This window comes from Heyndrickxia sp. FSL K6-6286 (assembly GCF_038630395.1).
GTDB lineage: Bacteria > Bacillota > Bacilli > Bacillales > Bacillaceae_C > Heyndrickxia > Heyndrickxia oleronia.
This window is the reverse complement of record NZ_CP152029.1, coordinates 1,040,072-1,097,742: the sequence shown is the minus strand read 5'-3', so window position 1 is coordinate 1,097,742 and position 57,671 is coordinate 1,040,072. Positions and strand designations below refer to the sequence as shown.

46 protein-coding genes and 1 riboswitch (2 of these 47 running past the window's edge) are annotated in these 57,671 nt (G+C 36.2%); of the genes, 15 read left to right on the top strand and 31 right to left on the bottom strand.

Annotated features, from left to right (window positions below; translation table 11 throughout):
- From MHI39_RS05525 to MHI39_RS05510, 4 genes are all read right to left on the bottom strand, one after another.
- Window positions 1-751 carry the 5' portion of a DUF5693 family protein gene (locus MHI39_RS05525; RefSeq protein ID WP_342540849.1) on the bottom strand. It extends 1,112 nt beyond the left edge of the window, so the window shows 751 of its 1,863 coding nt (coding positions 1-751); the start codon lies at window positions 749-751; its stop codon lies off the left edge, out of view.
- 261 nt (window positions 752-1,012) lie between these two features.
- Window positions 1,013-2,581 (bottom strand): polysaccharide biosynthesis protein, encoded by a 1,569-nt coding sequence (locus tag MHI39_RS05520; RefSeq protein ID WP_058003518.1) that lies wholly within the window; start codon window positions 2,579-2,581, stop codon window positions 1,013-1,015.
- Window positions 2,578-3,315 carry a WecB/TagA/CpsF family glycosyltransferase gene (locus tag MHI39_RS05515; RefSeq protein ID WP_058003517.1) on the bottom strand — a complete coding sequence of 246 codons (738 nt, stop codon included), beginning with the start codon at window positions 3,313-3,315 and terminating at the stop codon, window positions 2,578-2,580. The genes MHI39_RS05520 and MHI39_RS05515 overlap by 4 nt, the downstream gene beginning before the upstream one ends.
- Window positions 3,316-3,610: 295 nt before the next feature.
- Complete coding sequence (locus MHI39_RS05510; protein ID WP_078110319.1) at window positions 3,611-5,572, bottom strand: S-layer homology domain-containing protein; 1,962 nt, start codon at window positions 5,570-5,572, stop codon at window positions 3,611-3,613.
- Between the two features lie 298 nt (window positions 5,573-5,870).
- Here MHI39_RS05510 and secA2 point away from each other — a divergent pair, with 298 nt between their 5' ends.
- Window positions 5,871-8,222, top strand: coding sequence for an accessory Sec system translocase SecA2 (gene secA2, locus MHI39_RS05505; RefSeq protein ID WP_251344823.1), 2,352 nt, complete (start codon window positions 5,871-5,873; stop codon window positions 8,220-8,222).
- A gap of 22 nt (window positions 8,223-8,244) precedes the next feature.
- On the top strand, window positions 8,245-9,126 hold the full coding sequence (locus MHI39_RS05500) for an accessory Sec system S-layer assembly protein (RefSeq protein ID WP_071975107.1): 882 nt from the start codon (window positions 8,245-8,247) through the stop codon (window positions 9,124-9,126).
- 70 nt (window positions 9,127-9,196) lie between these two features.
- Here the strand turns inward: MHI39_RS05500 and MHI39_RS05495 are convergent, their stop codons facing one another.
- On the bottom strand, window positions 9,197-11,761 hold the full coding sequence (locus MHI39_RS05495) for a LuxR C-terminal-related transcriptional regulator (protein WP_342540848.1): 2,565 nt from the start codon (window positions 11,759-11,761) through the stop codon (window positions 9,197-9,199).
- A gap of 716 nt (window positions 11,762-12,477) precedes the next feature.
- Here MHI39_RS05495 and MHI39_RS05490 point away from each other — a divergent pair.
- Window positions 12,478-13,782, top strand: coding sequence for an S-layer homology domain-containing protein (locus MHI39_RS05490; RefSeq protein ID WP_058003511.1), 1,305 nt, complete (start codon window positions 12,478-12,480; stop codon window positions 13,780-13,782).
- A 101-nt stretch (window positions 13,783-13,883) separates the two neighbouring features.
- On the opposite strand, the gene MHI39_RS05485 is transcribed toward MHI39_RS05490, so the two are convergent.
- The 6 genes from MHI39_RS05485 to MHI39_RS05460 form a co-directional block, all read right to left on the bottom strand.
- A complete protein-coding gene (locus MHI39_RS05485; RefSeq protein ID WP_058003510.1) occupies window positions 13,884-15,893 on the bottom strand; it encodes an S-layer homology domain-containing protein in 2,010 nt (669 codons plus the stop codon).
- A gap of 186 nt (window positions 15,894-16,079) precedes the next feature.
- Window positions 16,080-16,247 carry an aspartyl-phosphate phosphatase Spo0E family protein gene (locus MHI39_RS05480; RefSeq protein WP_078110326.1) on the bottom strand — a complete coding sequence of 56 codons (168 nt, stop codon included), beginning with the start codon at window positions 16,245-16,247 and terminating at the stop codon, window positions 16,080-16,082.
- A 142-nt stretch (window positions 16,248-16,389) separates the two neighbouring features.
- Complete coding sequence (locus tag MHI39_RS05475) at window positions 16,390-18,390, bottom strand: LTA synthase family protein (RefSeq protein WP_342540846.1); 2,001 nt, start codon at window positions 18,388-18,390, stop codon at window positions 16,390-16,392.
- 93 nt (window positions 18,391-18,483) lie between these two features.
- The gene (locus tag MHI39_RS05470; protein WP_342540845.1) at window positions 18,484-19,209 is read right to left on the bottom strand and encodes an SH3 domain-containing protein; all 726 of its coding nucleotides are present in this window, start codon (window positions 19,207-19,209) and stop codon (window positions 18,484-18,486) included.
- A gap of 220 nt (window positions 19,210-19,429) precedes the next feature.
- Window positions 19,430-20,683 carry a DUF5068 domain-containing protein gene (locus MHI39_RS05465; protein ID WP_342540844.1) on the bottom strand — a complete coding sequence of 418 codons (1,254 nt, stop codon included), beginning with the start codon at window positions 20,681-20,683 and terminating at the stop codon, window positions 19,430-19,432.
- Window positions 20,684-21,032: 349 nt separating this feature from the next.
- On the bottom strand, window positions 21,033-23,210 hold the full coding sequence (locus tag MHI39_RS05460) for a 5'-nucleotidase C-terminal domain-containing protein (RefSeq protein ID WP_342540843.1): 2,178 nt from the start codon (window positions 23,208-23,210) through the stop codon (window positions 21,033-21,035).
- Between the two features lie 353 nt (window positions 23,211-23,563).
- On the opposite strand from MHI39_RS05460, the gene MHI39_RS05455 reads away from it, so the two are divergent.
- The 9 genes from MHI39_RS05455 to MHI39_RS05415 all read left to right on the top strand — a co-directional run bounded on the left by MHI39_RS05455 (window position 23,564) and on the right by MHI39_RS05415 (window position 30,562).
- Window positions 23,564-24,163 (top strand): ECF transporter S component, encoded by a 600-nt coding sequence (locus tag MHI39_RS05455; RefSeq protein ID WP_259549159.1) that lies wholly within the window; start codon window positions 23,564-23,566, stop codon window positions 24,161-24,163.
- Window positions 24,164-24,247: 84 nt separating this feature from the next.
- Window positions 24,248-25,015: an energy-coupling factor transporter transmembrane component T gene (locus MHI39_RS05450; protein ID WP_342540842.1), complete on the top strand. Its 768-nt coding sequence runs from the start codon at window positions 24,248-24,250 to the stop codon at window positions 25,013-25,015.
- A complete protein-coding gene (locus MHI39_RS05445) occupies window positions 25,012-25,872 on the top strand; it encodes an ABC transporter ATP-binding protein (RefSeq protein ID WP_342540841.1) in 861 nt (286 codons plus the stop codon). The genes MHI39_RS05450 and MHI39_RS05445 overlap by 4 nt, the downstream gene beginning before the upstream one ends.
- Window positions 25,869-26,705, top strand: coding sequence for an ABC transporter ATP-binding protein (locus MHI39_RS05440; protein ID WP_342540840.1), 837 nt, complete (start codon window positions 25,869-25,871; stop codon window positions 26,703-26,705). The genes MHI39_RS05445 and MHI39_RS05440 overlap by 4 nt, the downstream gene beginning before the upstream one ends.
- Window positions 26,706-26,761: 56 nt before the next feature.
- A riboswitch (TPP riboswitch) is annotated at window positions 26,762-26,871 on the top strand.
- Window positions 26,872-26,986: 115 nt separating this feature from the next.
- A complete protein-coding gene (locus tag MHI39_RS05435) occupies window positions 26,987-27,979 on the top strand; it encodes an ABC transporter substrate-binding protein (RefSeq protein WP_058003502.1) in 993 nt (330 codons plus the stop codon).
- Between the two features lie 17 nt (window positions 27,980-27,996).
- The gene (locus MHI39_RS05430; protein ID WP_058003501.1) at window positions 27,997-28,287 is read left to right on the top strand and encodes a thiamine-binding protein; all 291 of its coding nucleotides are present in this window, start codon (window positions 27,997-27,999) and stop codon (window positions 28,285-28,287) included.
- Complete coding sequence (locus MHI39_RS05425; protein WP_058003500.1) at window positions 28,287-29,060, top strand: ABC transporter permease; 774 nt, start codon at window positions 28,287-28,289, stop codon at window positions 29,058-29,060. Before MHI39_RS05430 ends, MHI39_RS05425 begins: the two co-directional genes overlap by 1 nt.
- The gene (locus tag MHI39_RS05420; RefSeq protein ID WP_259549152.1) at window positions 29,053-29,793 is read left to right on the top strand and encodes an ABC transporter ATP-binding protein; all 741 of its coding nucleotides are present in this window, start codon (window positions 29,053-29,055) and stop codon (window positions 29,791-29,793) included. Before MHI39_RS05425 ends, MHI39_RS05420 begins: the two co-directional genes overlap by 8 nt.
- The gene (locus tag MHI39_RS05415; protein WP_259549150.1) at window positions 29,786-30,562 is read left to right on the top strand and encodes a TatD family hydrolase; all 777 of its coding nucleotides are present in this window, start codon (window positions 29,786-29,788) and stop codon (window positions 30,560-30,562) included. Before MHI39_RS05420 ends, MHI39_RS05415 begins: the two co-directional genes overlap by 8 nt.
- Before the next feature lie 100 nt (window positions 30,563-30,662).
- Here the strand turns inward: MHI39_RS05415 and MHI39_RS05410 are convergent, their stop codons facing one another.
- From MHI39_RS05410 to MHI39_RS05385, 6 genes are all read right to left on the bottom strand, one after another.
- Window positions 30,663-31,994 (bottom strand): 6-phospho-beta-glucosidase, encoded by a 1,332-nt coding sequence (locus tag MHI39_RS05410; RefSeq protein ID WP_259549148.1) that lies wholly within the window; start codon window positions 31,992-31,994, stop codon window positions 30,663-30,665.
- A gap of 25 nt (window positions 31,995-32,019) precedes the next feature.
- Window positions 32,020-32,352, bottom strand: a complete 333-nt coding sequence (locus MHI39_RS05405) for a PTS lactose/cellobiose transporter subunit IIA (protein WP_259549146.1) — start codon at window positions 32,350-32,352, stop codon at window positions 32,020-32,022.
- Window positions 32,353-32,425: 73 nt separating this feature from the next.
- A complete protein-coding gene (locus tag MHI39_RS05400; RefSeq protein ID WP_058003495.1) occupies window positions 32,426-32,662 on the bottom strand; it encodes a hypothetical protein in 237 nt (78 codons plus the stop codon).
- 11 nt (window positions 32,663-32,673) lie between these two features.
- On the bottom strand, window positions 32,674-34,023 hold the full coding sequence (locus MHI39_RS05395; protein WP_259549144.1) for a PTS sugar transporter subunit IIC: 1,350 nt from the start codon (window positions 34,021-34,023) through the stop codon (window positions 32,674-32,676).
- A 158-nt stretch (window positions 34,024-34,181) separates the two neighbouring features.
- Window positions 34,182-34,484 carry a PTS sugar transporter subunit IIB gene (locus tag MHI39_RS05390; RefSeq protein WP_058003493.1) on the bottom strand — a complete coding sequence of 101 codons (303 nt, stop codon included), beginning with the start codon at window positions 34,482-34,484 and terminating at the stop codon, window positions 34,182-34,184.
- Between the two features lie 24 nt (window positions 34,485-34,508).
- Window positions 34,509-35,957, bottom strand: a complete 1,449-nt coding sequence (locus tag MHI39_RS05385) for a glycoside hydrolase family 1 protein (protein ID WP_342540837.1) — start codon at window positions 35,955-35,957, stop codon at window positions 34,509-34,511.
- A gap of 186 nt (window positions 35,958-36,143) precedes the next feature.
- Between MHI39_RS05385 and MHI39_RS05380 the strand changes: the two genes are divergently transcribed.
- Window positions 36,144-36,875, top strand: coding sequence for a MurR/RpiR family transcriptional regulator (locus tag MHI39_RS05380; RefSeq protein ID WP_071975125.1), 732 nt, complete (start codon window positions 36,144-36,146; stop codon window positions 36,873-36,875).
- A gap of 64 nt (window positions 36,876-36,939) precedes the next feature.
- Here the strand turns inward: MHI39_RS05380 and MHI39_RS05375 are convergent, their stop codons facing one another.
- The 6 genes from MHI39_RS05375 to MHI39_RS05350 all read right to left on the bottom strand — a co-directional run bounded on the left by MHI39_RS05375 (window position 36,940) and on the right by MHI39_RS05350 (window position 44,283).
- The gene (locus MHI39_RS05375) at window positions 36,940-37,587 is read right to left on the bottom strand and encodes an SGNH/GDSL hydrolase family protein (protein WP_259549142.1); all 648 of its coding nucleotides are present in this window, start codon (window positions 37,585-37,587) and stop codon (window positions 36,940-36,942) included.
- 123 nt (window positions 37,588-37,710) lie between these two features.
- Window positions 37,711-38,676 carry a bile acid:sodium symporter family protein gene (locus MHI39_RS05370; protein ID WP_259549141.1) on the bottom strand — a complete coding sequence of 322 codons (966 nt, stop codon included), beginning with the start codon at window positions 38,674-38,676 and terminating at the stop codon, window positions 37,711-37,713.
- Window positions 38,677-38,877: 201 nt separating this feature from the next.
- A complete protein-coding gene (gene argH / locus MHI39_RS05365) occupies window positions 38,878-40,368 on the bottom strand; it encodes an argininosuccinate lyase (protein ID WP_342540836.1) in 1,491 nt (496 codons plus the stop codon).
- Window positions 40,369-40,391: 23 nt separating this feature from the next.
- Window positions 40,392-42,080, bottom strand: coding sequence for an iron ABC transporter permease (locus tag MHI39_RS05360; RefSeq protein ID WP_212944734.1), 1,689 nt, complete (start codon window positions 42,078-42,080; stop codon window positions 40,392-40,394).
- Complete coding sequence (locus MHI39_RS05355; RefSeq protein WP_212944735.1) at window positions 42,077-43,180, bottom strand: ABC transporter ATP-binding protein; 1,104 nt, start codon at window positions 43,178-43,180, stop codon at window positions 42,077-42,079. The genes MHI39_RS05360 and MHI39_RS05355 overlap by 4 nt, the downstream gene beginning before the upstream one ends.
- Before the next feature lie 14 nt (window positions 43,181-43,194).
- Window positions 43,195-44,283 carry an extracellular solute-binding protein gene (locus MHI39_RS05350; protein WP_071975148.1) on the bottom strand — a complete coding sequence of 363 codons (1,089 nt, stop codon included), beginning with the start codon at window positions 44,281-44,283 and terminating at the stop codon, window positions 43,195-43,197.
- 163 nt (window positions 44,284-44,446) lie between these two features.
- Here MHI39_RS05350 and MHI39_RS05345 point away from each other — a divergent pair, with 163 nt between their 5' ends.
- Complete coding sequence (locus MHI39_RS05345) at window positions 44,447-45,883, top strand: DDE-type integrase/transposase/recombinase (RefSeq protein WP_071975050.1); 1,437 nt, start codon at window positions 44,447-44,449, stop codon at window positions 45,881-45,883.
- A 246-nt stretch (window positions 45,884-46,129) separates the two neighbouring features.
- Here the strand turns inward: MHI39_RS05345 and MHI39_RS05340 are convergent, their stop codons facing one another.
- Window positions 46,130-47,344 carry an ROK family transcriptional regulator gene (locus tag MHI39_RS05340; protein ID WP_342540835.1) on the bottom strand — a complete coding sequence of 405 codons (1,215 nt, stop codon included), beginning with the start codon at window positions 47,342-47,344 and terminating at the stop codon, window positions 46,130-46,132.
- A 322-nt stretch (window positions 47,345-47,666) separates the two neighbouring features.
- On the opposite strand from MHI39_RS05340, the gene MHI39_RS05335 reads away from it, so the two are divergent.
- On the top strand, window positions 47,667-50,180 hold the full coding sequence (locus tag MHI39_RS05335; protein ID WP_342540834.1) for an NEW3 domain-containing protein: 2,514 nt from the start codon (window positions 47,667-47,669) through the stop codon (window positions 50,178-50,180).
- Between the two features lie 248 nt (window positions 50,181-50,428).
- Here MHI39_RS05335 and lacD read toward each other — a convergent pair whose 3' ends face one another.
- From lacD to MHI39_RS05300, 7 genes are all read right to left on the bottom strand, one after another.
- Window positions 50,429-51,421 (bottom strand): tagatose-bisphosphate aldolase, encoded by a 993-nt coding sequence (lacD, locus tag MHI39_RS05330; protein ID WP_058003484.1) that lies wholly within the window; start codon window positions 51,419-51,421, stop codon window positions 50,429-50,431.
- Between the two features lie 25 nt (window positions 51,422-51,446).
- Window positions 51,447-52,382 (bottom strand): tagatose-6-phosphate kinase, encoded by a 936-nt coding sequence (gene lacC, locus MHI39_RS05325; RefSeq protein ID WP_058003483.1) that lies wholly within the window; start codon window positions 52,380-52,382, stop codon window positions 51,447-51,449.
- Window positions 52,383-52,404: 22 nt separating this feature from the next.
- Window positions 52,405-53,553, bottom strand: a complete 1,149-nt coding sequence (gene nagA / locus MHI39_RS05320; RefSeq protein ID WP_259549136.1) for an N-acetylglucosamine-6-phosphate deacetylase — start codon at window positions 53,551-53,553, stop codon at window positions 52,405-52,407.
- A gap of 783 nt (window positions 53,554-54,336) precedes the next feature.
- A complete protein-coding gene (locus MHI39_RS05315; RefSeq protein WP_259549135.1) occupies window positions 54,337-55,185 on the bottom strand; it encodes a PTS system mannose/fructose/sorbose family transporter subunit IID in 849 nt (282 codons plus the stop codon).
- Window positions 55,175-55,972 (bottom strand): PTS N-acetylgalactosamine transporter subunit IIC, encoded by a 798-nt coding sequence (gene agaW / locus MHI39_RS05310; protein WP_259549134.1) that lies wholly within the window; start codon window positions 55,970-55,972, stop codon window positions 55,175-55,177. Before agaW ends, MHI39_RS05315 begins: the two co-directional genes overlap by 11 nt.
- Window positions 55,973-55,999: 27 nt before the next feature.
- The gene (gene agaV / locus MHI39_RS05305) at window positions 56,000-56,488 is read right to left on the bottom strand and encodes a PTS N-acetylgalactosamine transporter subunit IIB (protein WP_071975166.1); all 489 of its coding nucleotides are present in this window, start codon (window positions 56,486-56,488) and stop codon (window positions 56,000-56,002) included.
- A gap of 50 nt (window positions 56,489-56,538) precedes the next feature.
- Window positions 56,539-57,671 carry the 3' portion of an SIS domain-containing protein gene (locus tag MHI39_RS05300; RefSeq protein WP_342540833.1) on the bottom strand. 28 nt of this gene lie beyond the right edge of the window, so only the last 1,133 of its 1,161 coding nucleotides appear in the window; the start codon falls outside the window, past its right edge; it ends in the stop codon at window positions 56,539-56,541.

The following is a 57,671-nucleotide window of genomic DNA, read 5'->3' as shown; positions in this document are numbered from 1 at the left end:
TCGCAAATCCCTTTTGATCAGCAAATTCAATACCCAAAACTGAGTATCCATTTTCTTTAAATTTAGTAGACCAATTTGCAATAGCTTTTCCATTCGGGAACCCTAATACTTCGTCTCCTAAAAATAAAAAGCTCTTTGACTTATCATCTTTCATTGAAGTAACTTGGTCTATTACAAATTTATTATTTTCATCTATTTCATTAGAGATACGTGGGACCACTTTAAAATCATGTGACTTTAACTTTTGGATAACATCCTCATTAAACCCTAATGGGATATCATCAAGCTTTTTACTATCCCCTGGGATAAAATAAAATGTTCGATCATCCACTTGAACCTCTTTGATATCTTCAAAAACCTTTTGAATACTAGAAAGATATGTTGAATCAGGATCAACATAAACAAAGATCCCATTCTTTTTAAATTCACGATTTCCATTCACATCTATATGATCAAATAGCATTTTTTCTGCCATTGCTTCTTTACTAATAATTGACAATTGGCCATTTTCTTCTAAACTCTTTAACGTTTCTGGTTCAACACTTACGGATTCAAGTCCCGCTTTCCTTAATTCATCATAAACATGATCTTCTTTTAATGTTGGATCATTATCAACTAGTTCCTTAATTTCATCAATAGGGACAATCATTTCGTATGTATTATTATCCCATTCTGTTGTAAAACGTGAGTAAATCGCTGGAACATTTAATAGAAGAAAGATAATAAGAACGATCCATAACCATTTCTTCAACCCATTCACTTCCTCTCTATTTGTAAGACTGTGTTAATGTTACTTTTCACATGTAAAAGCTTTGCGCTATTTTTATTTTGCGCTTATTCATTTAACAAAGCCTTCTGCAAAAGCAATATGTGGCTAAGCTTAAAAGAGACACCAGTATAAAACTGATGTCATACTTTTTCCACCTTTTATCCGCTTTAGGTAAAAATTATATCATAAATTGTCATAGTAAATATCCACATTTTTCTAGAAATATTTATAGTTTGTTCCAATTTATTGATTCATTGCTTTTTTGAAAAACTTACCGATTATTGGAAATGAGCTTAATTCCTCACGATCAATCGCTTTTAGCAAAATCAATAAAATAGCGTAAATAAGTCCACCGATAACAATTGATCCGCCTAAATATAGAAGAGCGGACATTCTTCCCCAATCAGTAATTTGAAGATATAAGGTTGGAACCCCAACCACTGCTCCCATAACAATGGAGGCAAAAATACTTATGAATGTCTTTCTATTCCATAATGAAAAAGAGACATTTTTCATAATTAATTGAGTATTGATAAAGAATATAACAATGTAAATAAGCAAGGTTGATATACCCGCTCCAGTTAATCCGAAGTATTTAACAAATACAATATTTGTTATTACTTTTGCCAAAACGCCAATTATTATTATAATAGCGGCTTGCTTGGCCTTATTCATCCCCTGTAAAATTCCTGTTCCAAGCACTGTTAATGAAGTAAATACTGAACTAAAGTTAATAATCGCGAGGACCATACTTCCCTCAGTATTTTTAAAAAGGGCAAGGTTAAGTGGAAGCGTTAAAGCCAATAATCCAAAGGCTGCAGGCCATGAAACTATATTGGTTAACCAATGGGCTCTACCAATAATATTACTTGCTTGTACTCTTTCATTATTTAAAAGCTTACTAGTAATTAAAGGAATTAATGGTAAGACAATTGATGAAGAGAACACAGTCGCAATTTGGACTAATGACAATCCACGGCCATATATACCATATAGATAGGTAATTTCCTTCTCTGAATCGCCAAATGATCGTAAACTGAATGGAATGGTGATAGAATCAACAAAATTCAGTAATGCCATTGTAATAGCTCCAATACAGATCGGGATGGATATTTTAAGAATTTGTTTTCCTATCTTTTTAAAGTCATCGTATGTGTATTTTACTTCAGATGTTGGTTTTATTGAGTCTCGGGCAAATTTTGAGCGCAAGTAAATAAGTGAAAGTAGAGCACCTATTGGTGATCCAATCATGATTCCACCTGCGATCACCTGATTTGTATAATGCTGTTGTACAAATATATATGCAATAACTAGAATAAATCCAACACGGACTAATTGTTCCAATACTTGTGATATAGCTGTTGGTCTCATATCCTCGAAGCCTTGGTAGAACCCTCGGTACACAGCCATATATGGTGCGATTAACAGTGTTGACGCAACAATTAATAAGGATATGCGAGTATCCTGTCCACCTAATACATGTGCAATTGGTCGTGAAAATATTGAGATAAATGAAAAGCTAATTACCCCGAATAGAAACGCCAATATACCTGCAGTTACAAAGATATTTCTAATATCAGTTTGGTTATGATTTACTCTAGCTTTTGTAATAAGCTGTGAAATGGCAATAGGAATACCTGCAACAGAAAGGGTCAATGCAACCATATACACCGGATAAACTAATGAAAAAATTCCTAACACTTGATCTCCAGCAATATTCTGTAACGGAATTCGAAAGATGCTCCCTAAAATTTTTGAAACTAAAGTGGCAATGGATAAAATTAATGTACTTTTGATAAAAGACTGATTCATTTTCTCCCCTTAACCTTTTGTCCATAAATTTTCATAACAAAATGCGGAAGAACAAGCATCCTCTTCCATCTCGAAGGTTGCTTTACTAAGCGATAAAACCATTCAAGATTTAATTTTTGCCAAATCTCGGGAGCCCGCTTTACTTCCCCTGCTAATGCATCAAATACTCCACCTACACCGATAAAAATACCTTTATTAAAATTAGCTATATGTTGTGCAATCCATTGCTCTTGGCGTGGGAGCCCTAAAGCAACTAAAACGATATCAGGTTGCAGAGTCTCTACTTCTTCAGCTATTTGATTATGATTCCAATCAAAATAACCATTATGGGATCCGACAATAATTGCATTCGGATAATTAGTATTAATTTTATTGACTGCTTTTTCAAGTACTTCTTGTTTAGCACCAAGTAAGTAAATTCGGTAACTATGCTCATTTGCTAAGCTTAAAAGATCCATCACCGTATCATAGCCTGTAACCCGCTCTGGTAAAGGCTGGTTTAAAATCTTTGCTGCTTTAACAACACCAATGCCATCAGCAACAATATAAGTTGCTTGCTTAATTGTGTCCATATAATTTGAATCTTCATTTGCCTTCATGACAATCTCAGGATTTGCTGTTACAACAAATGTCTTCTGTTCAGATTCAATTCTTTGCTTTAATAATTGAACAAAATCATTTTGATTCGTATGGATAAAAGGTACACCCAGGATGGTTACCTGCTTATGATTCATGATAATTCTCCTTGCTTCGTCAAGTTTCGATATCATTCATTACTATAACACAAAAGGGATGTAACAAATAGATGTTACATCCCTTTTTTAAAATACAAAATTTATGAGTTTTTTTTCACAGATTTTCAGGAGCTCAAATCTAGTCTAGCTCCTGTACCTGTCAGCTTGCGCTGGCCGATTGTTCTGTATGGCTGTATTCGTGTAGTTTATTGCTTTTTAAAAGCCCAACTGCCAGTTTTACACCAATTAGTTAAACTTTATAAAAATAACAACAATTTTTGAGAAAAGAGTGTTTTTATTTAGCAATAGGAGCTTGAATGACATTATTCCCATAGCTTCCATTGCTGTATACATACACTTCCTGAGCATTTCTAAAATCACTTTGATCAGATAAGATTTTAAACCATGTACCTTCAGCATTGGTTACAGTATCTGTGATGATGATACCAGCACCAGTATTCGGATATGAATATACCTTATTTTGGCCACCTGTTGTAGCGTCAGTTCTAACATTCACACCTGGTGTAGTCGTTACACCTAAAGTATATTTATTTCTTTCATTGCCACCTAAATATTGATCAATTCTATACATATGTCCTGCTGTTTTTTGTCCCCAATACGGATCAGACGCATAGCGTAAGTTCATACCTGCCGCTTTATTCCCTGGCATTGCACCACGATACTGTACTCCACTCGGGTTCACATATCTCTCTGACAAAAATTTCCCTGCATGATCAATTGATTCGGCAAAACTTGAATATTTCTCACCACTGTCTGGAGCAGTATCATATACTTTAATTCCAAACAAATTATTTGTCTTCTTCGCAATTTCACTTGTTCCCCAGTTACTTTCATGAATGGCTAAAGCAAATAAATACATTGCATTAATTCCATATTTGCTCTCAGCTTTTTTGAATTCTGCTCCTAAAGTGGCAAGCGGGCTTCCTGCTGGCCCATTAGCTACTACATAACGATTTAAATCTTCGGCAGTATAGGCTGTCTCTGTACGAATAGGTAGTAGATTAAAATATTGATACGCTTCTCCTACTTTTGTTCCTTGTACATTATAGAATGTATGACCATCCCAGCTATAATATTTGCCTCCAGAATTTAAAAAGCTAGGAGCAACACCATATTCATAGGATGCATAAGTATCTTTTAACGGATTGTAAATGGAGTGTCTTAATGTTCCATTTGTAGTTACCTCATAATAAGAACGCCCTTTTTCAAGGATACTTGGGATAAGTTTAATTTCGTCCTTCTTTGCATAACCAGTCATGCCTGCAATCGATACCTTAACCCAGTTTTCTCCTGCATCAAAATATTCTAATTCAGTGCCTAATACTGCATAGGAAATATCGGATTTCAGACTTTCGCTACTATATATAGAAGCAACTGTATTATTTATAACTGCAATCCCACTTTTCATCCATACAATGGTGTTTCCTTTTAGCACTACTTGATTACCAGTTGCATTACTCTTAGCAGTGTCGAAAGAATCATAGCCTTTGATAATCGTAGGCGTTCCATCAGAAGATAGATTCGCTACTTGATAATCTCCAACCGGAGTAGTCGGTGTCTCTGGTTCTGTTGGTGTTTCTGGCTCTGTTGTCGATTGTTCAATTTTATTTAACATCCGATTAAGAACAGCAGCAGTTTGACCACGTGTTGTTTTTACCTTCGGACCAAATTTATTTCCATCAAGACCGCCAAAAATCTTCAATGCAACTAATCGTTCAATAGCCCCACGATATTGTTTATTAATTTGATTTGTATCAATAAACGTTAGTGGTTTACCTTCTGCAATAATACCTTTTGTTGATAAAGCACGGTCAGTCATAACCGCCATTTCTTCTCTAGTAATCGCAGCATTTGGTTTAAATGTGCCATCAGGATATCCACCTACGATCCCCGCTTTTGCAGCGATTTGAACAACATCTGAATACCAATCCCCTAATTTCACATCTTTAAAATTAGATTCATTCAGTTCTGCTATGGATAGATCAGCTTTATTATATTTATCTAATTCCAATGTCCTAACAACAAAAGCTGCATATTCTGCTCTTGTTACTGACTTATCAGGCTCATATTTATTAGGAGCTGTTCCTTTTAATATCCCCTTATTAATTAAAGCCCGCATATCACTTTCAAAATAATGCCCCGTAATATCATCACTTGCAGCAAAGGCTGGAAGTGAGAATGATACAATCATGATGATTGAAAACATACATAGGACTAAGCTTTTCACGGATTTCATCCATCTACCTCCTAAAATATTATTTTGTCTATTTATTAATCTATCAGAAATGATCGACAGATACTAGATTCATTTGACATAATTCTACTTTCATTACCAGTAAATTCAACTTATCTCTACTTCAACCATTTGTGGTATAATACTCATATGTGCGTGTTCAAGGAAGCGAAAGGATAGAATTTGCTGTTGTCGAAATACGCCAAAATACTTGTTCTAACGGGTTTGTGCGGAAAATTCTTCAGCTTTATCCTCACTTTTTGAACAACCTCGTTATAGTAATTTTGAGGGGAGACCATTCATGATTTCTTATCTAAAAAAAACATTTGGAAGTCAACATGAAAAAACGTTAAAAAAATATAATAAACTGGTTAATCAAATAAATGACATTGAACCTGAAATAGAAAAATTATCAGATGATGAATTAAAAAATAAAACGATTGAATTCAAAAAGCGATTATCAGAAGGTGCAACCATTGATGACATTAAAGTAGAAGCATTTGCTACCGTTCGCGAAGCATCTAAAAGGGTATTAGGGATGCGCCATTTTAATGTGCAATTAATCGGTGGGCTTAGTTTACTTGATGGGAATATTTCTGAAATGGCAACGGGTGAAGGAAAAACCCTTGTGCCTTCTTTACCAAGTTACTTACGAGCTTTGGAAGGCAAGGGCGTTCATGTTATTACAGTGAACGAATATCTTGCTAAGCGGGATAGAGAAATCACTGGAAAAATCCTTGAATTCCTTGGTTTAACTGTTGGATTGAACCTTTCTCAAATGACCCCGTTGGAAAAACAGGAAGCTTATAATGCAGATGTAACATATGGAATCGGGACTGAGTTCGGATTTGACTATTTACGTGATCATATGGTGATGGCCCCAAATCAACGAGTTCAGCGTCCATACCATTTTGCAATAATTGATGAGGTGGATAGTGTCCTTATCGATGAGGCAAAAACTCCACTTATTATTGCAGGGAAGACATCATTAAACTCTGAACTATTCTATGTATGCTCTCAATTAGTCAAAAGATTCAAACTAGATAAAGACTATACCTTTGATCCTGAATCGAAAGCAACGAATTTTACCGATGAAGGCGTTAATCGTATAGAAAAATCATTCGGTATTGATAATTTATATGCTATCGAGCATCAAACTCTCTATCATTACATGATTCAGTCCTTAAGGGCAGAAGTCATCTTCCGTAGGGATGTTGATTATATCGTTCAAGAAGGAAAGATTGAATTAATCGATATGTTTACTGGTAGAATCATGGAAGGTAGAAGTTTAAGCGATGGCTTGCATCAAGCAATTGAAGCCAAAGAAGGTTTAAAACTTACCGATGAAAATAAAATGCAAGCTACCATTACGATTCAAAACTACTTCCGTATGTATCCAATTCTTTCAGGGATGACTGGTACAGCGAAAACCGAAGAAAAAGAATTTCAACAAATTTATGGTATGGATGTTATTCCAATTCCAACTAATCGACCGAAAATCCGTGTCGATAAAAATGATTTAGTTTACGATACAATTCAACATAAATATGAAGCGCTAACGAAGGAAGTTAAGAAAATTCATGAAAATGGACAACCTATTCTAATTGGAACTGCATCAATTGAACAATCAGAATTAGTTGCAACCTATTTAGACAAAGCTAGGCTTCCTTATCAATTATTAAACGCAAAAAGTGTGGAAAAGGAAGTCCAGCTTATCTCAATTGCCGGGCAAAAAGGGCAAATAACGATTGCAACCAATATGGCTGGACGAGGTACCGATATTTTGCTAGGTGAAGGGGTTGCCGAACTTGGCGGTTTATATGTAATCGGTACTGAAAGGCATGAAAGTAGACGAATTGATAATCAATTAAAAGGGCGTTCTGGCCGTCAAGGTGATCCAGGGGCAAGTCAGTTTTTTATCTCGATTGAAGATGAAATCGTACAGCGTTTTGCTGCCGATCAAGTAGAGAAGCTTCAAAAATCACTACAAACAGACGAAAACGGGTTGATTATGAATAAAAACATACATGACTTTATCGATCGAACACAGAGAATGTGTGAAGGCAGTAACTATTCTGCACGTGAATACACATTAAAACTTGATGATGTTGTGAATGAACAGAGAAATATCATTTATTCTATTCGCACTAATGTGTTAGAATCAGAAAACACTGTAGATTTACTAAAAAAATCGCTTCAAAGTGCAACCGAACACATTCTCCAAGAAGCTGAAGAATCAAGTAGTGCAATGAATGATCTGAATGAACTTAGAGCAAAGATTAATCGTTTATCACTTCAGCATCTACCAGAATTTGAAGATGGTTTTGACTACAGTGAAGTGAAAGGGATCATTTTAGAGAACCTACAATCAACCCTTAAACAAATTGATGAAAGCTTTAATGAACACAGTGATCTTCACCCATTAGTCAAGGACCGTACATTAAGAATTATCGATGAGTATTGGGTGCAGCATCTTGAGTCAATGACAAGATTAAAAGAAGGCATAGGTTTACGTGGTTATAGTCAAGAGGACCCAATCCGTACTTACCAAAAAGAAGGTTTAGAGGTTTTCACTCATACTTATTATCGTATTGAGAAAGAAATGAGTGAATATGCTATCATTTTAATTAACAGCTTTTCTACACCAGAATAATATTTTTGTAGGAGGAACCCCCATGTTCTTTATAGGAAAAAATAAAAAAAGAGGGCGAGACAGTGTTGTTTCGTCTAGTGATCTACTTAATGAAGAGGTAACCGATCAAGCTAATATGGAAGAAGAAATAGAAACAGAGCTTTCCATTTTACCTGGCTCAAATATTTCTCAAGAAAGAGAATATGTACTTCGTTTCCTTAACAACGAATGTACACCGTTAAAGCCTAATCAAGTCTCCCTATCAGGTGTGGAGATTAACAGTGATTCTGCAGAAAATTTAATTGTTACTGCCTTCGTAAGAAGTAGCTTAAATAAGGCAATTACCTTCCAATCCGTCCCACTCATTCTGTTAGGGAGTGAAGGAGAAGTATTAGGCAAAAAGACCTTTGATCTAAGTGAAATAGGTGAATTACCACCAAAAAGTAGCCGTCCATGGGATTTTGTCTTTACTAAAAAGGACCTTTTCACTGATTCTGTACCTAAAGATGGATGGAAACTTGCATTTGAAATCAAGAAACCACATTCTCTTGATTTAGCAAAAAGCTGGGAACAAAGCCTTGCTGAGGAAGATAAAGAGAAGTTAAAACAATTATTAAACACCGTCCAACCACCTAAGCCTGGTGAGGTAAACTTTATGGGAATTCAGGCCAATATTAATGAAGAGGGTAATTTACATATTACTTTGCTTATTCGAAATGGTTCTGATAAAAATATTCAAATTCAACAATTGCCACTGACTGTAGAAGATGCAACAGGTGAAATTATTGCACAAGGTGGATTTAAACTAGAGGATTTTGAAGTAAAGGCAAATACAAGTAAACCTTGGACATTCATTTTCCCTAAATCATTAGTAACAAAGGAACAACCAGATCTATCTACTTGGAAGGTTCAACCGCCTAAATAAATAGTATTAATTAAACAGGTGCTTGTCACTATCCTTTAATAGGATATGTCGACAGGCACCTTTCCTTTTTCTAATAATCAATTAATCTTAATTCTTTCGCTCGGATCAAGGCTTGGGTTCGGCTCTTTACCTGAAGCTTAGAGTAGATTTTATGATTATATAATTTCACCGTTCCTACGGTAATATACAAGGCTTCGGCTATTTCTTTATTGGTCAGTCCTTTTTCAAGGAGCTTTAATACTTCTAATTCTCTATTTGTTAAGTCATCCAAATAAGGAAGATCTGTTTTTACAACCACTTCATCGATAGAATCATGTTCAAATTTCGATAGAATCTTCGAGCAATACTCCTTAACTGCTTGATCTGTAGAAACTATCTTTTGAAAATCACATAATAGCTTCTTCATATGAGTACCTTCATCTAGGAACAAACGAAGATAACCTTCTTTCATCCCAAGCCTGATCGCTTGATTAATAATAGTAAAGGCTTTTGAACGATTTCCCTCTTCAAAATGGATTAATGATTGTAAAATCATTAATTCAATGAAGATCGCAAGTCTATTCTCTAATTCTACTTGTTTTATTAATGGCTCAATTCTTTTCAATGCTTTCGTCCATTTTCCTGATGCTCGAAGCACTCTAATCTGATTGATGCTGATCATTCCTGTAGCAGGCATTTGTTCTAATTTCTCCATCAACTTTACCGCCTTATCAACTCTCCCCTCTTCTAGCAATATATTTATCTTAAAACCAGTTATAGTAGTTCTCCAATGACGATCTGTAATTGAATCCTCTAATTGTTGAATCACTTGCCACATTTCATCATCATTATTTAGTGCCCTTTTCATACGTGCATAGAGCAGAGAAGATGGAACAAGAATGCCTAAATTCCTATGTTTCTTTCCAATGTACATGCCACGTTTTGCAAAATACTGAACTTTATCCAGTTCATCCCATTCATAATGAATCGCACCTAATACAACAGCACCAAAACCTACAATTGGGAGTCCGCTATTTTTCCATATCTCGCGTAGTTTTCCGTAAAGAGTACAAGTAGATGCTAATTGTCCACCAAATGCAATATCACTTCCAAGAACATTCCATTCAGGAGATAGAATTTCTACTCCCATATGATAAAATTCACTATATTTAGGAAGCATTTTCGCCGCAGTTGTCATGTGCTTTATACATTCGTCCCCTTTCTGCTCAAGTAGGGCAATATATCCTCTTAAAACATGTAATTCAATCAGAAACTTTTCATATAAAGATGCTTCCATTTTGAGGATCAATCGATCTACGAAAGCCAAATATGTATGTGCATTTTCCCACATTTTCTGAAGGGCTAATGTCCAGGAATAAATAATACATAAATGAGGACTATTTTCAATCCAGTCATTAGGAAATAGATTAAGGAGGTACGCAAGTTCATTGTATTCTCTGTTCTTTAATAATGAAGGGGCAAGATTCCATAAGTATTCGGTTGCTTTATCTAGATCATTTGCTTGAACGGCATGATTGACTGCCTTCGAAATATAGCCTTGAGTATAAAACCATGTATACGCTCGACGGTGTAAATGAACAATATTCCCTTGATATTTATTAACTAATTGATGATAAAAAAACTCCCTTAGTAACGAATGAAGTCGGAACCATTGATTGTTTCTTTCTGGAATGAGTTTAATCATTTCTTTTGAAGAAAAAAGAAGCTGCAAATACTCTGCAGCATCCTTTTTTAAGGTTACTGCTTCGCAAAGAGAACAGGATAGCTCATCTAAGATAGAAACTTCTAGCAAAAAGTTGCGAACAGAATCATCTAGGTAATCAAGCATTTCCTCGATTAAATAACTATATATATATGGATGTCTCCCTGAAAACTGATCTTTTTCATAAAGCATAGATCGATCTTCCACAAGGGCTTGAGCAAATAAGTTCATACTTATAACCCATCCCTCTGTTTTATTTTCTAATAACTGAAGCTCTAGTTCATTTAAAGGGAGTTTTTTTAAAACATGGTAAAACTGCTTGAATTCATGCCCTTTAAAACGCAATTCCTCCTTCGAGATTTTTACCATTTTTCCTGTATACTTAAGCCTTTTTAATGCAGGGAGATTTTCCGTTTTAGTGATTAAAATGATTTTCAGATTACTAGGAATGAATTCTAATAAATATGCAAAGATTTGTTGAATTTGTGGATGATTCATCATATGAAAATTATCGATCACTAAACAAAGTTCACTTGAAAACATTGCGATTTCATTTATACATGACTGAAATATTTTCTCTAATACTGGAGGATTTGGTGAATAGAGAAGGTTTCTTGACTTTAGCCCAAGCTTATCATCAATTATAGCTAAAGCACTAAGCATATATTCCAAAAAAGTTTCTGGCTCATTATCCTCTAATCCTATTGAAATCCAAGCGACCGGCAAATGAATGGTTTTCACCCATTCACTAATTATTGTTGTTTTCCCAAAACCAGCCGGAGCCCCTACCATAATCACATTTTTATCTAAAGCATGATTCAACAGATTATGTAAGTGGGGTCTTGGTAGGATATTTGCTTGATTCACTGGGATTTGAAGTTTTGTTACTAAAATAGAACGAGTCTCCCCAAATTGATCATTTCTACTTTTCAAGTCCACTCCCTCCCCTTTGCCTATCAAAAGCTTTGTACTAATTATAGTATAAAATATTTATTTTTTAGAATTTTTTATACTATAAGGCTCTTTACTTTAACATTGTTGTTATTTAAGAGGAAAGTTTGAATCAAAAAACGTTAACTTAGTATGCGTATGATTACCGGGAAGGTGGGAATTGAGTGTGTACGGTAACCTTTGTGGGCGATTGATTACCGGGAAGCTGGAATTCTACTCTGTTCGGGAACCTTTGGGAACCATTGGTTACCCCGAAGATGGAATTCTACTCTGTTCGGGAACCTTTGGGAGCCATTGGTTACCCCGAAGATGGAATTCTACTCTGTTCGGGAACCTTTGGGAGCCATTGGTTACCCCGAAGATGGAATTCAACTTTGTTCGGGAACCTTTGGGAACCATTGGTTACCCCGAAGATGGAATTCTACTCTGTTCGGGAACCAAAGATCGTGTTTGATTCTCCTGAAGGTAGAAAATACCGATTCATATAGCTAGTAGTCCCCTTTCATTCCATGAGAAAAGAGCTGAAAACTTCAATAAGACCGCTCTGAATCATTTATTTGGTGTAAAACATGTAGTTGGGCTTTGACAAAAGCAACAAACTACAAAAATATATTTCTGTATTTTAAAAAAATTAGAGGACTTTAGTACTTTTGTCGCGAAATATTACATTCGAATCTATTATATAGGGGGAGATATTTTTGAGAAAAAGAATATGTAGCAGTTTATTTGCTTTATTGCTTTTGGTAGGTATGCTTTGTTCCCCATCTTATGCTTCTTCAAAACAAAAATTGGATTATCTTGCCTTAGGAGATTCCTTAGCCGCGGGTCAAACACCTAATAAAGGAATAGATAAAGGATACGCTGATTTTCTAGCCCAGCAACTCGATGAAGTTCAATTATTAGGAAGCTTTGATAAAAGATTCGCTGTGCCAGGATATACAACAACGAATGTTTTAGAGGATATTCAAAATAATATAAGCAAACCCGATTTATCTGGGAAAGAAGCAAATATCCAGAAGATGATCGCAGATGCTGAAATCATCACGATTGATGCAGGTGCAAATGATTTATTAAAAGAAATAAAAGTAGATTTTTCTAAAGGTACTTTAGAATATGATCCTGAGAAATTAAAAGCAGCCATTACAACTGTTGGAACAAATATCGTTCAAATCATTAATCAAATTCGTGAGCTAAACTCCAATGCTAAAATATATGTCATGGGATACTACAATCCATTCCCAAATCTATCTAAGGAACAGACTACACAGCTTTTACAATTATTACAATTATTAAATACAACCATTCAAGAGGCAACAGAAAAATTTGGTGCAATCTATGTGGCAACGGCGGAGGAATTTAATGTCCGCGCTAAAGACTATCTACCAAACCCTGCAGATATCCACCCTAATAAGGATGGCTATCTTGTTATAGCAAATTCTTTTTGGAAATCATTTAAAAATAATGGACAAATGATATCGTTTAAGGATACAGTGCCAAGTTGGGCAGCTGATGAAGTGATCTATTTAGCACAAAAAGGGATTATTGCAGGATATGATAATGGGAAATTTGGTGCTAACGATCTTATTCAGCGTGTTCATTCGGGGTTATTAATCAAACGATCCATTATATTTGAAGACACCATTGCACCTGATCCAAACTATAAGGATGTAACTAAGAATACCTATGGCTATACTACCATTGCAAAATTAACTGAAAAAGGAATTTTCTCTGGTAATAATGGCTATTTCTATCCAAGTCATTCATTAACAAGAGGTGAGATGGCAAAAATTTTAGTAGAAGCATTCCACTTAAAGGGCTCACTTCAGCATACTTTTAATGATGTAAATAAACACTGGGCAAATGAATATATTATGATTTTACAAGCAAATCAAATTACCCAGGGATATCCTGATGGATCATTTAAACCTAATGAGAAAATTACTCGTGCGGAATTTTCAACCATGCTTGCCAGGATGATGAATACGGATTTTAGAACAAAATAAACACAAAAGGGCTGAAAATGTAGAAAGAAAACTTCTACATTCTCAGCCCTTTTATCTATGGCAATTAACTTCAATACAGTTATCAAAGTTAATGCGGTCTCTTATTTCAATGCTCTTGTTAAGAACACACTAAACTCAGCTCTTGTAATTGAGTTATTTGGTCGATACGTTCCATCTGGATAGCCTTCAGTAATATTCAATTTTGCAATTGAATTGATTGATTGATAGGCATAATGTGAACTAGGAACATCTGAAAAATATTTTTTATTCTCATATGGTAATTTAAATGCACGTTGAATGAGAACTGCCATTTCGGCACGTGATAATTTACCATTTGATACAAATTTGTCCTTTTCACGACCTTTAATTAAACCGGCATTTGCAGCCGCTGCTATTTCTTTGTAATACATATCAGTTTTCGAAACGTCCTTAAATCCTGGATCCTTAACATTGCTTGTATCCAATTTTAACGTTCTTGTTAGCATGACGGCTGTTTCGCCACGACTAATCGTATTGTTTGGTTTAAATGTCCCATCTGGATACCCTGTAATTATTCCCTTTTTCACTAATTCTTCAATTTCTGTTTTCCCCCAAAAGGAATTACTAACATCTTTAAAGGATGATGTATTATTATCAGCTATCTCTATATTTACAGTTGTACTAACATTCCCGTATTTAACTTTAATCGTACCCTTTCCAGGCTTCTTAGCTGTAAATGTATTGCCAGAGACAGAACCTAATTTATTGACATCTTCTAAAGATAAATCACTCTCTGAAAGTTTAACAGGATTATAGTAAGTATCTACAGCAGTACCTGGTAGAATTTTAATAGAGTCACCAACGTTTAGTTTTCCCTCTTTAGACTTCTTCACTGTAATTGAGCGAACTTCACCTTTAGGAGCTGTAGAAACAGCCATTAATATCGTTGATACTGTTCTCTCCACCCCGTCAGACGGTTTATTGGCAAGACGCACTGTGTCAGTACCAGGATAACGAACCGCCATTGTTGTAGATCCGCCACCATCAAGATTTAATGCACGATCAGCCCCCATACTTACTAGGTAGTTTGCAAACTCTGTTAAATTCATTCCTGTACTGTAGCCGCTTTGTCGTCCATCTACAGTTACAAAAAAGACTTTATCACCTGTTTTATTAATAGCGACAGCAGTTCTCGGCGCTCTCGTTGCAGCTTCCGAACTGTTTGGATTCATCGAAAGGGACACACGTCCATCTTTTACTAGCATCGGACCACTAGCGACCATGAATGAGGAATCCTTCCATTTCGAATCAATATTAATAGAAAGGGTAATACTATCTCCTACCATTACATCTTTTAATTGGTCTGAGCCTTTTCCATTCCCTGAAATAACGAGACCATTTTTCGGGATTATTGTTTTTGTTTTATCCCCTACATTACGTACTTGTTCAACTGTACCTGTTACTTGGCTACCAAATTCAAGTGTAGGTGCTTCAGGAAATGTAACAACTACCTCTGTTCCCCATTCATTTGTGTTTGTTGTTTCACTAGGGAAATATGGGGTATATAAAATAGTATTATTTGTTGACCGTTCTTTATTTGTACTAGTAATCTTGTATGTTTTCCCATTATGTACATAATTCATACTAAGGTCATAATGATCAATTTGACCTTTGCCATTACTATTCATTCCAAATGCAATTGGTTCATTTATGTATTTGTCTTTGCTACTTGATATCGTTCCTGCATGAACCAATTTATTATTTTGCGATACTAGATTAATAGGTGCTCCTAAATGAAAAAAAGATGCATTAATTGCGCCAACAACTAGATGCCCATCATAATGATGCTCTAATGCATGTGTAGTTGTCTTTTTGAGTTTATTCATAATACTAGATACGCCAACTTCGACATTTGTGTATGGATCATTAACATTTACCTCCATGACACGTACGGCTTGTTTTCTAGTAGATTCAGATATTCGAAAATCTGTATAATTAACTCCAGAAGATACTTTAAATTGTTCATTTACCGTGGCTGCTGAGGCTTTTAGTGGGCTACCAGTCGAAAATGCCCATAATAAAAGCAATCCGACTTGCATCATACATGCTATTTTTATAATCCGAGATTTCACAAATATTTTCTCTCCTTTCACATAGTTGTTAAAAGTTCCCTATTCTATTATAAACTTGTAAACTAGTAAAACCAATATGAAACTCGAAAAATAGCGAAAAAGAGAAAAAGGTGCTAGATGTCACCCAGTTTTTGGGTAACATTTAGCACCTTTTTTGAACTTTGCTTCCATAAGCAAACACTAGAGTTAATTCATACTTTTCATTTGATAATGATAGATCAATTTATCAAGCTCTTTACTAAAAAACAAGGTCTCTTGATCTTGGAACCCCTTTTTCATTCCACGTTCAATCATTTTCTTTCTCAAAGATTCTATCTTCTCTTTTAATTGGAAATACGTGTTTTCACCTATCATGCATATTTCACCTATTTTCTTCTAGATTTAGGAAGTAGATAGTTCTTTTGTATTATTATGTACAATCCTGCGATAATTTAAAATAGTTTCGACAATACTTCTATTGATATTACAATTTTCTACACTAACAAAAAAGATGGCATCATTCGCCATCTCTTTTGAATAATTTTATTAAATTTCCTTTCAATATTGCGTCTGATATTTCTAATTGATCTGTCGCTTCTTCATAATCCTTTTTGCATGCTTCTAAAGTTGTTTTATTTTTAGTCTTTGTATCAAAGCATGTCCCATTTTCAAATTTACCATCAAGGGATGGTTGATAATAAACATGATTAGTCGTATATGCCCCCGTTCTAAAGACAACTAATCTGTTATCTTCTTGGAATAGAGGTGTACCCATCATATATTTTCCTTTCGGTGATATTCCTAATAAATGCATAATTGTTGGGGAAATATCAATTTGCCCGCCAACTTGCTGATAAACTCCAGCTTCTGCGTTACCAGGTAAATGTATAAACATTGGAACTTCTCCCTTCATTTGATTGAAGGTAAGATCCTCACCTTTTGCACCGCCAAATTGAGCAATTTCACTATCTGCTTTCATTAGTCCACTATCGTGATCACCATAGAAAATAACAATTGACTCATCCCATAACCCATCTTTCTTTAATTGTTCAATAAATGTCCCGATTGCTTTATCTACATAGTGGACAGACTGTAAGTAATTTTTAAACGTACCGTCTTGGTATCCATTTAGATCTAACTCTTGATAGTTGGACGGTAAATCATATGGATGATGACTAGATAATGTAATTAAGAAAGAGTAAAACGGACTTTTTAATTTCACCATTTTTTCAGCTGATTGTCGAAGCATCGATTCATCTGAAATAGACCATCCTAATTTTTCATCTTGCTTAAATGTATCTAGACTATAAAAAGTATCAATTCCAATGGTTTTATACATTAGATAACGATTCCAGAAGCTTGGCTTATATGCATGAAATGCTGCTGTCTCATAGCCATTGTCTTTCAAGGTCTCTGGTAAAGCAGTAAAAGTATTACCTGAATAGTTAATATAGGCAGACCCTGTATACAAAGGATAAAGAGAAGTATTATTCAAAAACTCTGCATCCGATGTTCGCCCAGAAGCTGTTTGATGATAAAAATGATTAAAATACATGCTTTCTTTTTTCAACTTATTTAGATTCGGCGTAATTTCCTGGCCATTCACCTTTTTATCAATGAAAAAGTTTTGGAATGCTTCGACTTGAACCGTTATTACATTTTTCCCTTTTGCTATACCATAATAGGGAGTTTTTTTTGAAATTTTCTTTTGATGATCCTTAAACCATTCCTGTATATGATTCTTTTCCTTTTCACTAATTGTATTTTTATGAAAGACATTTTCATTCACAAATTTATAAAGATCAAACCCATGAAAGCCTAATAGACCCGTTACCTCATAAACTCTCATATTTGATAAGGTTTTTTCAAAAAGATAGCCTCCCCCTTTTTCAATAAAAACCTTCATCGGATAGGCGACTAGTAAGTATCCAACTGCAAATACGACGACTGCGCTAGCAGCTCTAGAAATTCTTTTCTGTTTCGATGCTTTTGTTCTTTTTACTTTTTTGAATACAAAAATCGTAATAGGAATAAGCACAAGAATATCAATAAAAAATATCCAATCAATGCCTGAAAATAAATTAGAGATACTATTCCCTAATGCACCAACTTGTCCAATTTGGAGCAGTACATTCGCTGATATCAAATCTTCAAAGTAGCGGAAATAGATTAAATCAGCAAATATCATAAACGTAATCAAGAAATTGAGTATGACTAAAGATAAAAATCTCGCTCTTCTTGGCAAAAAGAGAATCCAGAATGATAGAAGCAGTATTGCCCCTAAGCTTATCATGACGATTCCTTTTCGAAGTAAGTCTAGACTATCTCCATTCCAATGTAGGAGCCAATCGAAAAAAGTCGATAGATATTGAACTGTTCCTTGTTTTACAAACACAGTCCCCGTTAAGCGAGCAAATAAAAATAGTTTAAAGGTAATTAGAAATAGAAACAAAATGTAATCTATATAGTGAATGAAAAAATCAGACAACGCTTTCAGTATATTTTTCAAATACTTCAATGACTCTTCACACCCCTCAAGCAAAAAATTATTAGATAAAGAATAGTATAACATATCTTTTTTTGCTATAAGAGGGGTGGATTGAGCCACCCACTAATCATTTCGTTCGTATTTATAAACCTTCCAGTTTGCTTTTGTGCTTTCCTTAAGTAGATACAGTGTACTTGTATGATTTCCACTGAGTTCATCGACCATAAATTGGGATACTTCAAGATATTCCTTCCCATTTTTTTTATAATACTTGATGGTTGGTTTTTTCGGTTGGTACTCTAGGTTCCAGTCAATCGTGTCAAGAGAATAGCCCCAAATTTCTGTTTCAATGACATGAAATAGCTGGTTCCCATTTTTATCTTTCCCCGCTGTTCTCATTTGCTGCTTAAAATATTTCTCTATATATGAAGTTGTGTAGTGCGGTGACATCATGGCATAGATTTGTTTTTTTGTGTAGTTTTTTTCCCACGTTTTTCTTTGTGCTTTAATAACTTTATCGGTAATTCCCTTTGCTACAAAGGGCTTCATTTGTAGATGTACACGTAAGTACTGGCTAGAAACATAGCTTTTCTTTTTGTTATACCTTATTTCAGACCAGCCATTTTTAGTTTGGTAATAAACAGTAACGGTTGCTCCATTTTTCAAAGCACCAATACGTTTATATTGTACTCCTGGTCCACTCCTAACATTTAATGTTCCACTTTCTAAATCAACTGATCCAACTTGAAGTGAGGCTGCCTTTGGATCACCTGTAAAAAAGAGCATTTCAATCAATGGAAAGGTTAAAACAGCACAAATTACCAACTTAAACAATCTTGAAATCTTCATTATTACCTCCACTTTACAAAATTAACATTGTGATTACTTATTTGTATTCGTGGAATAAATAAATGATTACTATATAAAAAATATAGGCTTAATTCAAATGTGAATGACTTACAAATTTTCCCCAGTAAAAAAGTGCCTTTCATTAAAAAAGCAGCTAATCTGTTATTTCAAAGATTAGCTGCTTTTTAACAATGATTCTCAAAGCCTATTAGATGGTTTTTTATCGAGGTAAAGTAAATGTTACTGTCTTATCCTTAAATAAACCTTTTCCATCCTCCCCATAAAAAGGACCAAATTCTAAATCAAATTTCTTAAATATACCAAATTCATCTTTATTAAATAAGAAGACATGAAGCTTCTCGCCTTTTTCACCGGCTTTTATCTCTTTAGGGTTACTAGGCTCTACCATCCCTTGAGAGAAAACAGTTGCACGATTTTTATCAATTCTTAATTTCGAACCAATATTCCAAATGGATACTGGTTGATTGGATTGATTATCTATATTTAATTTTACAGTTAATGCAACGATACCACTTTCATTAAAATTTCTAAATCGTTCTTTGCTGGCTGCAGTTGGTGTAATATCCGTATATTGAACACCTTCAAGAGTCACTTTTACATCTCCAAGCTTCAAGGTTTTATTAATACCCGTTTTTTCAAAAATCATCTTTTTATCTGCCATATTGTCCATTGTTAAACGATCTTGATAAAATTTTGGCTGAGTAGCAATTGCTTTCTTCTGCTCACCACTATAAATAAAATCATATGCGGGAGAATCACCTTTGAAGCTTCCTTTAAATTGGTCGTTATCAGCAACTCCACCCTCGATAATATATTTAGGTTTTACTATTTTCATTGTTTCAAATTGTTCATTCGTAAATAAGAAATTTAATAAACCAGTAACCTTCTCACCTGCTGCAAATAAAGATACTTCATCCTTTTCCTTTTTAATCGTATTAATTTGTTGATCTTCTGGGACAAAGGATTTCCAATTTGATGAAACATAATCATATTGATCAGTCAATTGAATTCTATGAAAATTTGTATAATACATTGGTTTTCCTGTATTGTTTTCTAGGGTTACTTTTGCTGTGACGACATATCCATCCGTTTGATCTTTAAATGGAATTGTTACATCTGGATTCATATCTGTTACCTTAACGATTTGATATTCTTCTACCTTTACCTTAAAGCCATCCATTTCATGGCTAAAATTTGGCTGATTATTCGTATATACTACTTCAACACTACCTTCTGTTTCCTCAGCAATTGCTGGGTTTAAAATCTCTCCTGAGTCTTTCGGCTCTTCTTCTTTATCTACACTTTCCTTCTCTTTCTTCTGTATATCACTTTTTATTTCCGTAGTTTTCGGCTTCGTTTCTTTTTCTTTTGAAGCCTTTTCACTGCTTCCACATGCCGCAAATAAAAGCATGGATGAAATAATTGCCAGTGATAAAATTACTTTTTTCCCCATACAGCTTACCTCCATAATCAAATCAATATTTTTGATTATAGAGGGAAAAATAGGAATTTACTACCACGAAAAGGAATCACATATAAGATTAGGAAAATCAACCCATTACTTTTGTAGTCATATTGGCAGGAATGAAGTGAAAACACTACCAACCATAATAATTATTCAATTGTAAATGCTGATATATCAGAGGTAAATAAAAGGAACTTTTGTTACCGAATTTGATTTTAAGGTAGATGATCCGATGTATCAGATTCTTTTTACTCTACCTATTTAAAAAAATATAGAGCACTTTAAAAAGAAAAAAGGGGCACCTAAGCCCCCTTCTTTCTATCAATCTATAAACATTCTATGGCTTTGCAATATCGATTATCCTACCATCTGTCTTTGGTTCAATCGTTTTGTTTGGTTGAGAATCTAAGTATTCCTTAAAGATTTCCCAATCTACAAAGCCAGGTTCACTTAAGCGTCCTTCAGCTGATGCTTTTTCAAATACAGAAAAGCCATCTCCACCTTTAGCCGTAAAAATATTAGTAGCTACATAATAGTTTTGTTTTTCATCTAACGGGACAAATTGCCCATTTTTGTCTTTCACCTCAATGGATACAACCCTTTCTCCTGCATTTTTACTGCTGTCATATGTGAACTTTAAACCAGCTACTTGTAAAAAGCCACCGAATGGTTTAGGCGCATCTTTCACACTATGCTCTAGAGCCGCTTTTATCTCAGCACCTGATAGATTCAATATTCCTAACGAGTTTCCAAATGGGAGAATTTCAAGAATTTTTGCCACTGTTATATTACCCGCATCCACTGAAACACGAACATTTCCTCCATTATGGAAAGCAATCATAGTATCCGGATTGATTTTCTTGGCCTTTTCCAAAATTCCTTCAGCAATAAAATCGCCTAAATTCGTTTCCATCGTCCTTGCAGCTGGATTTCCTCCTACCAATTCAACATTTGTTTTTCCAACTACAAGCTCCTTCTTTGCATCTACTGCTGGCTTATATTTCGTTGCTAAAATTTCAGCAGCCTCAGGATCATCCTTAATTACATATTGATCATCCTTCTTTTCATTAAGGTCTAAAAGCTTCCCAGCATATCCAATAACCTTTCCTTTTTCATCAAATTCTACATCAAGGGTTCCTAGGAAATTACTATATTCATTGGCTTGAACAATGATGGTCGGTTCATCGCCCGTTGTGTCCTTCACTGGTTCTGCTAGTTTCGTATGTGAATGCCCGCCGACAATGACATCGATCCCTTCTACTTCCTTTGCCAATGTCAGGTCATTGTCACCACCGCCATCATCGAAGCCGATATGGGTAAGAGCAATAATTTTATTAATTCCTTGGCTTTCGAGCTGTTCAACCGCTTTTTTTGCTTCTTCAATATAATCTTTAAACTCTACATCCCCGGGGCTTGAAATATCCTTTGTTTCAGCTGTTGTTAAGCCGAATATCCCTACTTTTTCTCCATTGATTTCTTTAATTATACTATTGTATATTTCCCCATCATTGGCCGTTGTAGCTAACTCATTATGGTATCGATCCTTTAAGTTAACATCTTTTGAGAAATCAGCATTGGCACTAACAAACGGGAATTTTGCATTTTTTACGAATTCGGCTAAAGGCTTTGTTCCTTGATCAAACTCATGATTGCCAAATGTCATCACATCATAGCCTATAAGGTTCATAAACTCTAAATCTGCTTGTCCTAGGTATTCATTAAAATAGAGCGTTCCAGAGAAGACATCACCTGCATCTAGTAATAATGTATTCTTGCTTTGTGACCTAACTTCTTTAATTGCTGTAATTCGTTTTGCAATATTATCTAAATGAGCATGTGTATCATTTGTGTGCATTAATGTTAGCTCAAAATTTCCTTCTTTCTTATCTCCACTATTTATTGCACGAATAAGTGCCGTAATAAATTGTCCACGCGTCACTTTCGCTTTCGGATTGAAGACCTTCTCTACCGTAATCCCATTTTCGGCGAGAATGGTGATATCCTCTTGATATTCCTTTCCCGCTTTATTTAAGTCGGTTACTTTTATATTAGAATCTTCCACATGTTTTAATTGAAAGGATTGAACTAATACCTTTGCCATTTCCTCACGTGTTAATATTGCTTTATATTGAAGATTATCCTTCCATCCCGAGAAGATTCCATTTTTCCTAACCTTTAGGGCACTCTCTCTTAACTCATGATCCTTTGGAAGCTGATCGACATCTTTAAATTGTTTCGTCCCCGATGTATCTACATCTCCTAAATAGCGTCCTAAAATCAATACAGCATGCTCGCGGGATAATTGTTGGTTTGGATAAAAATAGGTGTTTCCATTTTTATTTGCCCCTTTAATTAAGCCAAGCTCGACTGCCTTTAGAATAAAATCTTTATATACCCCAAATTGATTTTCATCAGCGAATGCTGTTTTATTCTCTGCGGCAAAAGCCGGGGAAATACTTGATGCTACAATCGCAACTGTCACCGATCCTATTAAAAATTTATTTCGATTACCCATATATTCATTTCCTCCCATCAAAATTAAGAAATAGAATCAATTCTTGTCTATTAATCTACTCTTTTTCTCTTAAAAATAATATTTCAAATTGTCCTAACTTTTTCAACCGTCTAAAGAAGGATTTACAAAAAATTTACACAATATAAACAAAACCAATCATCGAATGTCCAGATCAATTCTTGCATATTCTTTATTGATCAAACCTTTTTCCTATTCAGAAATATCATACACTTAATAAAAAGTTTTTTACTAGTGTAAAGACACTTGTCGTATTTTCTTAAAAAGTGTAGTAGAATTAAATCGTCTTATTTTAGTAGATTATTTTTTCAAACATTTATAAGGGGGAAAGAAACATGAAAAATAGTATGTGGTCTTTAAAATTTTCAACTGCTGCACTAGTTCTCATTCCAGCAGCTATAGGGATTAACTATTTAGGTAAATTATTCGCTGGCCTGTTAAAACTTCCATTATGGTTAGATGCGATTGGCACTGTACTGGCAAGTATGCTCGCAGGCCCAATAATTGGAGCAATCTCTGGCATCGCTAACAATATCATTTATGGTTTTACCCAAGATCCGATCTCCTTTGTCTATGCCATAACGAGTGGAGTTATCGGTCTTATTGTCGGTATCATGGCATACAAGGGGTGGATTGCTAATATAGGGAAGGCCATTATGATTGGGATTATCGTCGGGGTGGTCGCAGCAACGATTTCCACACCATTAAATATGATATTTTGGGGCGGACAAACGGGAAATGTATGGGGAGATGCACTGTATGCTTACTCCATCGCTCATAATCTACCTCAATGGCTTGCATCATTTTTAGACAGTATCGTTGTTGATGTCCCAGATAAAATCGCAACAGTTATTATTAGTTATCTTATTTTCAAAGGACTTCCGCAAAATTTAACAACAATCTATAACAATCAGAATAAGATTGAATCATTATAAAGTTGACAATGGATATGGCTGTCTATTAAGGTGTCTACTCTTTAATAGATGGCCTCTTCTATCATGCATTTTTGGAGGGATACTATGAAATCTATGACACTGTATGTTGAGAGAAATTCTCTCATTCATCACATTGATCCATTGACTAAGCTCTTATATGTTTTCGTATCAATTGCAGCCACATATATTATCCCTGATCTTAGAGCTGCAATCATCACAACCTTTATTAGTATCCTTTTACTATTAATAGGAAAGGTGTTTCGAAAAATTTTACCCATTCTAGGGGTCAGTTTCTTATTAATTCTTTCGATCATTATCGTGCAAGGTTTATTTCACCCGAACCGTTCTACACCTTTCTTCGAAATTGGAGGATTTACTATTTACAAAGAAGGAATCTCCTATGCATGTCTTTTGGTCCTGAGAATATTTAATATGCTCTGCGCCTTTGGATTACTCATTTTAACTACAGAGCCAGATGAATTAGTTGATTCTTTAGTAAAAAAAGGCATGTCGCGGAAGATCGGTTATGTATTCTTGTCTGTCTTACAAATCATTCCTCAAATGCGTGCGACAATGGGGAAGATCATCGATGCACAAAGATCTCGAGGGATGGAAACAGAAGGACATATTTTGGTCCGTTTAAAGTCCTTTTTTCCTTTAATAGGTCCTGTCGTTCTTAATTCACTTAATGATACAAAGGAGCGTGCAATTGCCCTTGAAGTCCGTGGATTTAATGCAAAAGGAAAAAAAACTCATTTTAAAAAAGCGAGGAAATACTCCTATAGTAGAAGCTTGAAATTTATCTTATTATTGGCCTTTATCCTCATCATCGTTGGGAGGTTAACCATATGAATAAAATACGCGTAAACGACTTGAAATATCGATATCCTCACGCAGAGAAGCTTGCACTTAATGACATTTCAATCGAAATCAAGCAAGGGGAATTCATAGGGATTGTTGGAAAAAATTCTTCCGGAAAATCCACCCTTTGCTATGCGCTAACAGGACTCGTCCCACATTTTTTTAAAGGGGCCTATGGTGGACAGGTTTTCATTGATGATTTAGAAGTCATGAAAACTGAAATTAGTGAGCTTTCATTGAAGGTTGGACTCGTTTTTGAAAATCCATTTTCTCAAATTACTGGTTCAAAATTTACGGTAATTGACGAAATCGCCTTCGGGCTGGAAAACATGGGAATAGAGCGCGAAGAAATGAGTACTCGCATTGAGGCGAGCTTAAAATTATTAGATATTGAACATATAAAAGAAAAAAATCCCTTCAGCCTTTCCGGAGGTCAAATGCAGCGTGTAGCGATTGCAAGTGTACTCGCAATGCGACCAGATATATTAATATTAGATGAACCAACATCCCAGCTAGATCCCCAAGGTTCAGATGAAGTCTTTAAGGTAGTTGAAAGCTTAACTAAAGAAGGAATGACAGTCATTATGGCTGAACATAAGATGGAGAAGCTCGCTCAGTATTCGGACAAAATCCTCCTATTACACGAGGGAAAGCTCATTGATTTTGACACCCCTCAAAAGATATTTTCAAAAAAAGATATATTAGATTACGGGGTCTCTCCTCCTATTTTCACAAAAATTGCTCGGGCTTTAAATATTTTTAATAAAGAGGATAACTTACTTCCTGTGACATTAAATGAGATCTTAACAATCAGTCCAATCAATAGTGAACGAGGTGAGAAAAAATGATGCGACTAATTATTAAAGATCTTCATTTCTCCTATTCACTTGAATCTCCTATTTTACATGGGATAAATCTCGAGATTTCAAATCAAAGCACGGCTCTTATAGGTCAGAATGGAGCAGGTAAAACCACTCTTGTCAAATTATTAAAAGGATTATTGACTCCAAGTTCAGGTGAAATTTTAATTAATGGCATCAATACGAAAGAGCAGACTGCTGCAAAATTAGCAAAAACAATTGGGTTAGTCTTTCAAAATCCTAATGATCAAATTTTTAAAAATCGAGTAATGGATGAAGTGATGTTTGGGCCATTAAATATAGGACAATCAGTTAAAGAAGCAAAACAAAATGCAACAGAAGCACTTGAAATGGTTGGACTCAATGAACATGCAGAACGAAACCCTTATGACTTGAGCCTTTCACAACGAAAATTGGTGACGATTGCCTCTGTCCTTGCAATGCGAACAGATATCATTATTTTTGATGAACCGACTATGGGACAGGATCATGATGGAAAGGAAAAGCTTAAAAGAATTATACAACATCTAATTAATGAGGGAAAACTTGTCTTATGCATTTTGCATGACATGGATTTTGTTGCAGAAGTATTTGAACGGACCATTATTTTTAACCAAGGAAAAATCCTTTTAGACGGTGATACACGAACCGTTTTTTCCAACGAAGAAATACTAAATAAAGCTTATCTAGAACAACCCTATATTACCCAATTAGGTAAGCAGCTTGGCTTTACCGAAACATTCTTAAATGAAGATGAACTTATCGCACAGTGCAAGGCACGATACAATAATATTTCTATTGAATCGCTTTTTCACTTGTAAAAAATAAAAAGGTATGGCATAGTAACGTTGAAAGATTGAAAATTGAATATCTACTATTTAAGTTGTAGGGGGACCAGTGTTGCTGGTTGAGATTGTATCCGTAAGATACTGACTCTTTGAACCTGATCTGGTTGAGACCAGCGGAGGGAACATATTGAATATATTTATTTTGTATGTTTATATGTGCCCTAGGTTACGAACCTAGGGCTTTTTATTTGAAAGACTAGTCTCTCAGCTACCATCCTTTACAGCTTAGTACAATCTAACAAGGAGGAAATCAAGTGAAAAAGTGGTTAATGATTATTGTTAGCTCATTGCTTTTATTAACAACAGCTTGCAGTAATAGCAATGATTCAGCAAGCAGTAAGAAAAAAGGATTAAAGCATGTGACTGTAGTTTTAGACTGGACACCAAATACCAATCATACAGGATTATATGTGGCAAAGGAAAAAGGATATTTTAAGGAAGAAGGCTTAGATGTTGATATTATTCAGCCTGGAGAGGCTGGTGCTGATCAGCTTGTTGCTGCTGGAAAAGCACAATTCGGCATAAGTGCTCAAGAAAGTATTACAGAAGCACGTATACAAGGTGTACCGATTGTTTCGATTGCTGCCATCATTCAACATAATACATCTGGTTTTGCTTCTCCAAAGGAAAAAAATATTACTTCACCAAAGGATTTCGAAAATAAAACGTATGGTGGCTGGGGTGCACCCGTTGAAAAAGCAGTCCTTGATTCTTTAATGAAAAAAGAGCATGCAGATGTAGAAAAAACGAAGATCATTAATATGGGTGAAACAGACTTTTTTACCGCAGTAAAAAGAGATATTGATTTTGCCTGGATTTATTACGGCTGGACTGGGGTCGAAGCGGAACTTCGCGGCGAGAAAATTAATATGGTCTATTTAACCGATTACTCTAACAAACTAGATTACTATACACCTGTATTAACGACGAATGAGAAAATGATAGAAAAAGATCCAGAAACGATTAAACATTTTCTTGCTGCGACTTCCAAAGGATATACATATGCCATTGATCATCCAGACGATGCAGCAGATCTATTAATAAAAGCCGTTCCTGATTTAGATCCAAAACTTGTGAAAGCTAGTCAAAAATGGTTATCACCAAAATATCAAGATGATGCCGCGCGTTGGGGTGAGCAAAAACAAGAGATTTGGGAAAACTATGCTAGCTGGATGTATGACAATCATCTATTAGATAAAAAACTAGATAGCAAGAAAGCATTTACAAATCAATTTTTACCAAAATAATAGAGGAGTGATTAAGTATGGCAAATGCATTATTAAGTATTCAAATAATCCCAAAGACAAAAAACGGTGAAAATGTGATACCTTACGTAGACGAAGCCATTTCAATTATTGATCGTTCAGGAGTAAAATATCAAGTAAATCCATTAGAGACGACAATGGAAGGAGATTTGACTGAGCTATTTGCGATCGTTGAAAAAATGAATCAACGAATGATCGAGCTTGGCAGTCCAAATGTCATTTCACAAATTAAGGTTCTTTATCAACCAAATGGGGCATCAATGGATCAATTAACGGAGAAATATCGCTAATGAAGGCGTTACTTCAGAAAGGATGGCGGCCAATTTTGGTCATCATCCTTTTATTCATCATCTGGGAATTGATTACAAAAATATTTGCTATACCAGAATGGCTTCTTCCTTCTCCAACACAAATTTTACATGAAGGGCTAACTGGTTGGGATGGGTATTCTCATCATTTATTATCAACCATTCAGTTAGCCATTTTAGGTTTTATTATCGGTAGCAGTGTTGGCATTCTTATTGCCATTGGCTTGCATCTTGTTTCATTTTTTAAAGAAGCATTTTATCCGTTATTAATTATTTCGCAAAATATTCCGATCATCGTCTTAGCACCTTTATTAGTCATTTGGTTTGGCTTTGGGATGCTACCCAAAATCATTGTTATTACACTTGTTTGCTTTTTCCCAATTGCGGTTGCTGCGCTAGATGGCTTTAGGCAAACCAGTCAAGAGTTAAAGCATTACATGCAAATGGCAGGTGCATCAAAGAGTCAATTATTCTGGAAAGTAGAATGGCCACATGCACTGCCATCCATTTTTTCAGGATTGAAGATTTCAGCAACCTATAGTGTTATGGGTGCTGTCATTTCTGAGTGGCTTGGAGCTAATAAAGGAATTGGTGTTTACATGACCTTGGCTTCATCTTCGTTTCGTACGGATCGTGTGTTTGTAGCAATTTTCATTATTATCTTTCTCGCTCTACTATTTTTTGCCTTCATCGTTCTTATCGAAAAAAAAGTGGTTAAATGGCAGCCAAAGGAAGAGGGAAACCATCATGAGTAAATTAGACATACAAAATCTAGCAAAATCATTTGGTGATCTTCAAGTAATAAAAGATCTTTCTTTTTCAATCAATGAAGGCGAATTTGTTTCTATTTTAGGACCATCTGGAAGTGGCAAAAGTACTCTTTTCCAAATGATTGGGGGCATCAGCTTACCTGATTCTGGTTCTATTTTAATAGAAGGCCAACAGGTGAATGGGAAACGTGGTGTCATCAGCTATACCCCTCAGACCCCTTCCCTCTTACCGTGGAGAACAATTTTGCAAAATGTTTTACTAGGGCAGGAAATAGCAGGAAAAATCAATAAAGAAAAAGCATTAGAAATGATTGAACGTGCAGGCTTAAAGGGATACGAACATGTCTATCCGCATGAATTATCTGGGGGGATGAAACAACGTGTTTCCTTTATTCGCAGTATGCTTAGTCCTCAATCCATCATCTGTTTAGACGAGCCATTTTCCGCTCTAGATGAATTTACCCGTCTTGAAATGCAAAAATGGCTGCTATCTATTTGGTCGGAGTATAAACGCTCCATACTTTTTGTCACACACAGTATTGAAGAGGCAATCTTTCTATCTGACCGAATTATTGTTCTATCCAGCAAACCAGCTAAGGTGCAGAAGGAATTCATTGTCCCTTTTAAGCGTCCTCGACTAGAAGACTTGCTATTAACCGAGGAATTTTTACAATGGAAAAAAATGATTTATCAGGAATTGAGGGGTTCTCATGAATAAGCCAATCATAGATGCCCATATCCACTTGGATATGTATGAGAATATAGACTGTATGCGGATAGTAAAGGAAATGGAAAAGTATAAAGTAGAATCACTTATTTCTGTTTCACAACATCTATCTTCTGCTCATAAAAATTTAACATTGGCACAATTGGATGGGAGGATAAAACCCGCCTTCGGTTTTCATCCCGAGCAGGCTATACCAAAGGATAGTGAAATTACTGATCTCCAACATTTCATTGATAAACATTTCAATGAAATGATTGCTGTTGGTGAAGTTGGCTTGCCATATTATTTAAGACAAGAGCAAAATAATATTCCACTTGAACCATATCTTGAAATATTGCAGTTATTTATTCAGCAAGCCGTTGCTTTTGATAAACCTATTGTTCTTCATGCTGTCTATGATGATGCGCCACTCGTTTGCGAATTACTCGAAAAATATTCATATAAAAAAGCCCATTTTCATTGGTTCAAAGGTGATCAAAAAACAAATGAACGGATGATGAGCAATGGTTACTTTATTTCGATCACACCTGATATTCTTTATGAAGTAGAAATTCAGCAGCTGGCAAAACAGTATCCATTGTCACAACTAATGGTAGAGACAGATGGGCCATGGCCATTTGAAGGACCGTTCAAGGAACAAATGACTCATCCAAAAATGATTCATGAATCGATTCGGAAAATCGCAGAATTAAAACGGATGGACGTTGAAGAAGTCTATCTTGTTTTGTTTGAAAACACGAAACGGTTCTACTCCTTATAGGAGTTGGAGGACATCCGCGAATTATTCGATTTATCCGCGATTATTTGAATATATCCGCGAAAATCCAGATATATCCGCGAATTCCCAGAAAGCAGCCTGTTTAAGAAGGCTGCTTTTCATGTAAAAATTGCGGTAGGTGCTCTTTATGCGCTTCCAGCATTTCATCCAAAATTTGTTTTGCCACTGTATCAGATGGTACGAGTGGATTAATTGTCATTGCCAATAATGCCGTCTCATAATTACCTGTTACTGCTGCTTCTGCCGCCACACGTTCAAATGATTTTATTTGTTGGACCAATCCCCTTACCGCTACAGGTAAATCTCCTACAGAGATCGGTTTAGGGCCATCCTTTGTAATAATACAATTGACTTCTACTGCTGAGTCATTGGGAATACTAGCGATTGCACCATTATTTCTCGTATTAACTGGCTGAATGTCACGTTTGTCATTATATATCGAGTTGATTAGACTGCAGGCAGCATCACTGTAATAGGCACCCCCACGTTTTTCTAATTGAGGTGGCTTTATGTTCAAATCCGGACTCTTATATAACTCAAATAACTCTTTCTCAAGCTTTTGAACGACCTCTGCGCGTGTTCCTTGTTTTTCTGCTGATTCAAGCTCTTCAGCTAGCATTTCACTCGTTTTATAATAATATCGGTGATAGCCACATGGAATTACACCGAGACCTCGTATAAAGTCAGGTTCCCAAGTAAGTCCGGCAATATTTTTCATAGTCATTTCATTCTTTGGATCTGCCATGCTATCAATGACCTTATCAAGAATGCTTTCCCCATCTAAGTAAACATTCAAACCAAATACCATATGATTAAGACCTGCAAAATCTACATGGACTCGATTAGGTTCCACCTTTAATGCTTTGGCAATACCCATGCGCATTCCAATTGGAACATTACATAATCCTACCACTTTTTTAATATTGCTATAACGTAATACTGCCTCGGTCACCATCCCTGCTGGATTAGTAAAATTCACTATCCATGCATCAGGGCATAATTCCTCTATGTCCTTACAAATTTCCAAAATAACAGGTATTGTACGCAAACCTTTAAATAATCCACCTGGCCCATTCGTTTCTTGACCGATCACATGATATTTTAAAGGGATTCGCTCATCTTTCGCACGAGCATCCAATGAGCCCACTCTAAATTGTGTCGTAACAAAGTCCGCATCCAATAACGCTTCTCTTCGGTCTATTGTGAGATGGACCTCTATGGGTACCCCTGCCTTTTCGATCATCCGCTTTGCTAGCTGTCCAATAATCTCTAATTTTTCTTTTCCTTCTTCAATATCTACGAGCCAAAGTTCTTTAACGGGAAGCTCGTGATAGCGATTAATAAATCCTTCAATTAGTTCTGGGGTATAACTGGAGCCTCCGCCTATCGTAACAATTTTTATTCCGTCCTTCATGGTATCCTCCTCAACTTTTAACATTTCATTTTGAATAAGTGCCCTTTAATTTGTTTATCTCTTGATACATCCGAATCATTTCTTGAACTAAATCACTCATTATTTCCGCACTCATCATCTGATCTTCAGCATGCATGATTAATAAGGAAAAAGGCAGCTGAGTACCTGACGCTTCTTTTTGAATTAATTGATGATGGGAATGATGTCCTTCCGTTAAAAACTTTCTAGATTCTATTAATTTATTTTCTGCTTCCTTATATTCCCCTTCTCGTGCAGCATATAAGGCCTCCATAACCAAACTTTTCGCTGTTCCCACATTGCTTATAATATGAAAAGCAGCAAGCTCCATTCCTTCCATATACAATCACCCTCTATCAAGCTAATATATTTAGGTGATGGCCTAAGCACATCACCTTTTCTTTTTTAGTAATTTATTCTACTATTTGAACAGTAAAGTGCAATGCCGAACCAATAGGTGAGTGTTTAAATGTATTCTTAATATGCTTGATCATTTCCTCTTGTGGTAAATCTGATACAACATCCAGTACAGCTCTAATTCTTTCAACAGATTTTAGAGATGTTTTTATCTTTTCATCCTTATAATCTTTAAAAAAATCCTGAACAAATTTAATTTGACCGGCCATTATTTGTACTACATAATGATTCATCTTCTCATTCCTTACGCTAATTTTTCTGAATTGGATTTTTCATTACTGCTATTGCTCTTCTCCAATGCTCGATTTGCTGCAATAACAAACGGTAGATATACAAGGGTGGAGACGGCTAAACATATGAAACCAACAAGTAATGCCACATAGTTTCCACCAGTACCAAGGAATGCAATGAGCGGCCCTGGTGTTGTCCATGGTACGGCATAAGCAATTGGTGGAATTAACCCTGTTACAACAGCAAGATAACCGATGATTATATTAACTGCAGGTACAAGAATAAATGGAATAATTAATATAGGATTTAATACGACAGGCAATCCGAAAATAACCGGTTCATTGATGTTGAAAAGTCCTGGACCAATGGATAATTTACCAATATCTCGATAATCCTTTCTCCTAGAGGCAATAAAAATTGCAATTAATAAACCTAATGTCATTCCTGAACCACCATAATTCGCAAAGGCATCATTTAATGCCCAAGTAACTGGATAAGGTGCTCCCCATGCGGTTCCATGTTCAGCAACAAAATTCAAGTTTTCCAGATTTGCCTCAGCAAACATACCTTCCCGGATGGCGGCAATTGTATTTGGACCATGAATCCCAAATACCCATAATAAATTAGAGACAATCGCCAATATAACGAGTGATACAATATTAGTTCCTAGATGTTTTAAAGGTGTTTGAAGTACTTCATAAATAAATTGATGTAGTCCTTTGGGGTAAAGAGCATTGATGATACCGTTTCCAATTGCAAAAAGAACAACAATAATAATGATTGGAAACAATACTTTAAACGAACGGGAAACAGCTGGTGGTACTGATGGGTGCATATTAAATTGGAGCTTCTTATATTTTGTTAATCGACTAAAAAGTTCACCGACAATTAATCCAACAATGAGAGCAACAAATAAACCTTGTGCACCAACCCATTGTGTTGTTAAAAAGCTTCCTCCATCCACCACTTTATATGGAGGATAGATAATAAAAAATGCAGATAATCCTGTTAATCCACATAATAACTCATCTGCCTTCATAGAAATAGCTAGGTTTCTTGCTACAAGAAAGACAATAAACATAGAAAGAATATTTACCGAACCATTAATGACTGGCGAAAACACCGATTGCAAGTCGGCTAAATTTGGAAATAATTTATGCAAAAATAAAATTTTTGCAATAAACCCATCTGGTGCTAATATGGCGAAATTTAATAAGAGTACAAGCGAACCTGCCAATGTAATTGGAAAAGACAAAATAAACGCATCTCGTATGGCGATGACATGCCGTTGCGAATTAAGCTTAGAAGCAATCGGCACTAAAGCTTTTTCCGCCACCCTTTCAAACGTAGTCATAAACCCCATGAATACTCCCCCCGCAATATTAAATTAGGCTTTTTTCTCAAACATTGTTGTTGCTATTTAGGTAATGTTTTAACGTAAAAAATAGCTTGAAGATCGACAAATCCTTCTTTCCACAGCCTTAAATTAATCTTTCCTGCCCCTTTGTTCGTGTTTATGCACTATGCCATTAGGCTTAATGCCTTTTCCAACACTGCCATTCCATTCATTGTTCCGTAATCCCTCATATCAATGACTTCCACTGGAACTCTGCCATCAATAATTTTATCAACCTGTGGTTTTTGATATCGCACTTGTGGCCCAAGTAAAACAATATCTACCTCATTTGCGACACTTTCACATTCAGAAACTGGCAAAGCAAATATCTCAATTTCTATTCCTTTTTCCTTTGCCGCATCATTCATTTTATTTACTAATAGACTAGTAGACATTCCTGCCGCGCAAACCAAAAGAAGCTTTTTCAATACAAATCCCCCTTGATTTAGTCATCATGACTTAAAAATAGTCTGACCATTACTTGTAATGACTTCTTTATACCAATAAAAACTTTTCTTTTTTATTCGACGGCTGTCTTTTTCTCCATGTTCGTCACGATTAACATAGACAAAACCATATCTTTTTTGATAACCATTTAACCAACTGAGTAAATCGGTGAAAGACCACGTACAATAACCTATTAAATCAACACCATCCAGTATTGCTAGCCCACAAGCCTCCACATGTGAACGGAGAAATTCAATTCGATAATCATCATGTATTTGATCATTTTCTTCCAGTTTATCAAACTCACCTAAACCATTTTCGGTAATAAGTATTGGTAGTTGATAACGACTAGTTAACCGGCGTAGACCAATCCTTAAGCCTGCTGGATCTATTTCCCAATCCCAATTTGTTGCCTCTAAAAAAGGGTTCTTCCTTGTTTTATATTGGCCGGGAATACCATGATCCTTCGTCGTTCCTTTTTTTCCGGTCGTATTCATCGATCCCTTGCCAACCCCCCCGATCAAAGGGTTCCTTTCAACGGTACTTGTTCGATAATAGTTCATACCAAGGAAATCTGGACGCCCAAATTTAAGTAACTCAAAATCTCCATCCTCAATAGTTGGTGTGAGGCCTTCCTTTTCCAAGTAGTTCCATACAGTTTGAGGATAATGTCCCCAACAATAGATATCTAACCACCAATGGCTAGTCATTTCTTCAGCCGCTTCAAAGGCAAGTATGTCTTCTGGATGACTGCTAAAAGGATAACTTGGGGTGTAAGCAAAACTAGGGCCAATTTTACCATTTGGAACAAATTTTCTAAATGATTGAATGGCTTTAGCATTTGCTAAATTAGCGATATGATTCGCTTCATACATTCGTTTAGGATCTTGAACACTTGGAGGATGGGTACCAAGATCATACCCCATTTGGATGAAAATATTTTGCTCATTTAACGTAACCCAATACTTCACACGATCCCCATAGTGTTTAAAAAGGGTAATACAGTAATTATTAAAATCATCAATAATTTCACGTGACTCCCACCCGCCATATAAATCCATAAGGGCCTGCGGTAAATCCCAATGGTACACTGTAATAATAGGCTCAATATCATACTTTATTAATTCATTAATTAAGTTGTCATAAAACCGTAAACCCTCTTCATTAATTTTCCCTCTACCTTCAGGATAGATACGGCTCCATGCAATAGAGAAACGATAGGCCTTCAATCCCATTTCATTCATTAAAGCAACATCTTCTTTATAACGATGATAATGGTCTACAGCAATATCACCATTTGTTCCTTGAAATGTTTTCCCCGGAATTTTTGTAAAGGTATCCCATACCGAAGGACCCTTTCCATCTTCATTCCACGCCCCTTCGATTTGATAAGCAGCTGAAGCTGATCCCCATAAAAAATTTTGGGGAAAGTTGATTGTTTTTTGATGACTCATTTAATCCCTCCTCTTATTCTGCATTGTACACGTTTTCATTTTTTATAAAAGACGAATTTAAAATTTAGGATTTAATTTCGTTTAATGGCATTTGTTCCATTTTTGAAACAATCTGTTTTTTATTTATTTTTTCATGTTATGATAGTAGGAAAAAAGGTCTGAATTTTTAGTATAAGGGGACTTAATATGTTCACGAATGAAATGATTACCTCCTTTAATGAATTAGAAATTTCTTTATATAACTACATCATTAAAAATAGTGAAAAGGTCATCTATATGCGAATTAGAGAGCTAGCTGATCAAACTCATGTTTCAACCTCTACGATTCTACGATTTTGCCGAAAAATAAATTGTGATGGCTTTTCCGAGTTTAAAGTAAAGCTGAAGCTCTACTTAGATAGAAAAGAGCAAAGCAATTTAAAATCTACCAAGTATTTTCTATCAGAATTTGTGGAAAGAACGTTGAAAGGTAATTTTGAAGCCTTCATTCAGGATACTGCAGAACTAGTGGCTAAGTCAGGAAAAGTAATCTTTTTCGGAACCGGAAGCTCTGGAATATTAGCGGAGTATGGGGCTAGGTACTTTTCTAGTTTAGGTAAATTCGCTTCCTTTATTAAGGACCCTTTTTACCCAATAAATAGTAAAGACCTTAAAGACAGTACAGCAATTATTTTATCAGTTTCAGGAGAAACCGATTATACCTTAAAACTAGCAAATTTATTAAAAAGTGAAGGCAGCAAGATTGTCAGTATAACAAATAGCAAAAATTGTACGCTAGCAAAAATATCAGATATAAATATTGCCTACTATGTGACAGAAGTATATTTAGGTGAGGCAAACATTACTACGCAAATCCCTGTCATCTATATTCTTGAGGAGACCGCACATACAATTAAAAGAATTTATGAAACAGATTAAAACGGTGCCTGGCACCGTTTGTGGATAATTGTTATTCGTACTATAAACACTTTCTTATTAAACGTTACATGATTAATTTTCCTTCATTTTTTTCAAGCATTTGTTCTACTGCATTGAGCCAAGTATTTGCCATTAATGTATTCCCTATAGAGGTCATATGAACCCCATCTGTTGTAAGTTTATATTCCTTGTTAGATCCTAAATATTGAAGGAATGCCTGATGTGTCATTACAATTTTAGCATCAAACTTATCTGCGATTCGATGGACAATTTCAACATATTTTTTTAACATGCGATTTCCTATCGACTGTGTATCTTCATCAATAATGGTAGGTTCCATCAGGATGATTTGTGCCTTTGTTTCCCGCTTCACTTGACTTAACAATTGATCATAATAATTTTCAAATTTCTCTGGATCAATTTGTTCCATTTCAGGGCGATCAAGTTGTCTCCATACATCATTGATTCCGATTGAAATAGATAAATAGTCCGGCTTTAGATTAATAACATCTCTGTCCCATCTTTCTGCTAAATCACTTATACGATTCCCACTGATCCCTCTATTAATTATCTGGTAATTGATATTTTCATAGTTAGTGATAAAATAATCCCGTATCATTCTTACATAACCAAAGCCTAAACCTTCACTGTCCTCATTTCTAGCACCATCTGTAATACTATCACCGATGAATAAAATTTTTTTCGTAATCAATGCTAATCCCCCATATCGAATATAAATTTATAAAGTTACTCTATTATGATTCGATTTCTAAAGGGGCATTCCTGCCTACGTACATTAAATTATTTTAATTAGACTAATCAAACACCCTCTCTATTAAGCGATTGACCTTTTCTCATATTTTGTTTGTTTTGAAAGCTTATCTAAAACACTACCAAATAACGAAGCAAGGACTTGCTGAAACAGCATTCCTATAATAACAGGTGTCGCAACACTCGCTGGAAAATAGGTGACCGCAATAACTGCTCCTGCACTAATATTCCGCATTCCTCCAAGAAATGTAATGGCAACAGTCGTTTCTCGATCTCTCTTCAATATTCTGCTAATCAATATGGAAAATAAATACCCTGTAAATGCGATAAAAAACACAACAATACCGATCCAAATCAGTTTTAGATTAATATGTTTTAAATGTGGTGCAATAACTGCTCCATTAAGCATTACAACTAGACCTAGAGCTAGTTTGGAAAAAGGTGATAATTTGGCTCCTATAATCTCCTGTACCTTCCCTTTTGTCATTTGGTTCAATATCATCCCTAAAATCGAAGGAACTACTACCATCCACAATAGACCATTCATTATGCTAATGATATCCATCTCCACCTTTTGACCGACAAATAAAGACAAGGTGAAAGGAACAATAAATGGTGATAATAATGTATCAATTAAAATAATAGAAAGCGTAACGGCCATATTTCCTTTATAAATAGACACCCAGACGACACTTGTGATTCCTGTTGGAATAATCATTCCTAGTACAAGACCTGTAATTGTATGTGCATCCCCACGAAAAGATAAATGGCCAATTCCAAATGCCCATAACGGCATAAAAATATGTAAAATAACCATAACTATAATCATTGAAAAAGGGTGGAAAATTGCTTGTTTAAGTGATTGAAAATTCGAACTGAGACTGCCTGAAAAGGTCATGAATGCAAATATCCAAGAAATCAGAAAAGAAAAATCTTTTATATATGTGGTTAATAACACACCAAGAATCACACTTGTTGGTGTAATCAGAGGCATTGCTTTTTGCAATTGTGTATTCAGCGTTTGCAGCAACGAAAACATCTCCTAGATAATCAACTTCTCATTATTCTACAGAAAAATAACCGATATATAATGATTTTATTGAATAGATTATTGTTTTTCGCCCTTTATGGGGAAACACAGTAATAAGAATAACAACAATCTTTAAGAAATGGAATGACATAAATAAGCACCCTTTCATTTTTTTAGAAAAAAAGAAAGAGGTGCTTTCCTTTATAATTGATAGGTAACTAGATGCTCTTTATTTTTATTTAATTTTGCTTTTATTTGCTGAGCATTCCACTTGCTATGTGCTAACTGCTCTTCCCGTTGAAGAATCATTCTTTTAACTTCTTGAGGATTCGGTCCTCCCTGAATGTTTCTGATACGAACAAAATATTCAGGTGAAATGATCTTCTTCCATTGCTTAGATGTTAAGGTGGCATCAACAAAATGATTAATCATATGATTTATATCTTGAATTTCCCAATCCTTCAGTTCTTTCTTTGCTTGTATAGATTGAGTAGATAGATAGCTGGCAATTTTATGAGATTTTCTAAAGGAAATATTGTATTCACGTGCTAATGTGTCTGCTAATTCGGTAATTGTAATGCAGGACCTTTCTGTCATTTTTTTCAAATGATCCTTATTTACTCTTAACGTCGTAATGACTGCATACATTAGTTTTAGCACTCGATTAGCGTTATTAAAGGCACGATATAGATGGGGTTGGAGATCATCCTCTGTATCAACAATATCACCAAAAGGAGTGTTATGAATCATATTGATTGCAGCTAATGCCTCTCCATATGCGCTGCTTGCAATAGAGCGTGAATGTTCAATTGATACTGGATTCCGTTTTTGAGGCATTATGCTACTAACCTGCACATACGGATCAGCAACAAGAAAAGAACCGAATTCTCGCGTTACATGCTGTAAAAAATCTTGAATCCATCTCCCAGTGTTTACCATCAAAGTGATAAGGGCGGTGGACGTTTCTAATAAGTAATCTGCACTTGCAATCGAATCATAGGAATTCTCAATCACTTGATCGAACCCGAGCAGCTCACAGGTCCGCTCACGGCTAATGGGAAATCCCGTTGTCGTTAACGCAGCTGCACCTAATGGAGATTGATTCACTGTTTGATACGCGGATTCTAATCGCTTTATATCTCTTTGTAGCACATCATAGATTGCCAACAAATAATGACCTAAGGTCGTCGGCTGAGCAGGTTGTGTATGTGTATATCCTGTCATATAAGTTTCTAAATGCTGATCAGCTTGAAACAATAATACCTCACTTAGTCGATAGGCATTTTCAATCGTCGTTACCAGATGTTCCCTAAGAACTAAACGATACATCGCTACCCCCATATCATTTCTGCTTCTGCCAATATGGATTTTGCCCGCTAATTCAGGTCCAATCTCTTCGCCAATTTTTGCCTCCATCATGAAAAATAAATCTTCGTATTCTGGTTGGTAGGTTAAAGATTGATAGTCAGTTTTTGCGATCTTATTTATTCCCGCTAACATCTTTCGCGCTTCGGTTATCGGGATAATTTTCTGTTCCGAAAGCATAATCACATGTGCCCGATGAATATCGAACATTACATCAAATAAATAATCCCTTTGATCATTGAACACGGGTTTTAATAATTCCTCCACATACGTTTTCCCCGGGAACTGTGATCCTTCTGATTCAATAAAATCATTGATTGATTTCATGTTATCTCTCCTATTATGCAGGTTTACAAAGATTGCTCGGCCTTCACTCCAAAAAATTTATTCGAAATAAATAGTACGATAGCGATTAAAGCAATTTGGAACATTCCATAAGCAGCTGCCTGCCCCATATTAAACATTCTTAGCTGGTTCATAATCTCAATCGAAATCGGTCGATTTGCTAGTGTGTACAATAATACCGAGGTTGGGAATTCACCGACCGATTCAATAAAGGCAAGCAATGTACCAGATAGTACACCTGGCATAATAATCGGTAATATGACCCTTCTAAACGTATAAAACCATTTTGCACCTAAATTTCTAGAAGCTTCCTCCAAGGAATCATCCAATTGCTCTAATACAGCATTTGTTGATCGAACAACTAATGGGATGTGGCGAACAAAATAAGCTAATGGCAATATCGCGAATGTCCCCACAAGAATATGTCCAAATGAAAATATATTCGGTTCGTTAAAGGCAAAGATTAAATTCATGCCGATAACTGTTGCAGGCAATGCCCAAGGAATCATTACTAATATATCAACAAAGCTTTTGCCAATAAATTTCCTTTTTACTAATAAATATGAAGTAAACACACCAAACACAAAATTTCCGGCAGTCGCAATGATGGCAAGCAACAAGCTATTTTTAATTGGCTTCCATATATTAGGATCATCTAATAATAGACGATAATTTTCGATATTAAATACGGTTGGATAGGTCTGCCATGTCCATGTTCCATCCGGTACTAATGAGAGTAATAGAATGGTAAGGTGGGGTAATAATAAAATTAATACACCGATCACTCCACAAACGACCATCACCCACTTAAGAAATGGATTTTTTACTTCACTACGATGTGCACCAATCCCTTTTGTTGCCATGCGGTAATCTTTGCGATTCTGATACCATCGCATGAATAGTAAGAAGCTTATCGATACAATGGAGAGAATGACAGATTGAGTAGCTGCAATTTCCATATCTCCATTTATTTTAGAAAAATATATTTGTAAGCTAAGTACGCGGTATCCACCAGCTAATAGGAAGGGGGCACTAAACGAAGCCATTGAAATCATAAATACTAATAATGATGCAGCAACAATCGCTGGTGTTAACAATGGAAATGTCACTTTCCAAAATACTTTAAACTTACTTGCTCCTAAATTATAAGCAGCTTCTTCTAAACTCGGATCAATTTTATTAATGGCAGATGAAACAGTCATATAAAAATACACATACATAGTATAGGCGTGAACAATTAAGATTCCGGATACCCCACCAATACTAAAAGGTACCTTTTCTAATCCAAATAAATCCTTTATTGCATTAGGAATTAGACCCGTTTCTCCATATAAAAACATAAAGGCCATTACACCAACTAAAGATGGCAGTACAATTGGCATAATCGCAGCTGATGCAAAAAAGCCGCGACCCGGAAATTGATAACGATTAAAAATAAATGCAAGCGGGATGCCGATCAATGCACTGGCAATCACACTTAAAACTGAAATATAAACAGAATTCCAAAGCGCTTCTAGGTTGGTTTTCGATTCTTGTACAAAAAAGTCCGAGTAATTCGCAAGTGTATATATGCCATCCTTTTGCAAGCTTTCGATTAATGTCTTTATGGAAGGATATAAAACATAAGCAATGAGTATGAGAAGAATTGGGATTAATAGATAAATAGTCAACCGATGATTCCTATTTTTCATCATAATCGATCACCGCTTATCTTAGGAATTAAGCGAATCCGATCAGCCGGCAACTCCAGCCAAACCATCGATTCTTTCTTTAATACAGATAAATCAGCTGGATTTAACAAGTTTACCTTTAATGTTATATCCTGTACCTTTACTAGAATCTCAACAGCGGAACCAAAAAACTGTAAACTCTCTATCTTCCCTTCTAACACATTTTCTCCTTCCATTGCTTGGGTTGATAGTTTAATGGACTCAGGACGAATGGAAAGAATCAGCTTTTCATCCATGGAAAATTCTACATCATTAAATGGTATACGCTTGACAGATAAGCTTTGATTACCTTGAAAAATCCGAACCTCAATTTTTTCTTCCTTGATTTTATCCATTTCAAACGGAATAAAGTTTATTTCCCCAATAAATTGCGCAACAAAATCATTTGCAGGTTCATTATAAATTTCAAATGGTGTCCCTATTTGGTGACATACCCCATGATTAAATACAGCTATTCGGTCACTCATTGACAATGCTTCTGCCTGATCATGAGTGACGTAGATTGTCGTTATATGATAATCGCGCTGTAAGCGTAAAATTTCTGTACGCATTTCATCACGTAATTTCGCATCCAAATTGCTTAAAGGTTCATCTAATAAAAGGATTTCGGGTTCAATCACCAATGCACGAGCCAATGCCACTCGTTGTTGCTGTCCCCCACTTAATTGGCTCACTTGACGGTTACTGAATGTATCTAGGCGAACTTTTTCTAAGACATCATGAACGCGATTTTTTATCTCAGTAGAAGGGATTTTTCGGACTTTTAACCCGAAAGCAACATTTTCAAACACCGTCATATGAGGGAATAGGGCATAGTTTTGAAAAACCATGCCCGTATTTCTTTTTTCAGGAGGAACACGTGTCATATCCTTTTCTCCAAAGCGAACAATTCCTTTTGTTGGGTAATAAAATCCTGCAATCATTCGGAGGGTTGTTGTTTTTCCACAGCCGCTCGGTCCTAGGAAAGTGAAGAACTCCCCTTCCCTAATCTGTAAATTAAGCTGATCTACGGCAATTACCTTTCCGAAAGTCTTTTGTACATTTTCAAGGTTAATGGAAGCCATTCCTCGTTCACTTCCTATTCTTTAATCTGTTTATCACCATTTTTTATATTTTCATCCCAATATTTCATCCACACATCCGATTGGCTTTCAAATACATCCCAATCGATATCCATTTCTTTAATTTCTGTATTTTTAATCCAATCTGGTAAATCCGTTACATCATTTCTCGTTGGAATTCGATAATGCTGTTCAGCTAAAATCTTTGCTGCTTCAGGTGTATTAACAAATTCATAAAATGCTTCAGCTGCCTTCGGATGTGGCGCCCCCTTCACAATTGCAATTCCTTCAGTTAACACAGGAGTACCGCTCGCAGGAATAATAAAATCAAACGGATAATTCTTCTGTTCTTTTAACATTGCAACATCTGGCATTCCCCATACAGAAAGTAGCCCTTCACCTTTGGCAACCTTGTTATACATCATCTCCGGATTCGCTGAATATTCTTTCGTATTTGCATCTAATTTCTTTAACCATTCATAACCAGTATTAGGATCCCCTGAATCTTTAAAGTCACGATAAATCATTGCTGAAAAAATCGTTCTCATAGTTCCAGAAGCTAGAGGATAACGAATGATAATTTTATCCTTCCATTTCGGATCAAGAAGTTCATCCCAGTCCTTTGGTACCTCTTCTTTTTTTAGAAGCTTAGTATTATACATAATCACTTCGGGCGTTTGACTCGTTCCTGTCCAGTACCAATCAGGCTCATGGAACCCTTCATCAAGAGTAGCAGAATAGGTTGGTTCATAAGGATCTAACAAGTCCTCTCCTTTTGCTTGTTCAAAATTAGTGGATGGAGCCCCCCACCAAACGTCTGCTTGTGGATTGTTTTTCTCTGAACGAATGCGGTCAAGCACTTCCTGAGAACCCATATCTAGCCATTCAACATCAATGCCGTATTTTTCTTCAAACATCTTCTCAAATTGACCAAGAATGTCCTTTCCATGTGGAGAATAAATAACCACTTTATCCTCTAACTTGTTATCAGACTCCTTCGAGGTTTCTTTCGAATCCTTTTCTCCGGAAGAACTACACGCTGATAAAATCATCGTAGCGGACAAAGTCAATACCCCAAGCAAGGACACCATTTTCCTTTTCTTCATCTTTCTCCCCCCATTATGAATGTCGTATTGTCAAAACTTTTATAAGAAATAGGTTATAAAATCCTATGATAGAGGGCTTTTTAAGCAAAAAAATTGCCACCCCCTGAATTCTGGAGATAATTGAGGTTACCACACACCCAATTCCCAGAAAGGAAGTGACAAGTTGTACCCTCAAATTATAACCTATTTATTAACTTTAATTAAGTACCAAGATCAAATAATCCGGACTCTTCTTACGCTGCTTATTGGCAAGAACATGTTTGATAAGTCGAAAGAACAGCCGGTGAATCAGCCTTATCGAAAGCTCCAGGTGGATGAACTTCCTGTTATCGAGACTTTTCAAAAGCTGGATTATAAAACCCTAATGAAAGAGTACTCCGAAGAAAAAGGTAAGACACTAAAGCCTGTCAGACGTCATGCCAATTCCAAAACATCCGTACCATCCAACATTTCCTGCCCAAAGTGTGGTGCTCCAGCAGATTACCTTTATGCCAATAATGGAGGAAACGGACAGTACCAATGTAAGGTGTGTGCGTGTCTGTTCAATCAGAAAAACCAGTATGCCAAGGAAGCCATCCTGAAATGCCCGCATTGCTTGAAGACCCTTGAAAAAGTGAAGGAACGGAAAGACTTTGATATCTACAAGTGCAAGAATAATGCGTGTTCCTTCTACCAGCGGAACCTAAATGGACTTTCGTCCAAAGATAGAAAACGATTCAAGAAGAACCCCCAGGATTTCAAGATGCGATACCTATTTCGCCAATTTCACATTGAGTACAAGCCACTTTCCAGGGAGTCACCCAAGAAGCCAAAAGTGGATTTATCTAGACTGTATGTGTCGCCCCACACCCTGGGACTCATCCTGACTTACCATGTGAATTATGGACTGTCCGCCCGAAAGACAGCTGCCTTAATGAAGGATGTTCATGGTGTGGATATCTCCCACCAAAGCATCCTGAATTATGAGAACAGTGTGGCCTTGCTTCTCAAGCCGTATGTGGACCATTATCCTTATGAGCTTTCCGACCAGTTCTGCGGCGATGAGACGTATATCCGGGTGGGTGGCCGCTGGCGCTATCTGTTCTTCTTCTTCGATGCGGTGAAAAAGATCATTCTGGCCTATCCCGTATCCCGGAATCGGGATACACAAGCAGCGATTCTGGCCATTGATGAAGTCTTGACGAAGTTCAAGGAAGTCCCGGAGGACTTGACCATCGTAGTTGATGGTAATCCGATTTATCTACTGGCCCAGCAATTCTTCGCCCAACATGGAATATCATTCGACATCAAGCAAGTCATCGGCCTTACGAACGAAGATCCAGTATCGGCTGAATACCGGCCGTTGAAACAGATCATCGAACGGCTGAACAGGACCTTCAAAGGCAACTATCGTCAAACGTACGGTTTTGGATCCGAACAAGGTTCCGTCTCCTATGTGACACTGTTTGTGGCTTATTTTAACTTTTTACGGCCACACTCAGCGCTGGAAGGGAAAGTCCCGGTCCTTCAACCAGAGTTGCTTCAACTGCCTAACATGCCTGCCAGATGGACCAAACTGATTGGTTTAGCCCAGGATTGGATCGAAGACCAGACAGCCTAGCTTTTGTTTAGCAGAGCCCCTTAACCAGCAGGCGGCGAAGCGTACTCTTGACAAACCGAACTTGCCAATGGTTTAAAATTGGAAAAACCGAGGGTTTATTTGGTATGCCTTCTTTTGTCCTCTTCGCCCTTAATGAACACATCACAAACCATTGGCGTGTTTGTCAAGAGCGACTGCGGCAGCACCTTCTCAAGTTCCGTGAAGAAATCCATCCCTTAGAATTGATTTTTCATAGAACTTTTGACACTACCATGAATGTCTTATTATGCTTTCATGTTCCCGTAGGAATAATGAAACAGCTCCCAAAACCCCCGCATTATCGCCTAATTGTGATGGATAAATATCAACTGAGCTAGGAAGGTATTGATCCACAAGTTTACGCACATGAAATAATATCTCCTCAGCTGATTGGGAAACACCACCTCCTAAAATAATTACCTCTGGATTTAACAGGCAAGCAGCATTAACAATGCCAAACCCTAAATGTTCAATTGCTTCATCAATCACTTGCTGTGCAAGTAGATCTCCTGATTTTGCTAGAATAAAGGCATCCTTTGCCGATAGCTCTGTTTCAGTAGCTTTTTTAAATAATGGATGTTCTCTATTCTTTTGGAGTTTCATCGTTAACTGTTTACCAATGGACTTTCCGCCTGCAACACTTTCCAAATATCCATAACGTTGAAACAATGGATGGAAATTTTGCCTCATATCATTTTTGTTGGTGACCATATACCCCATTTCACCTGCTGCATTTGTAGTGCCTCTGTATAGTTGATTATCAATAATGATTCCGCAACCAATACCTGTTCCTACGGATATGAAAAGAACATTCCTTTTATTCTTGGCTCTTCCTAACCATTGTTCGCCGAGTACAGCTACATTCACATCATTATCTATATGAATAGGAAAGGAGAAATACTTCTTTGCCTCACTAATAAATGGGTAGTTCATCCAGTTTAAGCTAGGAGCATCGATAATTAAGCCGTTCACTGTATCTGTTATTCCTGGAACCCCAACCCCCATCCCCAATATTGCTTCTTGTTTAATCCCTGCATGTTTGATCAAGTGATTTAATTTATCACGAATCTGAATTATTAAGCCTTGTTCTAAATATTGATTGGTTGGAAAATGACATTGAGCGACTATTGTTCCAGATAAATCACTGATTACCATTTTTACTTTTGTCCCACCAATATCTATTCCTGCTACATATGCTGCTTGTTCATCGAAATATAATTGAATCGGTCGCCTTCCTCCCTGTGAGGATGCTTCACCATTCCCTTTTTCAACCACCCAATGCTCTTGGATAAGTTCATCGACCAAAATAGAAACAGTCGGTTTACTTATAGAAAGCTTGGCAGAAATTTCTGCCCTTGATATAGGTGCATGTTCCTGTATACATTGAAGCACCCGCTTTTTATTAATTGATTTCATCTGCATCGGCGTTCCTTTAATATCCATTCCATCACTGCCCTAATTATTTTGGTTAGTTAAGTTTACTAATTAATGTAGAATATTATGACCTATTAAAATAAAACCTTTTTATACAAACTATGGTTGTACACCCTTTAAGGATAAATAGAATATGTTAACAGGATGTAATTTATTCAGATTTTTCAAAAAAATAATAGGTATTTACATAACTTGAACTCCATGCTATTTATTATTTAAGCACCGTTTTCTATGTTGGTTAGGAAAATAAACTAACCTACTAATTTCCTAGGTCGAAGGGAGGAATATTAGAGTCACACTAAAAAACACAAATTAGAAAGGGGTTACACGATTGAAAAAGCTCTTATATGCTTTTCTGGCCATTATTTTAGTTGCAGCATTCCTTCCGTTTAAAGGTCATGCAAACGAAGAAAACAATAAGGTGGATCTTGATTTATGGAATGCGGTAAAACCTCTTGAAACTACTGTGACCTTCTTAAATACTGGGGCACATCCTGATGATGAACGCAGTGATTTTTTAGCTTATTTATCAAGGGGTTTAGGTGTAAAAACCTCAAGCCTTATCGCCAATCGTGGTGAAGGTGGGCAAAATGAAATTGGAAATGAGCTTGGAAACGCCTTAGGAATTATCCGATCGCGTGAAATGATCGAAGCGGCAAAAATTACTGGAGTAAAAGCCTACCATTTAAGCGAAACAACCTCTGATGCAATATATGACTTTGGTTTCTCCAAATCTCCTGAAGAAACCTTAAAAAATTGGGGAGAAGATGTGACCTATGAACGACTGATTCGATTTATCCGCACATACCAGCCTGATATTGTCATGCCTTCTTTTAGAAATGTTGATAGCCAACACGGGCACCACCGAACGATGGAAATATTGAGTGAAAGAGCATTTAAAGACGCTGCCGATCCAAAGGTGTTTCCAGATCAATTAAAAGAGGGTTTATCCACATGGCAGATTAAGAAATTTTATTTACCATCCGGTTCAGATGATCCTGTCACCACAACTATTGAAATTGGAGATTATGACCCAATCTATGGAATGACTTATCCACAACTCGGAGAACAATCACGCTATATGCACAAAAGCCAAGGTATGGGATCCGATATTCCAGCAGAACCAAGACAAGTAAAATTAGAACTCCTCTTCTCAACTAAAAATGCCAATGATAGTAGCTCCTTATTTGCTGGTATTCCATATAACTTTGCAGAATGGGCACAAATACTTCCACCAAATGAAAATGATCTTAAAGTCCAATTAGCAAAGCTCCAACAAAACTTAAATTCAATTACCGAATCCTATCCAAGTCGTGCGTCTGTTTTTGATAAAACACAAAAAACACTAAAAGATGTCCGGCAACTACAAAAGAAAATAAAAAATGCAAATTTGAAGGAAGATCTTCAATTAGATTTACTTCATAAACTTTCAATAAAGATCGATCAACTTGAGACTGTTAGTTTTATCTCTTCTAATCTAGAGGTTAAGGCAACTGCTGATTCAACAATATTAACAAAAGGACAAAAAGCAAAGGTTAATGTAAAGGTAAAAAACAACGGAGAAAACAAACTAAATCATCTTGATATCGCCTTAATTACTCCGAAAGGTTGGAAAACAACTTCAAGTAAACAAGCCGATTCGCTCGCCCCTGGCAAAACGTTGAACTTAGCTTTTGAGGTGAATGTTCCGAATAATGCTGAAGAATATCATGCATACAAAGAACCAGCTATTCAAGCATCGATTACATTTAAACAAAATGGAACCGAAACCACCTATGTTCAAGAATTAGAAGGAACGATTGCAGTACTACCTGATATTAGTGCCACTTTATCTCCTGAAAATATTATCGTTAACACAGCAGACATACAGGATGAAATACCTGTTACTGTAAAGCTAAAAAATTACCATGAAGGGAAAGTAACTTCAACCGTTCGCTTAAATATTCCTGTCGGATGGGATGTTCATCCACGTTCTGCTAATGTGAGCCTATCGAAAAAACTAGAAGAAAAAGAAATCACATTTAAGGTCTCACCACCTAAGGAGATTTTAGAAGGAGATTTTCAACTTTCCGCCAAAATTAGTTATGATGGCAAAACATTTGATTCTACTGTACAGGAAATAAACTATGATCATATCGGAACCTTTTATTATCAATATCCGGCTATGGTAAAGGGGGTTGCCTTTGAACTATTAAAACCGACCAAATTAAAAATAGGTTATATCGATAGTGGATTTGATAAAGTTGCTGATTATTTATTGAATGCTGGATTTGACATCACAAAACTAACAGAAGCTGATCTTGCAACGGGTGATTTAAATCAATATGACACGATTGTTACCGGGATACGTGCTTACCTGTCCCGTGACGATTTAGTTAAGCATAATGACCGACTTCTTAAATATGTCGAGGATGGTGGACATTTAGTAGTTCAGTACCATAAACCCGGTGATCGATGGGACCCATTAAAAACCGCTCCATTTAAATTAAAAATTGGCGATCCTTCAATTAGATGGAGGGTTACCGATGAAAACGCAAAAGTTACTGTGACTAAACCAGATTCCCCTTTATTCAATTATCCAAATAAAATAACTGATAATGATTGGAACAATTGGATTCAGGAACGTGGCCTCTATTATCCGATGGAATGGGATAATCAATTCGAAACTTTCGTAAGTATGGCTGATCCAAATGAAGATCCATTTACTGGTGGCATATTAATGGCTAAGTATGGAAAGGGAACATATTTATATACGAATTTAGTCTTCTATCGCCAAATACAGGATCAAGTTCCTGGGGGTTACCGGATTTTTACTAATTTGATTAGTTATGATGACAAGAATTAAATAGACAAAGGGTGCAGCCTTTAGCTGCACCCTTTTACTTCCATCAGGTCATTAATTTACTTGAATGCTAATCATTGAAGGGAACTACTATGCTTATGCCGGTATTTTAGTGAACACTAAGCACACTACTTACACAAAAGCACTAGGTAATCGATGCTGTTTTTGAAAATAGATGAGTCCCATGTTCGCAAACATAATGAATTAACCTATTTTTCCACACATATTGATCTAGTAAATAGATACTTCTACTATTCTTCTTCCACTTTCTCCATCCAAGATTTCGCTGTTCTTTTCAACACAGAATTTAATTCTGTAATATTATTTTTCCCTTCATTCTGCAGCCATTCAACACCTGCATCTTCACCTTGTTCTGCAAAAGGTTCAACACCATTTTTCCATGTTGCACGGCCACATAGGACTCCGTTAAAATCCGCTCCTGCTTGGGCTGCAAATTCTAGTGTTTGACGGAATAATTGTGCACTAACACCGGCACTTAAATAAATATATGGTAAATGTGTCGCTTCACTTTGCTCTTTAAAATACTGAGCAGCTTGTTCCTTCGTATAAATGAATTCGCCCTCTGTAAAGCCTTCTACAAAATTCATATTAACAGGTACTTCTACCTTCAATACATCTACTTGATATCTTTCCTTAGAGAACTCTTTCATCATATCATTGACTTTATGTGGTTTTATTTTCGCGTAGTCATGACCTTTAACATCCTCAATATTCGCATCATATGAAACAAGTTCTAGGAAAAAGGGGATATCTTCCGCTACACATTCTGAGCCTAGGCGTTCAACAAATGCATGTTTCAAATCATTAATTTCTTTAGCTTCATCTACATCATAATATAGTAAAAATTTAATCGCATCTGCGCCTTCTTCTTTCAATCTTTTAACTGACCATTCCTCTAATAGATCTGGCAAACGTCCGGGTTTTGTTGCATCATAGCCTGTTTTCTCATAGGCTAACAGCAATCCAGCTTGTTCATCTCTTTCCTTTGCAGCAGGCAATCCGTATTCTGGATCTAATAGAATCGAAGAAGAGTATTTCGTTAATTCACGACTAACGACTTTTTTAAATTCGATGATCCCTTGATCCCCAATCCCGTTTGTGCTGGCATTACTTATCATTTTCTTTAATGATCCACGTTGATCAATCGCCAATGCGCCGATAATTCCATTTTCATCAGATAATCGTTTCATTGCTGCCATTTTATTTTTCGTTAATTTTAACATCTTTGTTTCTCCCTCTCTGATGGTTTTAATCTACTTTACATATTTCAATTTCATTAAAAATTTGATCAAATTTTTCACTATTGACGAAGCCTGTTTGTGATTCCATCGTGTTTAAAACCCCTGCTGTCATCGCTGTTTTCATTAACTCCTCGCGTGACTTCTTTTGTAAAATAGATACCGCCAAGCCAGCAACAACAGAATCCCCAGAACCGACAGGATTCACCACATTAATCTTAGGTATCTTTACTAAAAAATGTTCTTGATTGTGCTTTACGAAAGCTCCTTGTGCTCCCATTGAAACGACAATCCATTGGATCCTCGCAAATAACGGATGCTCGAGGGCCTTTTTCAGTTGATCTCCAGCCGTTATCTTTATTTCTAATAATTGATTCAACTCATCGATATTAGGCTTAATCGCAAATGGCCTAGCTTCTTGAAATTGCAATACATCCTTTAATACCCCACCAGAACAATCGAGAATGACAGGAATTTGTTTCGTCTCTGCTATTCGAATCATTTCGCAATAAATGGATGCATCTAACCCTTTTGGCAAACTACCTGAAATTGTTACAACCTCTGCCTTCTCTAACAATTGTTGATAATGGTTTAGAAAATCATCACCTTCATTACGAGAAAATTGTGGTCCCGCTTCTAAAATTTCCGTTTGATTCCCCTCGTGAAGGATCGCTATACAGTTTCTAGATTCTTGATCTGTTTTTAAAAAATTATGATCGATCCCATCCTGATCTAATTGATTTTCAATGAATGAACCAATCGTTCCACCTAATATTCCTGTAGCGACTACAGGGGAATGCAATAAATGAATGACCCTAGCAACATTCAACCCTTTGCCACCGGCTGTTTTCATGACAGTTGAAACACGGTTAATATCATTTAGCTTAAAATCTTCTAATTTATATGAAATATCTACAGACGGGTTCATCGTCACACTAACTATCATTGAATGACTCCCTTTTTGTCTTTTATATTTGGTATTTGCATACACCATTTATATAGGTAGCTTCTAGTTCCATATTTTTATTTAAAACAATAAAATCTGCTTCCCTACCTGGAAGTATCGAGCCACATTGATCATCTATATGGCAGCTGACCGCGGGAACAAACGAAGCCATTTTTATCGCTTTCTCTGGTGTAGCAATTCCCCATTCCACTACATTACGAATCGCCTCATTAAGTTTTAAAATACTTCCTGCTAGGCTACCACTCTCTAAAGTTGCTGTACCGTTTTTCACAATTACAGGGAATTCTCCTAATTTATAGTTTCCATCTTGCATCGCTCCGGCACGCATACAATCGGTAATCATTGCTACACGATCACGGCCCCGAACATCCATTAGTATTTTTGCCGCTAAAGGATGGACATGATGGCCATCACAGATTAATTCAGCAAATACTTTTTCCAAAGTCATGGCCGCTCCAACCATTCCAAGCTCGCGAGACTTCAAAGGGCTCATTCCGTTATAGGTATGAACAAAGACAGAAGCGCCGTTTTCTACAATCTCTTTCGCCTGTTCATAGGTGGCGCTACTATGACCTAAGGCAACGACCACTCCTTGTTCCGTCACTTTTTTAACAAATTCGGCCACTCCTTCTCTCTCAGGAGCTAAGGCTATTTTTTTTATAAGTCCTCCAGATAGCTGTTGCCACTTTCCAAAAACTTCTATATCAGGATCAGAGAAATAGTTAGGATTTTGTGCCCCTTTATGTTCTTCGGTAAAAAAAGGGCCTTCTAAATAAATCCCTTGAATTTTTGCACCTGTCACCTTTTGATAATGTTTTCCTATTGTTTCAACTACTTGGTTAATGAGCTCAATTGGAGCGGTCAACGTAGTGGGTAAAAAAGAAGTAACTCCACAAGCTAAAAGACCTTCCGATATCGCCTTAATACCTGCAAAATCATTGTCCATGACATCATGGTTTAGTAATCCATGAATATGTGTATCTACTAAACCTGGCGCAATCCATTTTCCTTTATAATCTATGATTTGAGATGGATCATTTGGTGGTGTTTTTTGATAGCTTCCAAACCTTCCATCAATAATCTCTAAATAGCCTTCGCCTTCAACAGAATCCTTTAAAAAGAATTGATCTGCATGAATATAGCTTTTCATTTTTAAGCCTTCTTTCATTCTTTAAAAACTAAAAAGCATTCTTCTTTATGATTTGATTACCGCTTTATTGTTTTTTCTCGTACTGGGGAATTATGCACTCGCTTTGGTTACCCTACACACCTGGTTTCCTCTATTTAAGTAACCTTTCACTCGCTTTAGTTACCCTAATCACTTCGTTTCCTCTATTTAAGTAACCTTTCGCTCGCTTTAGTTACCCTACACACCTGGTTTCCTCTATTTAAGTAACCTTTCGCTCGCTTTGGTTACCCTACACAACTGGTTTCCTCTATTTAAGTAACCTTTCCCTCGCTTTAGTTACCCTACACACCTGGTTTCTTCTATTTAAGTAACCTTTCCCTCGCTTTAGTTACCCTACACACTTCGTTTCCTCTATTTAAGTAACCTTCCGCTCGCTTTAGTTACCCTACACACCTGGTTTCCTCTTTTTAAGTAACCTTTCGCTCACTTTGGTTATCCTACACACTTCGTTTCCTCTATTTAAGTAACTATTCGCTCGCTTTAGTTACCCTACACACCTGGTTTCCTCTTTTTAAGTAACCTTTCCCGCGCTTTAGTTACCCTACACACCTGGTTTCCTCTTTTTAAGTAACCTTTCGCTCACTTTTGTTACCCTAAACACTTAGTTTCCTCTATTTAAGTAACCTTACTTCCTCTTTAGTTACCCTAAACCCGCGCTTTCCACATCTCGGGCGCTTTAGCAACAGTGACATCTCACCTTGTAAAAAGGAAAAGACCTATCATCTTTTCCTTTTATAACTCCAGTTAGAATAGTTTGAAAAAGCTTCCTACTAGACCAATAACGACGGTTACAGCGATTAAAGTTAACGGTGATTTTCCTTTTTTCAACATCCAATAACAGAAGAAGGTATAAAGCAAAGGTAATAATTGAGGCATAATTTTATCTAGTACGCCTTCCTGCAAGGCTACTTTAATATCTCCGGCATGGATGGTGACCCCTAATTTGAAATTAATATAGGTTGCCACCAAGGCCCCTATTACCGTCAATCCGACGATTGATGCTGCACGTGAAATTTTCTTCGTGCTTTCTTTCAATTTCACAATCGCTTTCTTTCCTGTATTGTATCCGTAATGCATTAAACCAAATACAAGGCCGAAGTGAACAATATTAAAGGCAATGATAAACAATAATGGTCCTAGTAGATTGCCATCTGCGGCTAAAGAAGCACCAATACCGGCGGTAATTGGAAGCAATGTTAACCAGAATAACGCATCCCCGATCCCTCCAAGTGGCCCCATCATGGCGATCTTAATTCCGCGAATTGTATCACGGCGTTCCTTATTTTCTTCCATCGCTAAAATGACCCCTTGAACAAAAGTCACTAAAAATGGATGGGTATTAAAAAATTGCAAATGGTCCAATAGTGAAGACTTTAAATCATCCTTATTTTTATGTATCTTTTTAAGGCCAGGAATTAAGCTATATGTCCAGCCTCCACCTTGCATCCGTTCATAGTTAAAGGAAGCTTGTAGAAATAATGAACGCCATGCCATTTTATTGAGATCTTTCTTCGTTAAGACTTTTTCGACGGTAGGATCATGATATTCATTTTGGATTAGTAACTCTCGATTAATTTCTTGTTTAGATGCCATTGCTATAATCCTCCTCCAAGTCTTCTTTTATAGGTGCTGAACTCCCTTTATCAGAGTCATCCGATTTTCCACTTGAAATAAAGAAGTCATATGCAGCAATTGCTATACCAATAACTGCTATTGCTAAAATTGGTAGTTTTAAATATGCTGCAATAATAAACCCGATTGCAAAAAATGGAGCGTAAGAAACTTTCCACATAATTTTTAATAACATTGCGAAACCAACAGCTGGCATAATTCCTCCAGCAACACTTAACCCATTAATCAACCATTTCGGTAATGCGTTAACAACTGCCTCTGCTTGATCTGCCCCAAAATAAATTGGTAAAAAGGAAATAATGAAGTAAAAAACAAATAGAATAACGGGACCTAAGTAATTGAGTCGATCGATCCCCTTCGTATTCCCCTCTATTGCCAACTGATCCATTTTGTGCATGATTGGTGAATAAGCAGTAAATAGCAAAGTAATTAATCCTTGTACGGCAACTGCAAAAGGTACGGCGACCCCAACAGCAATACTAGCTTCTTGATGTGCTAAAATCGCAAAAGCCGTTCCAATAATCCCACCAATAACTACATTCGGCGGCTGTGCACCTGCGAGCGGTACCATTCCAGCCCAAACTAATTCGAGTGTTGCCCCTGCCATTAAACCTGTTTGCCAATCTCCTAAAATTAAACCAACCACTAAACCTGTAAAAATAGGCCGATGAATATGAGTCAATCCATTATACAGATCAATCCCTGCAATACCTGCCCATATCCCTATTAACAAGGCTTGAATTAACATGGTTCTTTCCCCCAGTATTTATCAAGATTATGCATTCTTCAAAAGATCCATCATATCTCTTCCACGTTCACTTGGAATTCCACGAACATCTAATTTAATTCCCAACTTATCTAGTTCTTTAAATGTATCGATATCATCTTGGTCCACTGAAACAGTTGCAGATAGCTGTTTCTTCCCTTCAGCAAAATGCATATTACCAACATTAATTTCTTTAATTGGCACTCCACCTTTAACAAGCTTTAAAGCGTCCTGCGGAGTTTTGATAACTAATAAGATTTTTTGGTGAGGTGCAGCTTTACCAATAATTTTGATTGTTTTTTCAATCGTAAAGAAACGAGCTTGAACAGTATCTGGCAACACCATTTCCATTAAGCTTTGTTGTACTGTATCTGTAGAAACCTCGTCATTCGCAACAACGACAAGATTTGCTCCTAGTGTATTTGTCCACGTAACCCCTACCTGTCCGTGAACTAAGCGATTGTCAATTCGTGTGGCTAAAATATTGGGTGTACTCATTGATTATTCCCACTTTCTTTTTATTATTTTTGAAATGAAGAAAAAACAGATTATCCTTGATAGTCATGAATCGTAACACCTTTTACTACTCGGTTAACGGTTCCAGTTGCCGAAGGAGTATCAGGTGTATTACCAACTTTTAATGAAGCTATAATCGAAACGGTTTGAGCGAACATTATATAAGGAAATGCTAAATAGATATCATCCAAGTCTTTTCCATCGGAAAACGCGAAGCATTCACCTGAGTAATTTGTTTCTTGATCAACTGAAATACTGACAATGACATCAGTAATCCCATCTCTCTTAATTTCTTCTAAAATATCTAAATCATATTTCCTTGTATATTCATCATTTGATGTGAAAACAAAAACTGCAGTATGTTCATTCACAAATGATTTAGGACCATGGCGGAAACCTAGAGATGAATCAAAGTTGGTCACATATTGTCCAGCTGTTAATTCTAAAACCTTTAATTGCGCTTCTCTAGTTAATCCAGCTAAGCTGCCAGAACCTAAATAAACAATACGATTAAAGTCCCTATTTATAATGTTTTGAATTTTATCTTCATTTTTTATGACATGGTTGCCCATCTCAATCATTTGTTCGACAAATGCTTGCTTTTGTTCTACACTGTGTCGATCAAAAATTAATAATGTGCTTAACATCATACATGTAAAGCTTCCGGTCATCGCAAAGCCTTGATCATTTGATTTAGGAGGCATTAATAATAAAAACGAATGGTTTCCCTTTGTTTGCTGTGCTAATTTTCCTGTTTCTGCACATGTGATATTTAGTTGATAAAATTGATCAACCAATTGTTTCCCTAACTCTACTGCTGCAATACTCTCTGGACTATTTCCACTTCTCGCGAATGAGACAAGTAAGGTTGGAGCATCCTTTTTATATGAATCATAAGGATTTGAGACGATATCCGTTGTTGGAATACTTTCTAGTGAAAAGTGATTTTCATCCACTTTATTTTTTAAATAGGTTAATAGAGTATCGCCTACATAAGCGGATGTGCCCGCACCAGTGAAGATCACTCTTACTCTTCCAAGTGCACGAAGCTGATCTAAAAATTGATCAATATTTTCCTTTTCCTTCAAATAAATTTCTAATGTTTCTTTCCATAACATAGGTTGCTGCTTAATTTCATTACTTGTTATTTTTGCCCCTAATCGTT

What these genes read in the sequence shown, in the direction of transcription:
- MHI39_RS05415 (WP_259549150.1), top strand. Translation starts at nt 29,786, where the DNA reads ATGAATAAGCCAATCATAGATGCCCATATCCACTTGGATATGTATGAG.
- MHI39_RS05385 (WP_342540837.1), bottom strand. Translation starts at nt 35,957, where the DNA reads ATGAGTCATCAAAAAACAATCAACTTTCCCCAAAATTTTTTATGGGGA.
- MHI39_RS05460 (WP_342540843.1), bottom strand. Translation starts at nt 23,210, where the DNA reads ATGGGTAATCGAAATAAATTTTTAATAGGATCGGTGACAGTTGCGATT.
- MHI39_RS05520 (WP_058003518.1), bottom strand. Translation starts at nt 2,581, where the DNA reads ATGAATCAGTCTTTTATCAAAAGTACATTAATTTTATCCATTGCCACT.
- MHI39_RS05355 (WP_212944735.1), bottom strand. Translation starts at nt 43,180, where the DNA reads ATGGCTTCCATTAACCTTGAAAATGTACAAAAGACTTTCGGAAAGGTA.
- MHI39_RS05450 (WP_342540842.1), top strand. Translation starts at nt 24,248, where the DNA reads ATGAAATCTATGACACTGTATGTTGAGAGAAATTCTCTCATTCATCAC.
- MHI39_RS05455 (WP_259549159.1), top strand. Translation starts at nt 23,564, where the DNA reads ATGAAAAATAGTATGTGGTCTTTAAAATTTTCAACTGCTGCACTAGTT.
- lacD (WP_058003484.1), bottom strand. Translation starts at nt 51,421, where the DNA reads ATGTTAAAATTAACGAAAAATAAAATGGCAGCAATGAAACGATTATCT.
- MHI39_RS05405 (WP_259549146.1), bottom strand. Translation starts at nt 32,352, where the DNA reads ATGGAAGGAATGGAGCTTGCTGCTTTTCATATTATAAGCAATGTGGGA.
- MHI39_RS05430 (WP_058003501.1), top strand. Translation starts at nt 27,997, where the DNA reads ATGGCAAATGCATTATTAAGTATTCAAATAATCCCAAAGACAAAAAAC.
- agaW (WP_259549134.1), bottom strand. Translation starts at nt 55,972, where the DNA reads ATGTTAATTCAAGCCTTGTTAATAGGGATATGGGCAGGTATTGCAGGG.
- MHI39_RS05515 (WP_058003517.1), bottom strand. Translation starts at nt 3,315, where the DNA reads ATGAATCATAAGCAGGTAACCATCCTGGGTGTACCTTTTATCCATACG.
- MHI39_RS05445 (WP_342540841.1), top strand. Translation starts at nt 25,012, where the DNA reads ATGAATAAAATACGCGTAAACGACTTGAAATATCGATATCCTCACGCA.
- MHI39_RS05380 (WP_071975125.1), top strand. Translation starts at nt 36,144, where the DNA reads ATGTTCACGAATGAAATGATTACCTCCTTTAATGAATTAGAAATTTCT.
- MHI39_RS05315 (WP_259549135.1), bottom strand. Translation starts at nt 55,185, where the DNA reads ATGGCATCTAAACAAGAAATTAATCGAGAGTTACTAATCCAAAATGAA.
- MHI39_RS05340 (WP_342540835.1), bottom strand. Translation starts at nt 47,344, where the DNA reads ATGGATATTAAAGGAACGCCGATGCAGATGAAATCAATTAATAAAAAG.
- MHI39_RS05420 (WP_259549152.1), top strand. Translation starts at nt 29,053, where the DNA reads ATGAGTAAATTAGACATACAAAATCTAGCAAAATCATTTGGTGATCTT.
- lacC (WP_058003483.1), bottom strand. Translation starts at nt 52,382, where the DNA reads ATGATAGTTAGTGTGACGATGAACCCGTCTGTAGATATTTCATATAAA.
- MHI39_RS05480 (WP_078110326.1), bottom strand. Translation starts at nt 16,247, where the DNA reads ATGATAGGTGAAAACACGTATTTCCAATTAAAAGAGAAGATAGAATCT.
- MHI39_RS05395 (WP_259549144.1), bottom strand. Translation starts at nt 34,023, where the DNA reads ATGGGGTTTATGACTACGTTTGAAAGGGTGGCGGAAAAAGCTTTAGTG.
- secA2 (WP_251344823.1), top strand. Translation starts at nt 5,871, where the DNA reads ATGATTTCTTATCTAAAAAAAACATTTGGAAGTCAACATGAAAAAACG.
- MHI39_RS05400 (WP_058003495.1), bottom strand. Translation starts at nt 32,662, where the DNA reads ATGAATCATTATGTAGTACAAATAATGGCCGGTCAAATTAAATTTGTT.
- agaV (WP_071975166.1), bottom strand. Translation starts at nt 56,488, where the DNA reads ATGAGTACACCCAATATTTTAGCCACACGAATTGACAATCGCTTAGTT.
- MHI39_RS05360 (WP_212944734.1), bottom strand. Translation starts at nt 42,080, where the DNA reads ATGATGAAAAATAGGAATCATCGGTTGACTATTTATCTATTAATCCCA.
- MHI39_RS05410 (WP_259549148.1), bottom strand. Translation starts at nt 31,994, where the DNA reads ATGAAGGACGGAATAAAAATTGTTACGATAGGCGGAGGCTCCAGTTAT.
- argH (WP_342540836.1), bottom strand. Translation starts at nt 40,368, where the DNA reads ATGAAATCAATCAATGATTTTATTGAATCAGAAGGATCACAGTTCCCG.
- MHI39_RS05350 (WP_071975148.1), bottom strand. Translation starts at nt 44,283, where the DNA reads ATGAAGAAAAGGAAAATGGTGTCCTTGCTTGGGGTATTGACTTTGTCC.
- MHI39_RS05470 (WP_342540845.1), bottom strand. Translation starts at nt 19,209, where the DNA reads ATGAAGATTTCAAGATTGTTTAAGTTGGTAATTTGTGCTGTTTTAACC.
- MHI39_RS05440 (WP_342540840.1), top strand. Translation starts at nt 25,869, where the DNA reads ATGATGCGACTAATTATTAAAGATCTTCATTTCTCCTATTCACTTGAA.
- MHI39_RS05510 (WP_078110319.1), bottom strand. Translation starts at nt 5,572, where the DNA reads ATGAAATCCGTGAAAAGCTTAGTCCTATGTATGTTTTCAATCATCATG.
- nagA (WP_259549136.1), bottom strand. Translation starts at nt 53,553, where the DNA reads ATGAAAAGCTATATTCATGCAGATCAATTCTTTTTAAAGGATTCTGTT.
- MHI39_RS05465 (WP_342540844.1), bottom strand. Translation starts at nt 20,683, where the DNA reads ATGGGGAAAAAAGTAATTTTATCACTGGCAATTATTTCATCCATGCTT.
- MHI39_RS05500 (WP_071975107.1), top strand. Translation starts at nt 8,245, where the DNA reads ATGTTCTTTATAGGAAAAAATAAAAAAAGAGGGCGAGACAGTGTTGTT.
- MHI39_RS05425 (WP_058003500.1), top strand. Translation starts at nt 28,287, where the DNA reads ATGAAGGCGTTACTTCAGAAAGGATGGCGGCCAATTTTGGTCATCATC.